Consider the following 56140-nt stretch of genomic DNA (forward strand, 5'->3'; position numbering starts at 1 on the left):
GATTTTCGAACTTAAGCGCTACGAACCAGGAGTCGGTCAATGAGCTATCAGCACCAGTATGTCGACGGTACACGCATCCACTTCCCATTGGGCAAAGTGGTTTGCATCGGCCGCAACTACGCCGAACACGCCAAGGAACTGGACAACCCGGTGCCAACGGAGCCCCTGCTGTTTATCAAGCCAGGCAGCTGTGTCGTGCCGCTGGAAGGCGGTTTCAGCATTCCGACCGAGCGCGGTTCAGTGCACTACGAGGCCGAAATCGCGGTGTTGATCGGCAAGCCTTTGTCGACCAAGCCAAGCCGTGAAGAAGTCCTTGATGCTATTTCCGGTTTTGCTCCAGCGCTGGACCTGACCCTGCGTGACAAGCAGGCAGAGCTGAAGTCCAAAGGCCTGCCGTGGGAAATCGCCAAGTCCTTCGACGGTGCGGCAGTGATTGCCCCGTTCGTATCCGGCAGCACCTTTGCCGACCTGACCGACATCGGCATCCGCCTGACCATCAACGGCGAAGTGCGCCAGGACGGCAACAGCAGCGCGATGCTCAACCCGATCGTGCCAATGATCCAGCACATGGCTGGCTGCTTTTCGCTGCAGGCTGGCGACGTGATCCTGACTGGCACGCCGGTCGGTGTCGGCCCGCTGAATGTGGGTGACGAAATCGTTCTGGAACTGCCAGGCGCGAGCAGCTTCACCAGCAGCGTCCGCTGACACAAACCCCCTGTAGGAGCCGGCTTGCCGGCGATGAGGCCGTCACATTCAACATTTATGCTGAATGTTCCACCGCCATCGCCGGCAAGCCGGCTCCTACAGGGGATTGTGTTCCGATCTGAAGAAAGCGGCGCTCATGCAGGGCAATCCCGCCATTTCCCGTTTTTTTCACATCTTGTCTGGATAATTCCCGGGCTTCTGGCGTCTGAGCCGGTCCCAATTGTGCTATTACCCTTAGCCTGAATTTCTGGAACGCATCCCCTGATGGCCATCCAATCGCTGCCCACGCTTAAAACTGCCCGTCGCCCGCGCTTTTTCATGCGTTGGTATGCCTGGCTTTTGCTGGTCGCGGCCGCCGCGTATGGCCTTGCCTTTGCCATGCATTGGGATGACCGCGGGGTGCTCTGGGTGCTGGAGCGTTTCGAAAGCCCGGCCGAACGCCAGGAAAGTATCTGGCTCCCGGATTACCGGGCGGTGATCGATGCCAAGTTGCTGCCAGGGATGGAAAAGGACGAAGCGTCCGACCTGGCCTACAACCCGCAAACCAAAACCCTGTTCTCGGTGATGGGTAAAAACCCGTTCCTGGTCGAACTGGACCTGCAGGGTGAAGTGCTGCGCAAAATGCCCTTGGTGGGCTGGAGCAACCCGGAAGGCGTGACGGTCATGGGCAACGGTCTGCTGGCCATTGTCGATGAGCGTGAGCATTTGCTGAGCATCGTCAAGGTCGACGCCGATACCCGCGAGCTGAACATCGCCAACTTCCCCAAGTACGACCTCGGTCCGTCGAAAGACCAGAACAAAGCGTTCGAAGCGGTCGTCTGGGATGCACACAATCAACACATGCTGCTGGGTGAGGAACGTCCACCGGCGCTGTTCACCTGGAAAAGCGCCGACGGCCTGACACTCACCGGCGACAAGCAGAAGCTGGCCAGTGACGCGCTGGACATCCGCAACCTGTCGGCCTTGGCCATCGACCCGCGCACCGGCCATACGCTGGTGTTGTCCGCCGATTCCCACTTGCTGCTGGAGCTGGATGAGAAGGGCGAGCAGGTCAGTTTCATGACCTTGCTGGGTGGTTTCAATGGCCTGAAGAAGACCATTCCCCGCGCCGAAGGCGTGACCATGGACGAGGCGGGCACGCTTTACATGGTGAGCGAGCCGAACCTGTTCTACCGATTCGAAAAGCAGCACTGATTCGCGAGCTTGATTCGCGACCTTGATCTGCGATCTTGATCCGCGAATGTGTAGGAAACGCGACGCTCAGTTGTAGGGCCAACCCAACGGCCTTTAAGCTTCAATTCAGACTGCCGTGGTATTTCATCCGCCCGTCCTGATTCCGAGCTTGCCTGAATGCGCCGACTTGCCCGCCCCAAACCCCTGATCCTGATTCTCTCGGTGATCGCGCTGACCGTGCTGGTTGCGTTCGGCCAACACCTGCGTCTGTTTGAGCGGGCCTGGTTCAATCTGCATACGCTTTGGCAGGCAGAAAGCGCCCGGTCGATCGGACTGGATCACTATCAGGTTGTCATTGAGGGTCGGGTCATCGAAGGCCTGGACGACGATGTGTCAGCGCTGACCTTCGATCCGGTCCGCAAAAGCCTGTTCACCGTCACCAATAAAAACTCCGAGCTGATCGAGCTGTCGCTGGAAGGTCAGATCCTTCAGCGCATCGCGCTGGTCGGCTTCGGTGATCCGGAAGCGGTGGAATTCATCAGCGCCGACACTTACGTCATCACCGACGAGCGTCAGCAGCGGCTGATCAAGATTCATCTGGAGAAGGACACGACGTTCCTCGATGCGGCGGATGCCGAACAGATAACCCTCGGCGTGCACATGAGCAGCAACAAGGGTTTTGAAGGCCTGGCCTACGATTCGGTGGGCAAGCGGCTGTTTGTCGCCAAGGAGCGCGACCCGATGCTGATCTATGAAGTGCAGGGCTTTCCGCATTACAACCCGGAAAAATCCTATGCGGTGCACGTGGTCAACAACCCCAAGCGCGATGCCGGGATGTTTGTGCGAGACCTGTCGAGCCTGCAATACGACGAGCGCAGCGGCCATCTACTGGCGCTGTCCGACGAGTCGCGACTGATTCTGGAGCTGGATGTGGACGGGCGTCCGCTGAGCACCATGTCACTGAACAAGGGGCGTCAGGGGTTGCAGAAGACGGTGCCGCAAGCGGAAGGGATCGCCATGGATGACGACGGCACGATGTACCTGGTGAGCGAGCCGAACCTGTTCTACGTCTTCAAGAAACCGCCACAACCCTAAAACATAAACACAACCCCTGTAGGAGCCGGCTTGCCGGCGATAAGGCCGTGACATTCAACATCTATGTTGACTGTTACGCCGCTATCGCCAGCAAGCTGGCTCCTACAGGGTTTTGCGTCTGGCTTACTGCGCGCGCAGGGTCTTCACGCCTTCGCTGGTGCCCAGCAACAGCAGATCCGCAGGACGCGCCGCGAACAAACCGTTGGTCACCACGCCGACGATCGCATTGATCTGTGTCTCCAACTCCACCGGGTTGGTGATCTGCATGTTGAACACATCCAGAATGATGTTGCCGTTGTCAGTCAACACGCCTTCACGGTAAACCGGGTCGCCGCCGAGCTTCACCAGCTCGCGGGCCACGTGGCTGCGGGCCATCGGGATCACTTCGACCGGCAGCGGGAACGCGCCGAGCACCGGCACCAGTTTGCTGCCATCGGCGATGCAGATGAAGGTCTTGGCCACGGCCGCAACGATCTTCTCGCGGGTCAGGGCTGCGCCGCCGCCCTTGATCAGGTTCAGGTGCTCGTCGCTTTCGTCGGCGCCGTCGACGTAGAACTCCAGGTCGCTGACGGTATTCAGCTCATACACCGGAATACCGTGGCCCTTGAGGCGTGCGGCGGTGGCTTCGGAGCTGGCGACTGCGCCGTCGAAGGCGCCTTTGTGTTGCGCCAGTGCGTCGATGAAGCAGTTGGCGGTGGAGCCGGTGCCGACCCCGACGATGCTCTTGTCGTCGAGTTTCGGGAGGATGAAGTCGACGGCGGCCTGGGCCACTGCCTGTTTGAGTTGATCCTGGGTCATGCGGGCTCCGAAGTGCCGAAGAGGGGGAACGAAAGCCCGGCATTATAGGCCCCGGGACGGGGAAGGTCATTGCCCGATTGGCAGACCGCCACCGTGACCTGTAGGAGCGAGGCTTGCCCGCGAAAGCGTTCTTACTGCCAACATTTATTCTGGATGTGCCGGCCTCTTCGCGGGCAAGCCTCGCTCCTACAGGATCATGATCCCTTCCGGGGAGGGTAAAACCACCTGTTTAGTGTGGTCGCACGCCCGAAAGCCGGGTTAGACTCCTTGGCCCTGCCCAACCCGCTCAGTGATGCTTTCCGATGCTCGAACAGTACGTCAAAAAGATCCTCACCTCGCGCGTTTATGACGTTGCCGTAGAAACCCCATTGCAGACTGCCCGCCAGCTCTCCGAGCGGCTGGGCAACAGTATTTTGCTCAAGCGTGAAGACTTGCAGCCGGTGTTCTCGTTCAAGATTCGCGGGGCCTACAACAAGCTTACGCAGTTGAGCGATGAAGAGCGCGCGCGCGGCGTCGTGACGGCTTCGGCCGGTAATCACGCGCAGGGCCTGGCCCTGGCGGCGAAAGTGCTCGGCGTGAAAGCCACCATCGTCATGCCCAAGACCACCCCGGAAATCAAAGTCGAAGGCGTGCGTTCCCGTGGTGGCAAAGTGGTGCTGCACGGAGATTCGTTCCCGGAAGCCCTGGCTTACTCGCTGAAACTGGTCGACGAAAAAGGCTACGTCTACATTCACCCGTACGACGATCCCCACACCATTGCCGGGCAGGGCACGGTGGCCATGGAGATTCTGCGCCAGCACCCTGGGCGTCTGGATGCGATCTTCGTTCCGGTCGGCGGCGGCGGGCTGATCGCCGGTATCGCGGCGTACGTGAAATACCTGCGCCCGGAAATCAAGATCATCGGCGTCGAGCCGGACGACTCCAATTGCCTGCAAGCCGCCATGGCCGCCGGCGAGCGCGTGGTGCTGCCGACCGTGGGCCTCTTCGCCGACGGCGTCGCGGTCGCTCAGATTGGTCAGTACACGTTCGACATCTGCAAAGACTATGTCGATGAAGTGATCACGGTCAGCACCGACGAGATCTGCGCGGCAATCAAGGATATCTACGACGATACCCGCTCGATCACTGAACCGGCCGGCGCCCTGGGCGTGGCCGGGATCAAGAAGTACGTCGAGCAGCACGCTGTCACCGGGCACACCTTTGTGGCCATCGATTCCGGCGCCAACGTCAACTTCGACCGCTTGCGCCACGTCGCCGAACGCGCCGAACTGGGCGAAGGCCGCGAAGCCATCATCGCCGTGACCATCCCCGAGAAACCGGGCAGCTTCAAGGCGTTCTGCGAAGCCATCGGCAAGCGCCAGATCACCGAATTCAACTACCGATACAACACCGGCAGCGAAGCGCACATCTTCGTTGGCGTGCAGACGCACCCGGAAAACGATCCGCGCAGCGCGCTGCTTGCCAGTCTGACCGAGCAGGGGTTCCCGGTGCTGGACCTGACCGACAATGAACTGGCCAAGTTGCACATCCGGCACATGGTCGGTGGCCGCGCGGCCCAGGTGGTGGATGAAGTGGTGCTGCGCTTCGAATTTCCGGAGCGACCGGGCGCGCTGTTCAACTTCCTCAGCAAGCTCGGCGGGCGCTGGAACATCTCGATGTTCCACTACCGCAACCACGGCGCAGCGGACGGTCGTGTGGTCGCAGGGCTGCAAGTGCCTCACGAAGAGCGTCATCTGGTGCCGGCGGCGCTGGAAGAAATCGGCTACCCGTACTGGGACGAAAGCGACAACCCGGCCTATCAGCTGTTTCTTGGCTGAGCGGCTACGCTGATGGGCAGGTCATAAGGAAGTCGAACAATGGAAACGTTAACCGCCCTGAAAGTGGCGCACATGGTGGCGACGGTTGTGCTGCTGGTCTGTGCGCTGGGCCTGGGGATCTGGGTCTGGCGAACTCGGCGTAATGGCGACGCGACGGCGGGCAGCCGAACCTTGCAAAGGCCTCGGGTGTTCATCTGGCTGTTGATGGGGCTGGCACTGCTGAGCATGCCGTTCACCGGCTGGTGGATGGTGCATCTGGTGGGCTGGCCGTTGGGGCAGACGTGGTTGCTGGCGTCGAGTGTGCTTTACACCGTTGCGGCGTTGGCGTGGTTCTGGTTGTTGGTGCGGCTTAACAAGTTGCGCAAGGCGCCGGCGGGGAACGGCAAGTTTACCTTCGCCCTGGCGTTGTTCAGCTTCGTCTGCTTTATCGCCATTGCCGGGTTGATGGGTGCCAAGCCTGTTTAACGCTTGAAACCGAGTTGACCCCTTCGCGGGCGAGCCTCGCTCCTACGGGATTTGCGTCATTTTCATAATTGGCGCATGACCTGTAGGAGCGAGGCTTGCCCGCGAAGGCGATTTCAGTCACGCAACGAAATCACCGGCCAGCCACGTTTCTCGGCCTCGGCACGCAAATTCGGGTCCGGATCAACCGCCACCGGATTCGCCACCTGTTCCAGCAACGGAAAATCATTCATCGAGTCGCTGTAGAAGTAACTGTCTTCCAGCGAATGCCCGCTTTCTTCCAGCCAACGATTAAGCCGCGTCACCTTGCCTTCACGGAAGCACGGCACGTCGGTGCTGCGCCCGGTGTAGCGGCCATCGACCATCTCGCACTCGGTGGCGATCAGGGTCTCAACGCCCAGGCGCTCGGCAATCGGACCTGTGACGAAGCGGTTGGTCGCGGTGATGATCACCAGTTTGTCGCCGGCATCGCGGTGCTTCTTCAGCAGCTCAAGTCCCTTGGGCAGCACGATCGGTTCGATGCAGTCGCGCATGTAATCGCTGTGCCACTGATCCAGCGTGGCCATTTCGGTGCGGCCGAGTACTTCCAGGCAAAAGTTCAGGTAGGCGGCGTTATCCAGCTTGCCGGCCAGGTAATCCTGATAGAACTCGTCGTTGCGTGTCTTGTAGGCGACGGCGTCGAGGAAGCCGCGTTCGCACAGGTAATCACCCCAGGCGTGGTCACTGTCGCCGCCCAAAAGGGTGTTGTCCAAGTCGAATAAAGCCAGGCGCATTGCAGTTACTCGCTGAAAAGTCTGTAGAAAGGCGCCCAGAATACGGACTTTTCACAAGAGTGCACATAAGGTTGGCCGGCTCGTTGCTGCCTTCACAACCTTTGTGGAACAATGCGGCGACATGCGTTTGCGAGGTTGTTGCCGTGATCGACCCCGATGGTTTCCGCCCCAATGTCGGGATCATTCTCACGAATGATGCCGGACAGGTGCTATGGGCTCGCCGTATCAATCAAGATGCCTGGCAGTTTCCACAGGGTGGTATCAACCCCCAGGAGACGCCGGAAGACGCCTTGTACCGCGAGTTGAACGAAGAAGTGGGTCTGGAGCGTGAAGATGTTGAAATTCTCGCCTGCACCCGGGGCTGGTTGCGCTATCGTTTGCCGCAACGTCTGGTCCGAACCCACAGCCAACCGCTGTGCATCGGCCAGAAACAGAAATGGTTTCTCCTGCGCCTGATCTCCAACGAGCAGCGGGTGCGGATGGATTTGACCGGTAAACCGGAATTCGATGGCTGGCGCTGGGTCAGTTATTGGTATCCGTTGGGCCAGGTGGTGACATTCAAGCGCGAGGTGTATCGACGCGCTCTCAAAGAGCTTGCCCCGCGCCTTTTAGCGCGCGACTGACGACGGAGTTCGACCCCGAGCCATGCTCAATACGCTGCGCAAGATCGTCCAGGAAGTTAACTCCGCCAAGGATCTCAAGGCGGCGTTGGGGATTATTGTGTTGCGCGTCAAAGAGGCCATGGGCAGCCAGGTCTGCTCGGTCTACCTGCTTGACCCCGAGACCAACCGCTTCGTGCTGATGGCGACCGAGGGCTTGAACAAGCGCTCGATCGGCAAAGTCAGCATGGCACCCAACGAAGGTCTGGTCGGCCTGGTCGGCACGCGTGAAGAACCCCTGAACCTCGAAAACGCCGCGGATCACCCGCGCTACCGCTACTTCGCCGAGACCGGTGAAGAGCGCTACGCCTCATTCCTCGGGGCACCGATCATCCACCACCGCCGCGTTGTCGGCGTGTTGGTCATTCAGCAGAAAGAACGCCGCCAGTTCGACGAAGGTGAAGAAGCCTTCCTCGTGACCATGAGCGCGCAGCTTGCCGGGGTTATCGCCCACGCCGAGGCCACCGGTTCGATCCGAGGCCTGGGCCGTCAGGGCAAAGGCATCCAGGAAGCCAAGTTCATCGGCGTGCCGGGTTCGCCGGGCGCGGCGGTCGGTACGGCGGTGGTCATGCTGCCACCGGCCGATCTGGACGTGGTGCCGGACAAGACCATCACCGACATCGACGCCGAACTGGCGTTGTTCAAGACCGCCATCGAAGGCGTGCGCGCCGACATGCGTGCGTTGTCGGCCAAACTGGCCTCGCAGTTGCGCCCCGAAGAGCGGGCCTTGTTCGACGTCTACCTGATGATGCTCGCCGACGAGGCGCTCGGCAGCGAAGTCACCACCGTAATCAAGACCGGTCAGTGGGCCCAGGGCGCGCTGCGTCAGGTGGTCACTGAGCACGTCAACCGTTTCGAATTGATGGACGACGCCTACCTGCGTGAGCGCGCATCGGACGTCAAGGACCTTGGTCGCCGTCTGCTCGCCTACTTGCAGGAAGAGCGCCAGCAGAACCTGGTCTACCCGGAAAAAACCATTCTGGTCAGCGAAGAACTGACGCCGGCAATGCTCGGCGAGGTGCCGGAAGGCACGCTGGTCGGTCTGGTTTCGGTCCTCGGTTCAGGTAACTCCCACGTCGCGATCCTCGCCCGGGCGATGGGCATCCCGACGGTGATGGGTCTGGTCGACCTGCCTTATGCCAAGGTCGACGGCATCGAATTGATCGTCGACGGCAACCGCGGCGAGGTCTACACCAACCCCAGCGATGTGCTGCGCAAGCAGTTCGCCGAGGTGGTGGAAGAAGAGAAACAACTGGCGCTCGGTCTCGATTCCCTGCGCGACCTGCCGTGCGTGACCCTCGATGGTCACCGCATGCCGCTGTGGGTCAACACCGGCCTGCTGGCGGACGTGGCGCGGGCGCAAAAGCGCGGCGCCGAAGGTGTCGGTCTGTACCGCACCGAAGTGCCGTTCATGATCAACCAGCGCTTCCCGAGCGAAAAGGAACAACTGGCGATCTATCGCGAACAGCTTGCCGCGTTCCACCCGCAACCGGTGACCATGCGCAGCCTGGACATCGGCGGCGACAAGTCGCTGTCGTACTTCCCGATCAAGGAAGACAACCCGTTCCTCGGCTGGCGCGGCATTCGCGTCACCCTCGACCACCCGGAAATCTTCCTGGTGCAGACCCGCGCGATGCTCAAGGCCAGCGAAGGCTTGAACAACCTGCGGATTCTGCTGCCGATGATCTCCGGCACCCATGAGCTGGAAGAAGCCCTGCACCTGATTCACCGGGCGTGGGGCGAAGTCCGCGACGAAGGCACCGACGTGCCGATGCCGCCGATTGGCGTGATGATAGAGATTCCGGCGGCGGTGTATCAGACCAAGGAACTGGCGCGGCAAGTGGACTTCCTGTCGGTCGGTTCCAACGACCTGACCCAGTACCTGCTGGCCGTTGACCGCAACAACCCGCGAGTGGCCGACCTCTACGACTACTTGCACCCGGCGGTGCTACAGGCGTTGCAGACCGTGGTGCGTGACGCCCATGCCGAAGGCAAGCCGGTGAGCATCTGCGGCGAGATGGCGGGTGACCCGGCGGCGGCGGTGCTGCTGATGGCGATGGGCTTCGACAGTTTGTCGATGAACGCCACCAACCTGCCGAAGGTGAAGTGGATGCTGCGTCAGATCAACCTGAGCAAGGCCAAGGAATTGCTCGCGGAGCTGATGACCATCGACAACCCGCAAGTTATCCACAGCTCGCTGCAACTGGCGCTGAAGAACCTTGGGTTGGCGAAGATGGTCAGCCCGGCTGCGGTCAAAGCCCTCTAAAGGCTGCTGGCCTCTTCGCGGGCAAGCCTCGCTCCTACATGGAACGCATAAATCCTGTAGGAGCGAGGCTTGCCCGCGAAGGCGTCCCCTAGTACGCCGAAAATCTAAACCCTGACCTCAACTTCCCCAAGATGCCCGCCATACGGCCCGAAACTCCGTTCGACCATCAGCCGCGTCCCATCCGCCTGCACAATCAACGCCGTACTCGCCCGCGTCCCATAACTCTGGCTGGCAATAAACACACTCGATAACAACGACTCGGTCGCCAGACCTACCCCGGTATCCGGCAGCTCTGCAAAAGGCGCTGTCTGCGAATCACTGAGCAACGCCAATAACGCCTCAGGCTGCGGATCCTCCAGAACAGCCTCCAACGCCGCTCGCGCCTTGAGCAACTTCGGCCACGGCGTATCCAGACCAGCATTCGATAACCCATACACCCCGGCCGGCAGCAGCACCGCTTCAAGCTCTCGGGCATTGAAGTGCCACAGTTCATTGGCATTGCCGATCAGCAGGTTAAAACCGGCATATTCGAGTGAACGTCCGACAACGTCGTCCAAATAATCATCTATCGGCATGTCGCCGCTGAGAAATCGCGCAACCAGTTCGCCTCGGGATTTTCGAGCGGCCGGTTGATGGGGATCGCGAATATTGGTCAGCGCCGCAAAGCGCCCGTTGGCGCCGACACCGAGCCAGGTGCCGCCGGCTTCCAGATCACGACCGGCGTAGACGTGCGGTGCTTCGGGCCATTGCGCCAAGGGCAGACTGGGCCGGGCATAGAATTCGTCACGGTTGGCGGCGACGATCAGCGGCTGGGCGTGGCCCGGGCGCCAGGCAAAGACAATCAGGCACATAAGGTGGTCCTTGTGTGTTTTTGCCCACTCTACGCAGTCATTGTGCGGGTATCCATCGCCATCCAGTGGAGCCGAAGGCCATGCATCCGTTACCATGCCGCTCTTCTTTGGGGGTCGTACATGGAATTTCTGCTCTATCTGGCGCTCGGCGCCTGTGCAGGCGTGCTGGCCGGCCTGTTTGGCGTCGGTGGCGGAATTATCATCGTGCCGGTGCTGGTGTTCAGTTTCACCTTGCAGGGTTTCGACGCCTCGATCCTGACGCATCTGGCGGTCGGCACATCCCTGGCTACGATCATCTTTACCTCGGTCAACGCCGTGCGCGAGCATCATCGCCGCGGTGCCGTGCGTTGGCCGATTTTTGCCTGGATGACCGTCGGCATCCTGCTCGGCGCCGGGTTCGGCGCGCTGACAGCCGAAGCGATCTCCGGGCCAAACCTGCAGAAAATCATCGGCGTATTTGCCCTGGTCATCGCCGTGCAGTTGATGCTGGACGTCAAACCCAAGGCCAGCCGAACGGTGCCGGGTAAAGTCGGTCTGACCGTGGCCGGCAGTGTGATTGGCTGGGCGTCGGCGATTTTCGGGATTGGCGGCGGTTCGCTGACCGTGCCGTTCCTGACCTGGCGCAGCGTGCCGATGCAGCAAGCGGTGGCCACGTCCTCGGCGTGCGGTCTGCCCATCGCGCTGGCCAGTGCATTAAGTTTCATGATTCTGGGCTGGCACGATCCGTTGCTGCCGGCTCATAGTCTCGGTTTTATTTATTTGCCGGCGCTGCTGGGGATCGCCCTGACCAGCATGGTCTTCGCCCGCCTCGGTGCGCGACTGGCCCACAGCCTGTCGCCGAAGTTGCTGAAAAGACTGTTCGCCGCTTTGCTGTTCTGCGTGGGTTTGAATTTTCTGATCTGACGCACCGCACAATCCTGGCTTAATCCTGAGGTGGCAGCGTCGCCCGGGAATTTTGAAGCTTTCAACTCTAACGAGGAGTCGCAATGCTGCCTTACCCGCAGATCGACCCGGTGGCCCTGGCCATCGGTCCGCTGAAAATCCACTGGTACGGCTTGATGTACCTGATCGGCATCGGCGGTGCGTGGCTGCTGGCGTCGCGCCGGCTCAACCGTTTCGACCCGACCTGGACCAAGGAGAAGCTCTCCGACATGGTCTTCTGGATGTCGATGGGCGTTATCGTCGGCGGTCGCCTGGGCTATGTGCTGTTCTACGATCTGCACGCTTACCTGGCCAACCCGACGCTGATTTTCGAAGTGTGGAAGGGTGGCATGTCGTTCCACGGCGGCTTCATCGGCGTGATGCTGGCGGCGTTGTGGTTCGGTAAGAAGAACAACAAGTCGTTCTTCCAGCTGATGGATTTCGTCGCGCCGATGGTGCCGATCGGCCTGGGCGCCGGGCGTATCGGCAACTTCATCAACGCCGAATTGTGGGGCAAGGCGACCGACGTGCCGTGGGCGATGATCTTCCCGCCGTTCAGCGATCCGGCGCAGTTGCCGCGTCACCCGTCGCAGCTGTATCAGTTCGCGCTGGAAGGCGTCGCGCTGTTCCTGATCCTGTGGCTGTTCTCGCGCAAGCCACGGCCGACCATGGCGGTGTCCGGGATGTTCGCGCTGTTCTATGGCATCTTCCGTTTCATCGTCGAATTCGTCCGCGTACCGGACGCGCAACTGGGCTATCTGGCCTGGAACTGGCTGACCATGGGCCAGGTGCTCTGCGTGCCGATGATCGTTGGCGGGCTGTTCCTGATCTGGCTGGCGTATCGCCGCGCCCCGGCGACTCCAGCGGCAGCCGTATAAATTCGAATCCCGGGGGCGATGGCCTCCGGGTTCAAGGACACAGGTAACTCATGAAGCAATATCTCGAACTGGTCGCCCACGTCATCAAGAACGGCACCAAACAGGCCAACCGCACCGGCGTGAACACCATCAGCTTTCCGGGCGCGATGCTGCGTTACGACCTGCAAGAAGGTTTCCCGGCGATCACCACGCGCAAGATGGCCTTCAAATCGGCCATCGGCGAGATGTGCGGTTTTCTGCGTGGGGTGAACAACGCCGCCGAATTCCGTGCGCTGGGCTGCAAGGTCTGGGACCAGAACGCCAACGAAAACGCGCAATGGCTGGCCAACCCGTTCCGCCAGGGTGAAGACGACCTCGGCGAGATCTACGGCGTGCAATGGCGCAAATGGCCGGCGTACAAGCAGATCCCGGTCAGCAACCAGGCCGCCATCGAGCAGACCCTGAAGCAAGGCTACCGCCAGATCGCTGAAGGCGAAGAAGACGGTCAGGCCTACGTGGTGCTGTACAAGGCGATCGACCAGATCCGCCAGTGCGTCGACACCATCATCAAGGACCCGGGCAGCCGCCGCATCCTGTTCCACGGCTGGAACGTCGCGCAGCTCGATGAAATGGCCCTGCCGCCGTGCCACCTGCTGTACCAGTTCCACCCGAATGTCGAGACCAAGGAAATTTCCCTGACCCTCTACATCCGCTCCAACGACCTGGGCCTGGGCACGCCGTTCAACCTCACCGAAGGGGCTGCGTTGCTGAGCCTGATCGGTCGCCTGACCGGTTATACGCCGCGCTGGTTCACCTATTTCATCGGTGACGCGCACGTCTACGAAAACCACCTGGACATGCTGAACGAACAGCTCAAGCGCGAGCCGTTCCCGATGCCGAAACTGGTGATCAGTGATCGTGTGCCGGAGTTTGCCAAGACGGGCGTGTATCAGCCGGAGTGGCTGGAGTTGATCGAACCGGGTGATTTTTCGCTTGAGGGTTATCAGCACCATGCGCCGATGACGGCGCCGATGGCTGTCTGAGACGGGCACCGCTTCGCGGTGTTCGCGGTGTTCGCGGGCAAGCCTCGCTCCTACGGGTTAGTGTAAATCTGTAGGAGCGAGGCTTGCCCGCGAAGAGGCCCTCAATGCCCATGACTGCGGCCCACATGCGAATGCTCAACCTCCGTCGCCACAACCCCGCCGCTCACTTCCAACCGCTGCAAAATCCCGCATTGATCGATATCCGGCCCTTCGCCACAGCGTTGGCGCAGGTCGAGCAGTTGTGCCTGTAACGCCAGCAACCCGTCGATCCGCGCTTTCACGTGATGAATGTGCTCGTCGATCAGCGCATTCACGCTTTCACACTGATCCTGCGGACTGTCGCGCAAGGCCAGCAGGCTGCGGATTTCCTCGAGCGTCATGTCGAGGGTGCGGCAGTTGCGGATGAAGGTCAGGCGCTCGGCGTGGGCCTGGGTGTAGACGCGGTAGTTGCCGTCGCTGCGGGCCGGTTCCGGCAGCAGGTTTTCGCGCTCGTAGTAGCGAATGGTTTCCACGGCGCAGTCCGTGAGCCTGGCCAGTTCTCCGATCTTCATGACGGCAATCTCCAAAAGGGTGCTTGACCCTATAGTGGCTACAGGGTCTTTACTTGGCAACAGGCACCTTATGGACGCGACCTGATGAGCGATTCCCGACACGATCACACACACGAGGCTGGTCACAGCCACAAACTGCAGCCTGTACAGAAACATGACCATGGCGGTCACGGGGATTCCTGCTGTTCTTCCAAAGCAGCGGCGCCGTCGCTGATCAAGCTCAGCGAAACGTCCACCGCCAACGCGCGGCTGAGCAGTTTCCGCATCGACGCGATGGACTGCCCGACCGAGCAGACGCTGATCCAGAACAAACTGGGCAAGCTCGCCGGTGTGCAGCAGCTGGAATTCAACCTGATCAACCGCGTGCTGGGCGTCACTCATGACTTGCCGAGCACCGCGCCGATCATCGACGCGATCAAGTCGCTGGGCATGGTTGCCGAGCCGTTGGAGCAGGGCGTCGAAACACCCGCCCCGGCACCTGAGAAAAAACCGTGGTGGCCACTGGCGCTGTCCGGCGTGACCGCGCTCGCCGCCGAAGTGATTCACTTCACCGACGCAGCGCCCAACTGGGTCGTAGCGGTTATCGCGCTGGTCTCGATCCTCAGCGGCGGCCTCAGCACTTACAAAAAGGGCTGGATCGCCCTGAAAAACCTCAACCTCAACATCAACGCGTTGATGAGCATTGCGGTGACCGGTGCGATCCTGATCGGACAGTGGCCGGAAGCGGCGATGGTGATGTTCCTGTTCACCGTGGCCGAGTTGATCGAGGCCAAGTCCCTGGACCGCGCGCGCAATGCAATCAGCGGTTTGATGCAGATGACCCCGGAGCAGGCCACGGTATTGCAGGCCGATGGCAGTTGGGTTTTGCAGGACGTCAAAACCATCGAGCTGGGCGCGCGGGTGCGCGTGCGGCCCGGCGAGCGGATCGGCCTGGACGGTGAAGTGGTGGCGGGCAGTTCAACCATCGATCAGGCACCGATCACGGGTGAAAGCCTGCCGGTCGAGAAGACGCTTGGCGACAAGGTTTTCGCCGGGACCATCAATCAGGCGGGTTCTCTGGAGTATTCCGTCACCGCCGCCGCCAACAATTCGACCCTGGCGCGGATCATCCACGCCGTCGAACAGGCGCAAGGCGCACGGGCACCGACTCAGCGTTTCGTTGACCAGTTTTCAAAAATCTACACCCCGGCGGTGTTCGCCCTGGCCCTGGCCGTCGCAGTGATTCCGCCGCTGTTCATGGGCGCGGTCTGGTTCGACTGGATCTATCGCGCGTTGGTATTGCTGGTGGTCGCTTGTCCGTGTGCGCTGGTGATCTCGACGCCAGTGACCATCGTCAGCGGCCTCGCGGCGGCGGCGCGCAAAGGGATTCTGGTCAAGGGCGGCGTTTATCTGGAGGGCGGTTACAAGCTCGATTACCTGGCGCTGGACAAGACCGGCACGATCACCCACGGCAAACCGGTGCAGACCGATTACCTGTCGCTTGACCCAACCGCTGATGCCTCGGCCCCGGGAATTGCGGCGGCATTGGCAGGGCGCTCGGACCACCCGGTGTCGCTGGCTATCGCCAACGCAGCTGTGGATAAAACCTTTGCACCGCTCATTGTGGATAACTTCGAAGCCCTGGCCGGTCGCGGGGTGCGCGGTGAAATCAACGGTCAGGTCTACCACTTGGGCAACCACCGTTTGGTCGAAGAGCTGAACCTGTGCTCGCCCGCCCTGGAAGAAAAGCTGTTTGCGCTGGAAAAACAGGGCAAGTCGGTGGTGCTGTTGCTCGACAAATCCGGCCCGCTGGCGCTGTTCGCCGTGGCCGATACGGTCAAGGAGTCCAGCCGCGAGGCGATCCAGCAATTACACGACCTGGGCATCAAAACCCTGATGCTCACTGGCGACAACGTTCACACCGCGCAGGCGATTGCCGCACAGGTCGGCATCGACGAAGCCAAGGGCGATCTGCTGCCGACCGATAAACTGCAAGCCATCGAAGCCCTTTATGCACAGGGCCATAGCGTCGGCATGGTCGGTGATGGCATCAACGATGCCCCGGCACTGGCCCGGGCCGAGATCGGTTTTGCGATGGCCGCCGCCGGCACCGATACCGCCATCGAAACCGCCGATGTCGCCCTGATGGACGACGATCTGCGCAAAATCCCCACGTTCATCCGCCTGTCGCGGCAGACGTCGAGCATCCTCAAACAGAACATCGCCCTCGCTTTGGTCATCAAGGCTATCTTTCTTGGGGTAACCTTCGCCGGGATCGCCACCATGTGGATGGCGGTGTTCGCCGACATGGGCGTGAGCCTGTTGGTGGTGTTCAACGGTTTGCGCCTGTTGCGCAAGTAAGTGATGAGGAGCGGGTGTGCTGAGTGCCGAGCTGAAGGCGTTTTACATGGTGGCCCGTCTGGGCAGCATTACCCTGGCGGCGAAAAAGCTCGGCCTGAGCCAGCCCACCGTGACCACGCAAATCCGCAATCTGGAAAGCCAGTACTCGGTTGAACTGTTCTACCGTGGCGGTCGCCGCCTCAGCGTCAGTGATGAAGGTGCGCGGCTGCTGCCGATGGTCAAGACGCTGTTGCAGCAGGAAGCCGACATCGAGTTTTTCCTGCGTAACAGCGGCCAGGTCCAGGGCACTTTGCGCATCGCCGCCACGGCACCGTATTACATCCTCGATCTGGTGAAGACCTTTCGCGAGCGCTTGCCGCAGGTGGAAGTGTCGGTGGAGATCGGCAACTCGCAGCAGGTGCTGGAGGCGTTGGAGGATTACCGGGTGGATGTCGCCGCGTCCTCGCAACTGCTCGATGATGCGCGACTGATTCGGCGGGTGCTCGGCAGCGATCCGCTGGTGTTGGCAGTGCATCGCAATCATCCGTTGGCGGTGCACGATCATGTGCCGCTCAGCGCGTTGGCCGGGCATACGTTGTTGATGCGTGAGTCAGGCTCGACCACTCGGCGTCTGACCGAAGAATTGCTGGCCAGCGCCGGGGTGAGTTTCGGGCCGTTGCTGGAGATCGGCAGCCGTGAATCGATCCGCGAAGCGGTGCTGCGCAACATCGGGATCAGCATCATTGCCCGGCAGGAAGTGCCGCATGATCCGCAACTTCGCGTGCTGACCATCGAGAATGCGCCACAGATTCCAGAGTATTTGTACTGCCTCAAGGAACGCAAAGGCGCGCGGTTGCCGGCGGCGTTTCTGGGGTTGGCGCAGGAAATGGCCCCGGCCTGAGTTTTGCGGTGACTCTGAGGGCCTCTTCGCGGGCAAGCCTCGCTCCTACAGGGGAACGCATTTCTCTGTAGGAGCGAGGCTTGCCCGCGAAGGCGTCAGCCCGGACAACGAATAACTTGAACCAAAATCTCTGAATACCACTATCAGCCGTTTTGGCCTCACTGCCACATGACGGACGCATTACATCCCTAGGATGGCCTTCATCTGCTTGATGAGGCCCGTCCATGAACCACTCGATCGCAACTGCCCTGACCAACCCCGGCGCCCCGATGAAGGTGCGCGGCGTGCAGAAACGCTTCGGCGCTTTCACTGCGCTGGATAACGTTTCCCTCGACGTGGCGGCCGGTGAACTGGTGTGTCTGCTGGGGCCGTCGGGCTGTGGCAAGACCACCTTGCTACGTTGCATCGCCGGTCTGGAGAAACAGGACAGCGGCGAGTTGTACCTCGGTGATCGCGACGTCTCGCACCTGGCACCTCAGGCGCGGGACTACGGCATTCTGTTTCAGTCCTACGCGTTGTTCCCCAATCTAACCGTCGAAGCGAACATTGCCTACGGCCTCGCCGGCAGCGGTCGCGACGAAGTGCGCAAGCGCGTCGGTCAGATGCTGGAACTGGTCGGCCTGACCGGCAGTGAGAAAAAGTACCCCGGCCAATTATCCGGCGGTCAGCAGCAACGTGTCGCACTGGCCCGCGCCCTGGCACCGGCGCCTTCGTTGTTGTTGCTGGACGAGCCGATGTCCGCCCTCGATGCCCGGGTCCGCGAGCACCTGTGCACCGAACTGCGCCAACTGCAACGCAGCCTCGGCATCACCACGCTGATGGTCACCCACAATCAGGACGAGGCCATGCTGATGGCCGACCGGATCGCCGTGATGAACAACGGCAAGGTCGAGCAGTACGCCACGCCGCAGGAAATCTACGACCGCCCGGCCACGCCGTTCGTGGCGGAGTTTGTCGGTCAAGGCAACTGGCTGCCCTTCCAGCGCAGCAGCGACAGTCATGCCCAGGTCGGCGGGATGAACATGCGTCTGGCGGATGGCAGCGCGAAAACCGCGTCGGGTCGTTTGTTCTGCCGGCCCGAGGCGATCAACGTCAACCCGCTGGTGCATGAAGAAAACCTGTTCCCGGCCAAGGTTCGTGAAATCACCTTTCTCGGCAACCGCTGCCGCATGAGCTTCGAACTCGATCAACTGCCGGGTCACGCACTGCTGGCAGAACTGGCGCCGGAAGCCATGCCGCGCCTCGGTGCGCAGCAGATCATGGTCGCGTTGCCGCCACGCAGCCTGCAGGTGTTTGCCTGATGAGCGCGAACATCGCGCTGCCGATACCGCACAAGCAGGTTCGGCAGACCTCCCGTGCCGAGATCGGCGACCGGGTGTTTGTGGTCGGCGGCAAAGTCCTTTTGCTGGTGTTGCTCGGCGTCGCGGTGTTGATGCCGTTGCTGGCGATCTTCTGGCGTGGCTTCAGTTCGGAGGCCGGGCAGGGCGGTGGTCTGGTGGCTGCGCGTGAACTGGTCACCAGTGCGAATTTCCACTGGTTGCTCGGCAATAGCCTGAAAGTGTCCCTCAGCGTCGCGGCGATTGTCGTACCGCTGGCCTACCTGTTTGCCTACGCGCTGCAACGCACCCTGATTCCGGGCAAAGCCATCTGGCGTGGGATGTCGCTGTTGCCGCTGATGGCGCCGTCGATGCTCCCCGGCATTGCGCTGGTTTATCTGTTCGGTAACCAAGGCATGTTGCGCGGTTTGCTCTCGGACAATATCTACGGCTTCTGGGGCATTGTTCTGGGCGAGGTCATCTACACCTTCCCACACGCCTTGATGATTCTGCTGTCGGCGCTGTCCCTGGCGGATGCGCGACTGTTCGATGCCGCCTCCAGCATGGGCGCCAGTCCGGCGAAAGCCTTCCGCAGCATCACCTGGCCGGCGACGCGTCAGGCGGTGTTCGCTGCGTTCTGTCTTGTTTTCACCCTGACCATCACTGACTTCGGCGTGCCCGTGGTGGTCGGCGGCGACTATCAGGTGTTGGCGCTGGAAGCCTACAAAGCCGTGGTTGGTCAGCAACAATTCGGTCGCGGTGCATTGATCGGCATGGTCCTGCTGCTGCCGGCGCTGTTCAGCTTCGGGGTCGATGCGTGGTTGCGCCGGCGTCACGGTGATTCCATGAGCGGTCGGGCGCAGGTCTTTCAACCGGCACCGTCGAAACTGCGCGACGGCTGCTACCTGGCCATCGTGCTGCTGATCTGCGCGGTGTTGCTGCTGGTGTTCGGCATGGCGGTGTTCTCGTCGCTGGTGAAGTTCTGGCCGTACAACCTGTCGCTGTCGCTCAATCATTACCAGTTCAACGACACGGCGGGCGGCGGTTGGCTGGCCTACGGCAACAGCGTGAAGATGGCCCTGTGCACGGCGTTGATCGGCAGCGTGCTGATCTTCACCGGCGCCTACCTGATGGAAAAAACCAAGGGCCAGCGCGGACTGAATCTGACATTGCGCATGCTCAGTTTCGTACCGATGGCGGTGCCGGGTCTGGTGCTGGGCCTGGGTTATGTCTTCTTCTTCAACCTCAGCGACAACCCGCTGCATGTGCTCTACGGGACCATGACCCTGCTGGTGGTCTGCACCATTGCTCACTATCTGACCACCGCGCAAATGACCGCGACCACGGCGCTGCGCCAACTCGACGCCGAGTTCGAAGCCGCCGCGCTGTCGCTCAAGGCGCCGCTGTACCGGCATTACCTGCGCGTCACCGTGCCGATCTGCCTGCCGGCGCTGCTGGACATCGTGCGTTACCTGTTCGTCTCGGCCATGACCACTGTCTCGGCGGCGATCTTCCTCTACAGCCCCGACACCATCCTCGCGGCGGTGGCGGTGCTGAACATGGACGACGCCGGCAACGTCGGCGGCGCGGCGGCGATGTCGACCCTGATTCTGTTCACCTCGGCGGGCGTGTCCCTGCTGCTGGCCTGGGCCTCGCGCGGTTTGCTGCGTCGCTCCCAAGCCTGGCGGCAGACCGCGCCCGGTCACTGATTTCCACTCCCGCAACCTCAACTCAAAACAGGAAAAGATCATGTTCAAGCCCCTGGCCCTGGCCGCTGCTGTCCTCACCGCTTTCAGCCTGAACGCCTTCGCGGCGAAAACCGAGTTGACGGTGTACACCGCCCTCGAAGCCGAACAACTGAAGACCTACAAAGAAGCCTTCGAAAAGGCTAACCCGGACGTCGAGATCAAGTGGGTGCGCGATTCCACCGGCATCATCACCGCGAAACTGCTGGCCGAAAAAGCCCGCCCGCAGGCTGACGCCGTCTGGGGCCTGGCCGCGTCGAGCCTGGCGATTCTCGATCAGCAAGGAATGCTGCAAAGCTACGCGCCGAAGGACCTCGGCAAAATCGGCGGCAACTACCGCGATGCCGCCAACCCGCCAGCCTGGGTTGGCATGGACGTCTGGGCCGCGACCATTTGCTTCAACACCGTCGAAGCCGAGAAGCAGGGTTTGACCAAACCCGTGAGCTGGCAGGACCTGACCAAGCCTGAGTACAAAGGCAAGATCGTGATGCCGAACCCTGCCTCGTCCGGCACCGGTTTCCTCGACGTCAGCGCCTGGCTGCAAACCTTCGGCGAGAAGCAGGGCTGGCAGTACATGGACGACCTGCACCAGAACATCGGCCAGTATGTTCACTCCGGTTCCAAGCCTTGCAAACTGGCAGCGGCGGGTGAATTCCCGATTGGTATTTCCTTTGAATACCCGGCCGTTCAGTTGAAGCGCCAGGGCGCACCGCTGGACATCATCCTGCCGAAAGAAGGCCTGGGTTGGGAGATCGAAGCGACGGCGGTGATCAAGGGCACACCGCATGAAGACGCGGCGAAGAAACTGGCTGACTTCTCGGCCAGCCCTGCAGCGATGGAGCTGTACAAAGAGAACTTCGCCGTCCTCGCTCAGCCGGGTATCGCCAAGCCGCAGACCGAATTGCCGGCGGATTACGAGCAGCGCCTGATCAAGAACGACTTCGCCTGGGCGTCGAAGAATCGCGACGAAATCCTGACCGAGTGGCGCAAGCGCTATGACGGCAAGTCCGAGAAAGTGGCTGCCAAGTAAGATTTTCATCGGCTGACGGGCCCCTTCGCGGGCAAGCCTCGCTCCTACAGAGAAATGCGTACCCCTGTAGGAGCGAGGCTTGCCCGCGAAGGCGGCTTCGAACTTTGGACAAAACTCCATGACACACCCCAACGACCTGCTGATCGTAGGCGCCGGCATCCTCGGCCTGTCCCACGCCTACGCCGCCGCCAGGCGCGGTCTCAAAGTCACGGTTTTCGAACGCAGCGAAACGCCCTTGGGCGCCTCGGTGCGCAACTTTGGTCAAGCCCTCGTCACCGGCCAGCCACCAGGCCCGATGCTCGAACTGGCCAAAGCCAGCCGCGAGATCTGGGGCCAATGGGCGCAACTGGCCGGCCTGCAACTCAAGCGCAACGGCTCGTACCTGTTTGCCCGCACAGAAGCCGAAGAACACCTGCTGGAAGTATTTTGCGCCGGCCGCGCCGTGGAACACGGTTACCGCGTCGAGCTGCTGCGCGGTGCCGCATTGCGCGATCTGTACGGCGGCCAGTTCCGCCATCACCGCGCTGCGCTGCACGGGATGGACGATCAGCAACTGTATTCCCGCGAAGCGATCCCGGCGTTGATCGATTACCTGCGCCGCGAAATGAACGTCGAGTTTCACTTCTCCACCCTCGTGCGCGACATCGAACCGGGCCGTCTGCACAGCACCGCCGGCACCTTCAACGCCGAGCACATCATCGTCTGCTCCGGTCACGATTATCAGACCTTGCTGGCCGAGCCGATTGCCGCGCTCAACCCGCAAATCTGCCGCCTGCAAATGCTCCGCGCCCGCCCGCAGATCAACCTCAACCTGCAACATGCGCTGCTCACCGGTTTGAGTTGCGTGCATTACGGCGCCTTCGCCGATCTGCCGGAAGCAGCGGCAGTGCAGGCGCAGATCCTGCGCGAGCAACCGCACCTGCACGAAAACGGCATTCACCTGCTGATCAGTCCGACGCCTCACGGCGAGCTGATCATCGGCGATTCCCACCACTACGGCAGTGATCCGTCACCGTTCAATGCCGAGCAGGTGGATAACTGGATGATCGAACTGGCCGAGCAGACGCTGGGCTGCAAGGTGCAAGTGGTCGAACGCTGGCAGGGGGTCTATGGTTCCCGAGGGCCAGGGCCGTTTTCGTTCCTGCGGCCGATGCCGGGCGTGAGCGTGGCACTGATGCACACCGGCGTCGGCATGAGTGTCGGGCCGGCAATGGCCGAACGTAATGTCGCGACGTTATTGGGAGAGCGTTGATGGACCGCAAGGCGCAAGTGATCGACGAGGTGTTTGGGCTGTATGAGCGCTTCGGCGACAGCGATTACATCGGCGAGCCGGTGTCGCAGATCGAGCACATGTCCCAGGCCGCACAACTGGCCATGGCGGAAGGCTTCGATGATGAGGTGGTGCTGGCGGCGTTCTTCCACGACATCGGGCACATCTGTGCTGACAGCGCGCCGAACATGGGCGGCTTCGGCGTGGTCAGCCACGAGCGGCTGGGCGCCGATTACCTGCGTCGCGCAGGTTTCAGTGAACGCATGGCGCGGTTGGTGGAATACCACGTTCAGGCCAAGCGCTACCTGACAGTCAAGGAGCCCGGGTATTACGAACGATTGAGCGAGGCCAGCCGTCGGACCCTGGAGTATCAGGGCGGGGTGATGACCCCGGCCGAGGCTGAAGCCTTCGAGCAGGACCCGTTGTGCGCGGTGAGTTTGCGCATGCGCCAGTGGGATGAGTTGGCGAAGGAGATGAACGTGCCTCTTCTGGATCTCGACGTTCTGAAGCGCAAGGCTTTGGGCCTTCTGTCCAGGGCGGCTTGAACCACAACTACTGGTGAGACCTCCTACAGGATGAAGAGATTGTTCGCGCAGAGCGTTTTACGAGGATGGGATAGCTTGATCGACCCTAAATTGATTTGAGCTAGCCACATGCGTTATTTGAAAGTTACAGCCCAGGACCGAAGTGCTTACGGCAGGGCTGACAACCTGATCCTGCATTTTTTCGAAGAGATTGACGGTGCCGAAGATCGGCTCGTTCACGAAGCCTATGCACTGGATAACACTGCCGATGGCAAAGTTGATTTTCAGTATGGCGACGTGAACAACGACGGTAAGGAAAACATTAAGGATGAGGAGCTAATCAACTTGTTTGCAGAAGCGTTCCTGCAGCTTGATTGGTTCAACAATGGAGATGCCTGGGGTCGCTATGTCAAGATATTTGTAGAGGATATTGCGCACAACGGTAGTCGAGACCCCGTGCATCTGCACTTTCATGATAGTTCCTACAGACCAGGCCGAAGCCTCGTTTCCACCGCCACTGTTTTAGACTCCCTTGAGGGCTACATGGTTGACATGGTGTTCGGTCACGATCTGGATGGTGATGGCGATTTGGATAAAGTGGACAAACAGCTTGCCTGGGCATTGAGATCCACTTATCTGAGGTTCAACTGGCGCTGATCAACCGTATCAAAGCTGCTGCGCCAACACCTCGATCTGCTCCTGCCGTTCCGCCTGATTCAACTTCGCCTGCGGATTCAGCGACGACCATTGCGGATGCGCCCGAGCCTTGTTCAGGGCTTCGGGCAGTTTGCCTTCGCGCCAGCTCTTGTCCTGTGGCGTAGCGACCTGAATGCTGTCCATCGCCGCATGCCCACGCGCATTCAGCGCTTGCAGCAACTGCCGCTGCCGCAATGCCAACAACCGCAAGACGCTGTCATCGACCGTCAATTCACGCTGGCCTTTAATCTTGCCCAGCAACCGGCTGCCGTAACTGCGCGCGGTTTGCAGGGCGCCGCCGGCAATCGCGCCGGCCAGCGCCGCTGCGCCGAGGGTCAAGCCGCCGACCAGCAGATCCACCCCGGCCCCGGCGGCCGCACCTGCCGCGATGCCGCCGCCGACGCGCACGCCCAGTTGCTTGAGGGTTTCCGGGTTGAACAGGTCATCGCCCCAGCGGCCGTCGAGCAACGGCAGATCACTGGCCGCCGCGTCTTGCGGGCGGAAGGCGTAGAGCGTGAGCAGCGCTTCGACACAGCGCTGTTCCCGTTGGCGAACGGCTTTGCGCAGTTCGCTGATCGCCTGTTGTTCCTGCTCGGCGTCGCTGACCACGCTGCGCCGACACGCCGCACAATCGATCAACAATTCGGCAATCAACCGCGCCGCGCTTTGTTGCCGAGCCAGACGCTGGGCCTGCTGATCGGCGATCAAGCGTTCCAGTTGCTCGCGAGAATTTTCCAGCAGTAGCGCGAGGCTTTCATACAGCCGCCGCTCGCCATCTTCCGGCGGCGCCACGCTGTCGAAACGCACCAGGGCATGCAAACCCAGACGCGCCAACGCTTCACGCCAATCCGGTTCGCGGTGGTTGGCGCTGCTGACGAAATTCAGCACCGGCAGCAGCGGTTTGCCGCAACTGGCCAGCACTTCCAGTTCGTCTCGGTACTTGGCCAGCACCGGTTCGCGGGCGTCGATCACATAGAGGCCGGCGTCGCAGGTGAGCAGTTGCCGCAGCACCTTGGCTTCCTGTTCGAACCGCTGCCGCGCTTCACTGCCTTCAAGAAAGCGCGCCAGTCGCGCCGGACCGTCGAGGCGTTCACCGGGACGCTCCAGGCGTTCGAGGTAGTCGAGCAGGGCGATGGCGTCTTCCAGGCCCGGCGTATCGAACAGGTCGAGCAAGGGCTCGCCGTCCACCGACAACCGCGCGCCTTCAACGTGCCGCGTGGTGCTCGGGCGATGGGAGACTTCGCCGAAACCGACATCACGGGTCAGCGTGCGCAGCAATGAGGTTTTGCCGACGTTGGTGTGACCGACCACGGCGAGCTTCAACGGCGCTTTCCACGGATTAGTCATGACCGGTCTCCAGCCAGTTCAGCGGCGCGCAATCGGCGAAGGGCAGTTCCAACTGTTGCAGCGCCACGTGCCAGTCGCCGAGACGCTCGGCATCCAGCGCTTCGCCGGGCGGCGCTTGCAGCAACCAGACGCGGGTGGCGCTGGCGTTGCGGGCCAGTTCGGCGATCAGCGCGAGGCTGCCGCGGTCCGGCGAACGCCGCGGATCGCAGGCGATGGCCAGGCGGGCCGGGGGGAAACGGCTGAGTTGTTCCAAGAGTTTGTGGCGCGATTCGCGACTGTCGAGGATGCCTGCGTCGTTCACGGTTTTCGGCAGCGGTGGTGGCCATGGCCGTTGATCGTCCAGCTCGATGGCCACCAGCAACGCGCCGTCGCTTTGCAGTTCGCTGACGCCGCTTTCCACGTGATGAAGCTGCGCAGGTGCCGCATCGCTGATGCCCAGGCGTTCGCTGGTCGGCATCAGGCGTTCGCGCAGTTGCGCGTAGCCGGGCAGGTTCAGATCCAGACGTAATCTGGCGCGACCCCTTTTCCAGCGCCACAGGCACAACAGCGCCAACAACAACCTCGGCAAAACCCCGTAGATCAGCAACACGCCCACCAGCCACGCGGCCCAGGCCTGACGAGCGCTTTCAATGTTCAGTGCGGCATCGCCACTGGCGCGGATCATTTCCACGGTGGGCACGCTGAAACCCAACAGAGCCGGCAGGGCGCCCAGAGCCTGAGTCATGACGACGAACGTGCCGCCGCCAAGGATGGTGGTTTCCCAGACGAAGCCGTAGCGCCGGGTCGCCATCAGCATCAGCACAATCACCAACGCGCTGAGCATCGCCAGCAACCACAAACCATTGACCAGCACACCGAGCGCCCAGCGATTGAGTTTCTGTCGTTGCAGCAGCAACAGCAGGGCGGGCGCCAGTTGCGCGGCTTTGGCGTCGCGGGCGAGTTTTTCGCTGAGCCACAACCACAAGCGTCCCAGCGTCGCGCCGTGCTCACCGGCAAACACCAGGCCCAGCGCCCAGCTCAGCAGCAGAATCAGGTTCAGCCCGAGCAAGCTGCCCAAGGCCCAAAACACATTGACCGGCGTTTGCCCGTCGCCCAGCGCGGCAAACGCCAGGCCGGCGCCGCTGACCACGGCCAGCACGGCCAACACCAACAGCGCCAGTCGTGCACCTTGCAGCCAATGCCTGAGGGCTTCGGTCAGTCCATCGCGTTGGGCCAGCCATAAGGCGCGGCGCGAAATCCGTGTCGGCAGATCGCCGCCCGCCGTGCGAGCCACTCGGTTGGCTTCCAGATCATCCAGAGGGCCGGCGTGTTCTTCGCGCAGGCGAATGGTTTCCGTCAGCCAGAGGGTATTCAGTTCAGTCACGCGGCATCCCGTCGCTCAATTGAGCTGTGAGCATAACCGCTGTCGCGCTTGTCGGGGGGCTACGTTGCGAGAAGCCGAGCCTCTGGTATCCTCGCCGGCATGACTAAATCACTCCCTCTCAGCCTGATCGCAGCCCTCGGTGAAAACCGTGTGATCGGCGTCGACAACAGCATGCCCTGGCACTTGCCGGGGGACTTCAAATACTTCAAGGCCACCACCCTGGGCAAGCCGATCATCATGGGTCGCAAGACCTGGGATTCCCTCGGTCGCCCGCTGCCGGGCCGGTTGAACATCGTGGTCAGCCGCCAGGCGGATCTGGTGCTGGAAGGCGCGGAGGTTTATCCGTCGCTGGAGGCTGCCGTGGTTCGCGCGGAAGAATGGGCGAAAGAGCAGGGCGTCGATGAGTTGATGCTGATTGGCGGGGCGCAGTTGTACGCGCAGGGGTTGGCGCAGGCCGATCGGTTGTATTTGACGCGCGTGGCGCTGAGCCCGGAAGGGGATGCGTGGTTTCCGGAGTTTGATTTGAAGCAGTGGAAGCTGGTGTCGAATGTGCCGAATCCGGCTGAAGGCGACAAACCGGCGTACAACTTCGAAGTCTGGGAAAAAGTCTAAAAGCTTCGCGGGCAAGCCTCGCTCCTACAGGTTATACGTAAATCCTGTAGGAGCGAGGCTTGCCCGCGAAGAGGCCCGCTCAGTCACTGAAATTCTTAAGCGTGAGCCAACTCCGCATGCTCATCCGCATCCAGCAAATCTTTATCGGTCTGCTGCATGATCTGGCTGGTAATCGCCCCGGCCGTGATCGAACCACTCACGTTCAACGCCGTACGCCCCATATCAATCAGCGGCTCAACCGAAATCAGCAACGCCACCAGTGACACCGGCAAACCCATCGCCGGCAGCACGATCAGCGCCGCGAACGTCGCACCACCGCCCACACCGGCCACACCGGCCGAACTCAAGGTCACAATCGCCACCAGCGTTGCGATCCACAGCGGGTCGAGCGGGTTGATGCCCACGGTCGGCGCCACCATGACTGCCAACATCGCCGGGTACAAACCCGCACAGCCGTTCTGGCCAATGGTCGCGCCGAACGAAGCGGCGAAGCTGGCGATGGACTGCGGAATGCCCAGACGGCTGGTCTGCGCTTCGATGCTCAGCGGAATCGTCGCCGCACTGGAGCGGCTGGTGAAAGCAAACGTCAGCACCGGCCAGATTTTGCGGAAGAACCGCAGCGGGTTGATCCCGGCCACCGACACCAGCACGCCATGGACTACAAACATCAGGCCCAGGCCGATGTAGGACACCACGACAAAACTGCCGAGCTTGATGATGTCTTGCAGGTTGGAACCGGCGACCACTTTGGTCATCAGCGCCAGTACGCCGTACGGAGTCAGCTTCATCACAAGACGCACCAGACGCATCACCCAGGCTTGCAGGGTGTCGATGGCGTTGATCACTTTCTGACCTTTTTCGACGTCATCCTTCAGCAGTTGCAGCGCGGCGACCCCGAGGAACGCGGCGAATATCACCACGCTGATGATCGATGTCGGCTTGGCGCGCGCCAGATCAGCGAACGGGTTTTGCGGGATGAACGACAGCAGCAGTTGCGGCACATTCAGATCCGCGACCTTGCCTGCGTAGTCGGTCTGAATGGTTTGCAGGCGGGCCATTTCCTGTGTGCCGGCGACCAGGCCTTCAGCGGTCAGGCCGAACAGGTTGGTCAAACCGATACCGATCAGCGCCGCGATGGCGGTGGTGAACAGCAGCGTGCCGATGGTCAGGAAACTGATTTTGCCCAGCGATGAAGCGTTGTGCAGACGGGCCACGGCGCTGAGGATCGAGGCGAACACCAGCGGGATCACGATCATTTGCAGTAGCTGCACGTAACCGTTGCCCACCAGATCGAACCAGCCGATCGAGGCTTTCAGCACCGGGTTTCCGGCACCGTAAACGGTGTGCAAGGCGACACCGAACACCACGCCCAACACCAGGGCGAGCAGGACTTTTTTCGCCAGACTAAATGTGGTGTGGCGGGTTTGCGCCAGTGCGACGAGCAGGGCGAGGAACACCAGCAGATTGAGAATCAGCGGCAGATTCATTGGAACTCCCATTAGACATGTGCCAACTGCCTTCCGGGGCAGCTGCGAACCGGCAAGCCTAACAGCTTGATTTTCAATGAATTAATATCAAAAAAGTCTGATGACTGTCGTTTTTGGAATAAGCGGGTGTCGCTTACAGGAATGCAGCTGGCGCGATAGGTGCGTTGGCCGTCGCTGACAGACGGGGACTGTCACACTTATTTGTTAGCGTCGATGTCTTTAAATCAGGGAGATCTATCGATGAAGTTCGCACCGAAATTTCTGCTCGCTGCACTGTGCATTGGCCTCGCCGGCCAGGCCTTCGCTACGGATTTGAAGCACTGGCCAGCCGATCAGGCCAAGGCACTGGATGCGATGATCGCGGCCAACGCCAACAAAGGTAACTACGCGGTGTTCGACATGGACAACACCAGTTACCGCTATGACCTCGAAGAATCGCTGCTGCCGTTCATGGAAAACAAGGGTCTGATCACCCGCGAGAAACTCGATCCCTCCCTGAAACTGATTCCGTTCAAGGACACCGCCGACCATAAGGAAAGCCTGTTCAGCTACTACTACCGCCTCTGCGAACTCGACGACATGGTTTGCTACCCATGGGTCGCCCAGGTGTTCTCCGGTTTCACCCTGCAAGAGCTCAAAGGTTATGTCGACGAATTGATGGCGTCCGGCAAACCGGTGCCGGCTACCTATTACGAAGGCGACGTGGTCAAGAAGCTCGACGTTAACCCGCCGAAAGTCTTCACCGGCCAAACCGAGCTGTACAACAAGCTGATGGAGAACGGCATCGAGGTCTACGTGATGACCGCCGCTTCTGAAGAGCTGGTGCGCATGGTCGCCTCCGATCCGAAGTACGGCTACAACGTCAAACCGCAAAACGTGATTGGCGTGAGCCTGCTGCTCAAGGACCAAAAGTCCGGTGAGCTGACCACGGCCCGCAAGCAGATCACCGCTGGCAAGTATGACGAGAAGGCCAACCTGGGCCTGGAACTGACCCCGTACCTGTGGACCCCGGCGACCTGGATGGCCGGTAAACACGCGGCGATCCTGACCTACATCGATGAATGGAAAAAACCGGTACTGGTCGGCGGCGACACCCCGAGCAGCGACGGTTACATGCTGTTCCACGATGTTGACGTGGCCAAGGGCGGCATCCACTTGTGGGTCAACCGCAAGGACAAATACATGACCCAGATTAACGGCATGATGGCCAAGCACGCTGCGGCCCAGGCCAAGGAAGGGTTGCCGGTGACGGCGGACAAGAACTGGGTGATCGTGACGCCAGCAGAAATCCAGTAACTGCAACACCGATCAACTGTAGGAGCCGGCTTGCTGCGGGCGGCGTTCCGACGATAGCGGACTTTCAGACGAAGAATTTGCTGGCTGACATACCGCCTTCGCCGGCAAGCCGGCTCCTACAGGGATTTGCATATACGCAGATCAAACGACCGGCAAAAAAATGCCCCGCACTTGGCGGGGCATTTTTTTGTTTGCGGTTAAGCCTTACAGCCCGTCAAGCATCGCCTTGTTACGCACGGCACCCTTGTCGGCGCTGGTCGCCAGCAGGGCGTAGGCTTTCAGTGCGGTGGTCACTTTACGTGGACGTTTCTCCACCGGCTTCCAGCCTTTCTGATCCTGCTCGGCACGGCGGCCGGCCAGTTCTTCATCGCTGACCAACAGGTTGATCGAGCGGTTCGGAATGTCGATCAGCACTTTGTCGCCGTCCTGCACCAGACCAATCGCGCCACCGGCAGCGGCTTCCGGCGAAGCGTGGCCGATGGACAGGCCCGAAGTGCCGCCGGAGAAACGGCCGTCGGTGAGCAGGGCGCAGGCTTTGCCCAGGCCTTTGGATTTCAGGTACGACGTCGGGTACAGCATTTCCTGCATGCCCGGGCCGCCTTTCGGGCCTTCGTAACGGATGATCACGATGTCGCCGGCCTTCACTTCGTCCGCGAGGATGCCGCGTACGGCGCTGTCCTGGCTTTCGAAGATTTTTGCGTTGCCTTCGAACACGTGGATCGACTCGTCGACGCCCGCGGTTTTCACCACACAGCCGTCCAGCGCGATGTTGCCGTAGAGAACGGCCAGGCCGCCTTCTTTCGAGTAAGCGTGTTCGACACTGCGGATGCAGCCGTTTTCACGGTCGTCGTCCAGGGTTTCCCAACGGGTCGACTGGCTGAACGCGGTTTGCGTCGGGATGCCCGCCGGGCCGGCCTTGAAGAAGTGATGCACGGCTTCGTCGTCGGTCTGGGTGATGTCCCACTTGGCGATGCCTTCGGCCAGGGTCTTGCTGTGCACGGTCGGCAGGTCGGTGTGCAGCAGGCCGCCACGGGCCAGCGAACCGAGGATGCTGAAGATCCCGCCGGCGCGGTGCACGTCTTCCATGTGGTACTTCTGGATGTTCGGCGCGACTTTGCACAGTTGCGGCACGTGGCGGGAAAGACGGTCGATGTCGCGCAGGTCGAAATCGATCTCGGCTTCCTGGGCGGCGGCCAGCAAGTGCAGGATGGTGTTGGTGGAACCGCCCATGGCGATGTCCAGGGTCATGGCGTTTTCGAACGCCTTGAAGTTGGCGATGTTGCGCGGCAATACCGACTCGTCGTTCTCGCCGTAGTAACGCTTGCACAGCTCGACGATGGTGCGGCCGGCCTGCAGGAACAGTTGCTCGCGGTCGCTGTGGGTGGCCAGGGTCGAACCATTGCCCGGCAAGGCCAGGCCCAACGCTTCAACCAGGCAGTTCATCGAGTTGGCGGTGAACATGCCGGAGCACGAACCGCAAGTCGGGCAGGCGCTACGCTCGTACTCGGCAACCTTCTCGTCAGAAGCGCTGGAGTCGGCGGCGATCACCATGGCGTCGACGAGGTCGAGACCGTGGCTGGCCAGTTTGGTCTTGCCGGCTTCCATCGGGCCGCCGGAGACGAAGATCACCGGGATGTTGAGGCGCAGGGCGGCCATCAACATGCCTGGGGTGATCTTGTCGCAGTTGGAGATGCAGACGATGGCGTCGGCGCAGTGGGCGTTGACCATGTACTCGACGGAGTCGGCGATGATCTCGCGGCTCGGCAGCGAATACAGCATGCCGTCGTGGCCCATGGCGATGCCGTCATCCACGGCGATGGTGTTGAATTCTTTCGCTACACCGCCGGCGCGTTCGATTTCGCGGGCGACCAGTTGGCCCAGGTCCTTGAGGTGGACGTGGCCCGGTACGAACTGGGTGAACGAGTTGGCAATGGCGATGATCGGCTTTTTGAAGTCGTCATCTTTCATCCCCGTGGCGCGCCACAATGCGCGGGCACCGGCCATGTTGCGGCCGTGGGTGGATGTTTTCGAGCGGTAATCAGGCATGAAGCACTCCGGGCGGCTAATCAGGTATCAAAAGGGAAGTGAGCTTCTATTGACGTCTGGAACACTCAGAAATGGCCGTGTGTCCGGAAGTTGCCGATAACTTTGCGGGATCGCCGCGCGCTTCAGCTTGAGCTCATAAACCCGCCGGGGGATGACTGGCGATGAATGTCGCGATTCTACACGGCTGGCGGCTGGAGGGAATGCCGGGAAGCGCTGATCCGGCGCCGGTGGCGTGCGCCGGATGACGACCGGCGTAAATCAACTCGCGTTCAGTGCCAGATTGCGCTGCATGATCAGCGCGTTCAAACCCAGGCCCGCGACGCTAAGGATCAGGAAACACAAGGCGAGCGCCGTGGTGAGGTCTTCGGACGCGAGATTGATCATCACGCTGATCACGCCGCCGCACATGAAGATCATCACGCCGCCGACCGAGGAGGACGTGCCCGCATCCTGTGGGTGGAGGGTCATGGCTTTGGAATTGGCGATAGGCCGGGCAATGGTGGTGCCGGCCGTGCAGATGAGCATGGGGATCAGCACCGCAGCGGCCGTCAGCCCGAACTGATTTGCCAGCCACAGCATGACCAACCCCGACAATGCGATCAGGCCGAGGCCGATCACTATCTGTGAATTGGCTGGCAGACGCCGATGCAAGGCGCTGGCGACTATCCCGCCGAACACATACGCCACGCCATACAGCAACAATGTCCAGGCGAATTCGTAGGGCGTGAGTGCCAGGCGCTCCATGAAAATGATCGGCGACATGACGATGAATGAAAAATGGCAGGCGAAGGCCAGGGCCGAAATCAACCAGTAACCCATGAAGCGAAAATCCGCGCATAGCCGCCAGTAGGTACTGAAAAAGTGACCGGGCGCGGCATTGCGACTGCGCGGGGTTTCCTTGAGGAGCACGCCAGCCCTTATCCAGACGAAGACCGCCAGTGCGATAAAGACATAGAAGCTGCCCTGCCAATCCAGATGCATCTGCAACCAGGTTCCAAGCAGCGGCGATATGGAAATGAACACGCCGCCGCCGGTGGTCATCCAGATCCTCATCCGTTCCTGTTCCTTGCCGACGAACAGATCCTGAATCAGTGCCTGTGACAGCACAAAGGACCCGCAACCCACGGCCTGAATGACGCGAAATACCAGGAACCAGCCGTATTCGCTTGAAAGCAGACAACCCGTTGCACCGATGATCGAGATGGCGATGCCAGTCAGCAAAAGGGTTTTGCGCCCCCACAAGTCCGACAGCGGTCCGACCAGCACCACGGATAGCCCAAGGCCAATAGCGAACAGGCTGACGGATAACGCTATGTCGGAGGCTGAGGTCAGGAAGTAATCAGAGAGCGCGGGAAAGGACGGGAGCACCACGTCCAGCGGGAAAACACCCAGTAGCGTCATCGTCATCAATAGCAGGATGAGCGACGATTTTTTCGCGGTATGCGGGGAAGGGTTCATCAACAACGCTCTCGATCCGTGAGGGGTAGCCGAGAGTCGACTTGATGAATAGGGAAGTCAATGCAGGAGGTGTGGGACTGTTCTCAGACCGTTGTAGGAGCGAGCCTGCTCGCGAAAAACGAACAGGCTACGCGGGGTGTCAGGCAGCCAGCGTTATCGTTGACGACCATCGCGAGCAGGGCTCGCTCCTACAGTAGTTCCGAGTGGTTAGCTGTTTGGCAGCAACCGGCAGGTGATGCTCTTGATGTAGCGGGTTTCAGCAATCGCCGGGTGTACCGGATGATCCGGACCCTGACCGCCACGTTCCAGCATCTGGATGTTGCGATCCAGGTGGCGGGCGCTGGTCAGCAGGATGTTCTGCAGGTCATCTTCCGGCAGGTGCATCGAGCACGAAGCGCTGACCAGGATGCCGTCTTTGCTGAGCAGGCGCATGGCTTGCTCGTTCAGGCGACGGTAAGCGCCTTCACCGTTTTTCATGTCTTTCTTGCGTTTGATGAACGCCGGCGGGTCGGCCACGATCACGTCGAAGCGTTCTTCGCTGGCTTTCAGTTCTTTCAGCGCTTCGAAGACGTCACCTTCGAGGCAGGTAATTTTTTCAGCGAAACCGTTCAGCGCGGCGTTGCGCTCGACGCCGTCGAGGGCGAAGGCCGACGCGTCGACGCAGAACACTTCACTGGCGCCGAATGCTGCGGCTTGCACGCCCCAGCCACCGATGTAGCTGTACAGGTCGAGGACGCGTTTGCCTTTGGCGTACGGGGCCAGGCGCGCGCGGTTCATGCGGTGATCGTAGAACCAGCCGGTTTTCTGGCCTTGAATGACCGGGGCTTCGAATTTCACGCCGTTTTCTTCCAGCGCGACCCACTCCGGCACCAGGCCGAACACGGTTTCGACGTAGCGGTTGAGGCCTTCGGCGTCGCGGGCGGCGGAGTCGTTCTTGAACAGAATGCCGCTTGGCTTGAGCACTTGGGTCAGCGCCGCGATCACGTCGTCTTTATGCGCTTCCATGGTTGCCGAAGCGATCTGCACCACGAGGATGTCGCCGAAACGGTCGACCACCAGGCCTGGCAGCAGGTCGGAATCGCCGTAGACCAGGCGATAGAACGGCTTGTCGAACAGGCGATCGCGCAGGGACAGGGCGACGTTCAAGCGATGCACCAGCAGCGATTTGTCCAGCGGCAACTTGACGTCGCGCGACAGCAGACGGGCGCAGATCAGGTTGTTCGGGCTCATGGCAACGATGCCCAGCAGCTTGCCGCCGGCAGCTTCGAGGATCGCCTGATCGCCGGCCTTGAAGCCGTGCAACGGGGTGGCGGCCACGTCGATTTCGTTGCTGTAGACCCACAGGTGGCCGTTTCGCAGGCGACGGTCGGCGTTGGCTTTGAGGCGCAGGCTAGGCAGGGACATGACGTCGCTCCGGAAAAAAGAGCGGGAGTATAGCGTGTTGAAGGTGGTGGCGGGCCGGGTGGGCGATGAAACGCTGATGACGCCTTCGCGGGCAAGCCTCGCTCCTACAGGGGGACGCATTCCAAATGTAGGAGCGAGGCTTGCCCGCGAAGGCAATTTCAAATGCTCCACGGAAATGAAACTTTGGCCGATGTTGCCCGCCGGTGTGTCGGATCCAACTTTATAAAGGTTAGAATCGGCGCCTGTCCCAGAGTGTGTACTTATGTCCCAAGAGCTGACCACCGAACAGATCCAACAGTCCCTGCAAGGCATCAGCGTGCCGGCCCAGCCGCAGATCATGGTGGATCTGCAGATGGAGCAGTACATGCCCGACCCGGATCTGGAAGTGATCGCCAAGCTGATCTCCCAGGACCCGGGCCTCTCTGGTGCCCTCCTGAAAATCGTCAACTCGCCGTATTACGGCTTGAGCAACAAGATCGCCTCGATCCAGCGTGCAGTAAACCTGCTGGGCAGCCGTTCGATCATCAACCTGATCAACGCGCAGTCGATCAAGGGTGAAATGAACGATGACACCATCGTTACCCTGAATCGTTTCTGGGACACCGCTCAAGACGTGGCGATGACCTGCCTGACCCTGGCCAAGCGCATCGGCGTCCAGGCCGGCGATGAAGCATATGCCTTGGGCCTGTTCCACGACTGCGGCGTGCCGCTGATGCTGCAGCGCTTCCCGGACTACATGGCCACGCTGGAAGAAGCCTACGCCAGCGCCAGTGCCGAATGCCGTGTGGTGGACACGGAAAATCGGGTGTTCAATACCAACCATGCGGTGGTGGGTTATTACACGGCCAAATCCTGGCGCCTGCCGGAGCATGTGAGCACGGCGATCGCCAATCACCACAATGCGCTGGCGATTTTCAGCGATGAGTCTTCGCGCAACAGCCAGCTGAAAAACCTGTTGGCGATCCTGAAAATGGCCGAGCACATTTGTGCGTCCTACCGGGTACTGGGCAACCAGAACGAGGACCATGAATGGAACACCATCGCGCCGCTGGTACTCGATTACGTGGGCCTCTCGGACTACGACTTCGAAACCCTCAAACAAACGATTCGCGACCTCGGCACTCACCGCTGAGTGCCGTCAGCGCCTGATTCGAGAGCACCATGCCTGAACTGCCGGAAGTCGAAACCACCCGCCGCGGTATTGCGCCGTACCTGGAAGGCCAACGCGTCAGCCGGGTGATCGTGCGTGACCGTCGCCTGCGCTGGCCGATCCCTGAAGACCTGGATGTGCGGCTCTCCGGCCAGCGTATCGTGCTGGTTGAGCGGCGCGCCAAGTACCTGCTGATCAACGCCGAAGTCGGCACGCTGATCAGCCACTTGGGCATGTCGGGCAATCTGCGCCTGGTGGAAGTCGGCCTGCCGGCCGCCAAGCATGAGCATGTGGATATCGAGCTGGAATCGGGCCTGGCCCTGCGTTACACGGACCCGCGACGGTTCGGCGCGATGCTCTGGAGCCTCGATCCGCTCAACCATGAATTGCTGATTCGCCTGGGGCCGGAACCGTTGACCGACCTGTTCGACGGCGAGCGCTTGTTCCAGCAGTCTCGCGGGCGTTCGATGGCGGTCAAACCGTTCATCATGGACAACGCAGTGGTGGTCGGCGTGGGCAATATCTATGCGACCGAAGCGCTGTTTGCGGCCGGTATCGACCCGCGTCGCGAGGCCAAGAGCATTTCCCGGGCGCGCTATTTGAAATTGGCGATCGAGATCAAACGCATCTTGGCCGCCGCCATCGAGCGCGGCGGTACGACGTTGCGCGACTTTATCGGCGGCGACGGTCAGCCCGGTTATTTCCAGCAGGAATTGTTCGTGTACGGCCGTGGCAGTCAGCCGTGCAAGGTCTGCGGAACAGAGCTGCGGGAAGTCAAACTCGGGCAGCGCGCCAGCGTCTTTTGCCCGCGCTGCCAGAGCTGATACTGCTGCGGTCTATAGTCAGTGTTCTCACTGCCTAGTCGAAGGACTGTGCCATGAACCTGTTCCGAACCCTTGCCGTCGTATGGCTGCTGAGTGCCGGTGCGCCAGCACTGGCAGCCAATACCGGCAGCGGTGACCCGCGCTACACCATCCAGAATCCCCCGGCGTACGCCATGCTCGGCGACTTGCTGATTGCCCGACCCTTGCTGGTCGTGGCAACGGTGATTGGTGCGGGGGCGTTTGTGGTGTCGTTGCCGTTTACCGCGCTGGGCGGCAATGTCGGCGACGCGGGACAGGCGTTGGTGGTCGACCCGGCGAAAGCGGCGTTCGTGAGGTGTCTGGGATGTATTGGGGAGGGGTTTGAGCAGCGGGAGTGAAGTCTAAAAGCTTCGCGGGCAAGCCTCGCTCCTACAGGATCTACACGACCCCTGTAGGAGCGAGGCTTGCCCGCGAAGGCGTCCTCACAGACGCCTCATGGCTCACGCCTTACCGGTAATCTTCCGGTACTTCTCCATCAACTGCTCTTCAGTCTCCGGATGCGCTTCGTCCAGTGGAATGCAATCCACCGGGCACACCTGCTGGCACTGAGGTTCGTCGTAGTGGCCGACACACTGGGTGCACAGGTTCGGGTCGATCACGTAGATCTCTTCGCCTTGGGAAATGGCGGCGTTCGGGCACTCGGGTTCGCAGACGTCGCAGTTGATGCAATCGTCGGTGATGATCAGGGACATGCTAACTCCAGCCGGGGCGGCAGGCCCGGGCGCTAAAAACCAATGCGCAATTGTGCCGCATTGGAGAGCGCAGTGCACGCGGGCGCGACGTTCTGTAGGAGCCGGCTTGCTGGCGATAGCAACACCGCGGTCAGTCTGAGACACCGCAGCGGTCCTATCGCCAGCAAGCCGGCTCCTACAGTCGGTGTTATTTTTTAAATCGAAGTGTCAGGGCGTCCGCCACCGCAGGGTGGACGAACTTGGTGATATCGCCGCCCAACGCCGCGATTTCACGGACCAGCGTCGAGGAAATGAACGAATAGCGCTCGGACGGTGTAAGAAACAGACTTTCCACATCCGGCGCCAACTGACGGTTCATGTTGGCCAGCTGAAATTCGTATTCGAAGTCCGAGACCGCGCGCAAACCGCGCAGGAACACGTTGGCATTCTTCTCTTTGGCGAAGTGCGCCAACAGCGTCGAAAAGCCGACGACTTCAACGTTCGGCAGATGTTTAGTGACCTCGCGGGCCAGCTCCACACGCTGTTCCAGGGGAAACAACGGGTTTTTCTTCGGGCTGGCGGCGACGGCGATGATCACATGATCGAACAGGCGCGCGGCGCGTTCGACCAGATCGCCATGGCCCTTGGTAATAGGGTCGAAGGTACCTGGGTACAACACTCGGTTCATCGCGTCGTCCTGGCGGGAGTCCGTTGGGGAGTCGGATGGTATCGCAGCCTTCCCGGTCGGCCAAGTCGCCTGTTGGGTAAGAAAGCACTATAGACGATAGGAATATTCGCTCTTTTCATGGGTTTTTCAAACGTTCGGCCAACGAAGTCGCCAGTTGCGCCGTCAGCCCGTAGACCGACAATTGCGGGTTTGCGCCAATGCTGGTGGGGAACAGCGAGCCGTCATGGATCGACAGGTTGCTGAGCTGATGGTGCCGACCGAGGCTGTCGGTCACGGCGTTTTTCGGGTCTTCGCCCATGGCGCAACCGCCCATCACATGGGCACTGCCCAAGCGTGTGCGATACAACTCAAGGCTCAGGCCGTCGATCAGCGTGCGCGCCTCGGCCAGGGTTTTCACATAGCGCGCATCGGCGTGCATCGGCATCACGGCGTTGGCGCCGCCGGCGAACTGGATCTCGGCCATGCTGTGGAAGGCGCGGCGCAAACCGTCCCAGGCGTAGGGTGAAACCTGATAATCGAGCACGGGCGTGTTGTCGCCGCGCAATTCGACGCTGCCACCGGGGCTGTCCGGGTGAAAGCCATCGCGCAGCAACGCCAGCATGGCGTGGGTATGCGGCAGGTTTTCCATGTGTCGGGCGCTTTCCTGGCCAAAACCGCCGAGTAATGTGGCCGCCAGCGCCGGGTGCAGAGGCGGCACTTCGAGTTTGTAGGCCATCGGACCGGTGGTGCCGTTCTGCCATTGGAAATGGTCGGAATAGATCGACTGCGGCGCGCCGTAGAACGGGTTGATCACTTCGTCGAACAACCCCGCGGACATGTTCACCAAATGCAGGAAGGTGCGCTTGCCCAGACGTTTGTGAGGATCGGGCGCGTCGGAACGCAACAGCAGCGCGGGGCTGTTGATGCCGCCGCCGGCCAGCACGTAATGCCGCGCCTTGACCGTAATCGTCTTGCCCGTGGGCGCAACGCAACGATCATCCATCGCCACGCATTGCAGGCCGGTGACCTTGCCGTCCTTGATCATCAGTTTCTCGGCGCGGGCCAGGTAAAGCAGCTCGCCACCCTTTTCCAGGGTCGCCGGAATCGTTGTGACCATCATCGATTGCTTGGCGTTGGTCGGGCAGCCCATGCCGCAGTAGCCAAGGTTCCAGCAGCCGCGCACGTTGCGCGGGATCACGTGCCAACTGTAGCCGAGCTGCTCGCAGCCTTTGCGAATCACATCGTTGTTGGCGTTCGGCGGGACCATCCAGGGTGCGACGCCCAGACGTTGCTCCATTTTCTCGAACCAAGGCGCCATCTCGGCCGGGCTGTGGCCTTTGACGTTATGCTCCCGGGCCCAGTGTTCGAGCGTCGGCTCCGGCGTGCGGAAACTCGAGGTCCAGTTGATCAGCGTGGTGCCGCCCACTGCGCGGCCCTGAAGGATGGTGATCGCTCCGTCCTTGCTCATGCGGCCGATGCCTTCCTGATAGAGGCTGGTGTAGGCCTGGTCTTCAAGCATCTTGAAGTCGCTGCTGGTCTTGAGCGGACCTTCTTCGATCAACAGCACCTTGTAGCCGGCGTCGCTGAGGATTTCAGCAGTGGTGCCGCCGCCCGCGCCGCTGCCGATGATCGCAACGTCCGCTTCGAGGGTCAGGTCCTGGGTCAGTTGCGAGCCGTTGTGGGTTTTCCAGCCACGGGCCATGCCTTCGCGGAATGGATCGGGTACGGGCATATTCGGGTTCTCTTGTTTTTATATTGAGAAATGTGTCGTTCATCAGGCCGCCTTCGTGGGCAAGCCTCGCTCCTACAGGGGGCGCGCGATCCCTGTAGGAGCGAGGCTTGCCCGCGAAGGGGCCAACTCGGTCTTAAACGGTTGGCGGCCCGGGATACCCACAATGCGCCCACGACTCAGCCCGGCTGTACCACGCCATCATCACCAGTTGCAGCAACGAGCTATGCCCCATGCGCAACAGACTCAACGAGCTGTTTTCCCAGCGATCAAGAAAGTGCCGGATCTCATCGGCGCTGGCGTTTTCCCAACTGCCCCAGATCCCGGTCAACGGCCCGCGAGTCACGGCCATCCCCAGCACATCGAACAACTGCTGAGTGAGCTTGAGCATTTCCGGCGACAGGTGATTCAGGCTGTTATCCAGGCAGTGCAAGGTCTGGTCGAGTGCCATCGGCATTTTTTCGGCGACCACGGCGCCATCGAGCATCACCGGAATCAGCGCCCGTAAAAACAATAGATCGCCGCTGCGCAGGATCGCGAAACCGCTGGCCGGGATGCTCGACGAACACCCGCTGAGGCTCGCGCCGAGTCCGGCGGTGGCAAGAAACGCGCTCGCGCCAAGGCTGAATTTAAGCAGGCCGCGCCGTGACAGCGCGGGTGTATCGGACAGGCTTGGGCTCATTATTGTTATTACCCGGCGGTGAAGGTCGTTAGCGGATAAACAGCTTCTGGATCAATTTCTGAATGGTTTTTCCGTACGGCGGGTAGATCAGTTTCGCCGCGTTGAAACGCTGTTTGATCAGCACACCTTTGGCCTTGCTGAACGTCAGGAAACCTTCGTGGCCGTGGTAATGGCCCATGCCCGAAGGGCCGATGCCACCGAAGGGCATGTCGTCCTGCGCGACGTGCAGCAACGTGTCGTTCAGGCACACGCCTCCGGAATGGGTCTCGTGCAGGACGCGGTTTTGTTCGCGCTTGTCGTAGCCGAAGTAATACAGCGCCAGCGGACGAGGTCGCTGGTTAATGTAGGCAAACGCTTCATCCAGATCCTTGTACGGAACGATCGGCAGCAGCGGACCGAAGATTTCGTCCTGCATCACCATCATCTCGTCGGTGACGTTCAGCAGCAGGCTGTGGCTCATGCGCCGGCCCTGGCCCTGGTCGAACAGCGGAATCAGCAGCGCGCCCTTGCTGGTGGCGTCGCTGATGTAGCCGTTGAGCCGGGCCAGTTGTCGGTCATTGATGATCGCGGTGTAGTCCGGGTTGTCAGCCAGTGTCGGATAAAACCCGCGAACCGCCTGACGGTAGGCTTCGACGAAAGAACCCACGCGGTCTTCCGGCACCATTACGTAGTCCGGGGCGACGCAGGTTTGCCCGGCGTTGAGCGTCTTGCCGAACGCAATGCGTTCGGCGGCGTCCTTCAACGGCACGTCACGAGAGACGATGGCCGGGGATTTGCCGCCCAGTTCCAGCGTTACCGGCGTCAGGTTCTCGGCCGCCGCGCGCATCACGTGTTTGCCGATGCTGGTGGCGCCGGTGAACAGCAGGTGATCGAAACGCAGGCGGGAGAACGCCACGCCGATATCGGCCTCGCCGAGCACCACGCAAACCAGGTCTTCGGGGAAGATCCGGCCCAGCAATTCCTTGAGCAGCAGACCGGTGGCGGGGGTCGATTCGCTGAGTTTGAGCATCACCCGATTGCCCGCCGACAACGCGCCAACCAAAGGGCCGATGGCCAGAAACAGCGGGTAGTTCCACGGCACGATCACCCCGACCACGCCCAGCGGCTGGTAAACGACTTTCGCCGAGGCCGGCTGGAAGGCCACGCCGACCTTGCGTCGCGAGGGTTTCATCCAGCCTTTGAGGTGCTGACTGGCATAGTGAATGCCGTGCAGGCTGGGCATCAGTTCGGCGAGCAGGGTTTCATCGGCGCTGCGGTGGCTGAAGTCCTGGCTGATCGCATCGATCAGGGCCTGACGTTCATTGCTCAACAAATCGCGCAGGGCTTTGAGCCATTGAAGTCGCTGGGCGGCGGGCGGCATCGGGTTGGCGGCATAGGCTGCGCGCTGATCGTCGAAGCGGTTTTGAAGTTCCTCCAGGGGCTGCTGCAGCTTCTGCAGGTAGGCGATGTCAGCAGTCATGGTCGGCTCCGGATTTATTGTAGTGATGAACTTTTTAGAGTCTATGCTCTATAAAGTCAAATGAGATCCTGACATCGCGTTGTTTTATCCGCTCGCGGTTAGGTCGTAAGATGCCCCTCAACGCACTCTGAATTAAAGCTCAAGCCATGGCCCCTCGGATCAAAACCAGCGAGCGCATCGTGCAGAACAGCCTGGAGCTGTTCAACCAGCAGGGTGAGCGCAGCATCAGCACCAACCACATTGCTGCCCACATGGACATTTCTCCGGGCAACCTCTACTACCACTTCCCCAACAAGCAGGCGATCATCGCCGTGCTGTTCAGTGAGTACGAAAGCCTGGTGGACAGCTTCCTGCGCCCGCCCCAGGGGCGCGCCGCGACGGTTGAAGACAAGCGCTTCTACCTTCAGGAGTTGCTGGCGGCGATGTGGCGCTACCGGTTTTTGCATCGTGATCTCGAGCACTTGCTCGACAGCGATCCGGAATTGGCCGCCCGTTATCGGCGCTTTTCCCAGCGCTGCCTGATCTATGGCACGCACATCTACGCGGGATTCGTCGAGGCCGGCATCCTGTCCATGGATAAGGTGCAGATTGAATCCCTGACGCTCAATGCGTGGATCATCCTCACGTCCTGGGTGCGTTTCCTGTGCACCACGCGGGAAAATTCCAATCACCTGAGCGAGCAGGCGATCAAACGCGGCGTGTATCAGGTGCTGGTGCTGGAGGCCGGTTTTGTCACCGATCAGTCTCGCGATGCGGTGAACGCGCTGTACGAGGAGTTTTACGTGCCGCTGGCCCAGGCGCTGGAAGAAGTGCAGTAGGATTCAAAATCGACCATCTCACAGGAGCCCGTTATGCCCATTGCGCAACTGATCAGCCCGCAAGCACTGGACCTGAAAAAGGATCAGCCGGGGTTGGTGATTCTTGATTGTCGTTTTGCCCTCGAAGACCCGGACTACGGCCAGCGCAGCTATGCCGAAGGGCACATCGCCGGGTCGAGCTTCGCTGATCTTGAGCGTGATTTGAGCGGAGCGGTGGTCAAGGGCGTGACCGGGCGCCATCCGTTGCCGCAACCTGCGGACTTGATCGAACGCCTGCAAGCCTGGGGCATCAATGCCGACAGCGATGTGGTTTTGTATGACGACGGCCCCGGTGCCTACGCGGCGCGGGCGTGGTGGTTGCTGGCCTGGCTGGGCAAGCGTGACGGCGTGTTTATCCTCGATGGCGGGCTCAAGGCCTGGCACGCGGCGGGTTTGCCCTTGAGCCTTGATGCGCCCGGTATTGAACGTGGCACCTTCGCGGGAACGCCGGACAATACGCTGCTGTTGAACGCCGAACAGCTTCAGCACCGTCTCGGCCAGCCCGATTTGACCTTGCTCGATGCCCGCGCCTTGCCGCGCTTCAAGGGTGAAGTGGAGCCGATCGACCCGATTGCCGGGCACATTCCCGGCGCGCAATGTGCGGCGTTCACCGATAACCTTGGCAGCGACGGGCGTTTTCTGCCGGCCGATCAGCTCAAGCAGCGCTTTGCCGCGAAACTCGGTCAACGTTCGCCGACCGATCTGGTGGCGTATTGCGGTTCCGGCGTGACGGCGTGCCATAACCTGTTCGCCTTGTGCCTCGCGGGATATCCGTTGGGTTCGTTGTATGCCGGCTCGTGGAGCGAATGGATCAACGACCCCGCGCGTGGAATCGCCACCGGCGAATAAACACAAATCCCCTGTAGGAGCCGGCTTGCCGGCGATGAACGATGACGCGGTCTGCCTGAAATACCGCGGCGCTTCTATCGCCAGCAAGCTGGCTCCTACAGGAGTGCTCTGCGATACGCCCCCGGCCCCACCCCGTAAACCTGCTTGAACTGTCGACTCAGATGACTCTGGTCGGCAAACCCCAGTTGCGTCGCCACTTCCAACGGCAAACAGCCGCCCTGCAACAACGCCCGCGCCCGAGCGATGCGCTGCTGCATCAACCAGGTGTGCGGTGGCATGCCGGTGGCGCTACGGAATACCCGGGCGAAATGAAAGGGCGACAGATTGACCGTTGCCGCGAGTTCTTCCAGCGACGGCGGCGCCGCCAATTGCGCTTGCAGCAGTTCCTTGGCCTGCGTCACCGCCCGGTGTTCCTTGCCGGGTTTGCCGGCGTCCGGAACGGCGGCGTGACGTTGCAGCAGCGACAACATCAACTCTCGCCAGGCAGTCTGCTGTTGCAGGGCGGTGGAGGGCGTTTCGAGCAGGCGATGCAGTTGGCAGAAGCCCTTCACCAGGTCCGGATCGCGATACAGCGTGGCGCCAAATGCCGGCAGGTTGTGGGTCGGCAGTTCCAGCTCATCGAGCAGTGACAGAATCTGCCCGCTGTCGGGATAAAACGCCCGGTACAACCAGCCGTCTTCCGTGCCTTTGTGGCCGGTGTGCAACTCGTCGGGGTTGATCAAAACGAGCGTGCCGCTGCCCGCCAGGTGTTCGGCGCCGCGATAGCGGTAACGCTGGGCGCCGGCCATGATCATGCCGATCACGTAACCGTCATGCACGTGCGGGGCAAAACGGTGTTCGATGTAGCGTGCGGACAACAACTCGACCCCGGCCAAAGGCGCCGTTTGCCAGAAACGGATCGACTCGCCCTGATCGATGTCCATCGGTTTACCCGCGACCTGCAGCGGCCAGCCACTGCGGGATGCGCCGTTCCAGGTAGTAACCCGGCTGCCGGAACGAGCCATCGACGAAGCCGACATGCCCCCCCTTGGCTTGCAGTTCGAATTGAGTGCTGGCGGACAGTTCCTCGGCCTGCGGCAGGCTGTGAGGAAATACGAACGGGTCGTCGGCGGCCTGAATGATCAGCGTCGGCGTGCGGATTTCGCCCAGAAAGTAGCGGCTAGAGGCGCGGCGATAGTAATCCTGCGCATCGGTGAAACCGTGCAGTGGCGCGGTCACCCGGCCATCGAAATCCCAGAACGTGCGCATGTTTTCCAGCGAACCCAGCGCGGCCAATTCCGCCAGACCATCCTCGCGCCCGTCATGCTGGAACTGCCGCTGCTTGTTCTTGATGTAGGCGACCATCTCGCGCATGAAGTGCGCCTGATACACCTTCGAAAAACCCTGGCCGATGCGGTCGGCGCACTGATCGAGCCGAAACGGCACCGACACCGCCACGGCACCGAGCACGCCACTGTCGCTGCCGGTTTCACCCAAGTGTTTGAGCAAAACGTTGCCGCCGAGGGAATAACCGACCGCATACAGCGGCGCGAGCGGCCGTTTGGCCCGCAGGTGCTTGATGGTTTCGGCCAAATCTTCGCTGGCGCCGGAATGGTAGCTGCGCGGCAACAGATTCGGTTCGCCGGAGCAGCCGCGCCAGTTCAGCGCGACGCTGGCCCAGCCTTGGTCGCCCAAGGCTTTTTGCACGCCGGCCACGTAAGGCGAATTGGAAGAGCCGGTCAGGCCATGCAGCACCAGCACCAGCGGTGCATCGGCGCTGTGTGGGCCGTGCCAGTCCAGGTCAAGAAAGTCGCCATCTTCGAGCCATAAGCGTTCGCGTTCGCGCTCGATGTGCGTGGTTTTGCGCCAAAGCGGTCCCCACAAGGTCTGCAAGTGCGGGTTGCCGAGGCCAAAGGCAGGGGTGAAGCGTTCTGACGGAAAAGACACGATTGCTCTCGATGCAGCGGTGCGCAACCTGTGCGCACCTTTTCAGGCCGGTTGGTTAACCGGCGATCTCTGCCATACGTTGCCACAACGAGTAGTGCATCTGCCCGAATTTCTATCGATGCTGCCTCATCTCAAGCAGGCAATGGCTAATCTATCCGATGATGTCGCCAACCGATCCGGAGCTTTTTACTGTTCCATGGGGAAAATATAACCAACTGTGGCACGCTCACGGATCAGGTAGGTCTGGGCGGCTTTCTGGATATCATCCGGGGTGACACTCTCCAGTTGCGCGATCTCAAGATCTATCAATTCCCACGGCAATCCGTTTGCAACTAAAAGTCCAATAATTTCCGACTGTCCAGAGAGTGTGTCGTTGATGTTTTTTTGTTCATTGCTGGCGTTTTCGATTGCTGCCACAAGTTCGGCCTGGGAGAACGGCGTGCGCTTAACGTCCTCCAACAACGCCCAGAAATGAGCTTCCGCTTCGCCTGGATCTCCCTCGAAATGAAAAGCAAGGCTTAGGCGGGTATCACCCCGATTGAATCGAGGCATGTTAGAGGCGGGTGGAGAAAGATGTGCCCCCGTGAACGCCGGGTCGAGGTGAGCGGAACTCAGTACTTGCAACGCCCTGAGGGAATGCGGTTCGGTTGTGGTCACTAAACTCGGTACGTTGAAGATGATCAACATCAGGGGGCGTTTAGTATCCAGGTGCTGTGTTATTTGGCGATATCCGGGTTCTGACGGCCCAAGGATAAAGGGACGGTCTGGTACATCGCTTTGGGCAATGTCCCCGAAATAGTGCTCGGTAAGGCGTTTGACCTCGTCTGGTTCGACGTCTCCCGCCACAACCAGAACTGCATTGTTTGGCCCATACCAGGTTTTTTGCCAATGCCGGATTTTTTCCAGGTTTAAACGTTCAAGGCTTGCGGTCATACCCTCGGGTGACTGGTAGTAGCTCGACCCTGTTTCTATTAATGCTTCCAGTTCCGGGCTGAATAAAGTGGCTGAAATGAACGAAGACTTTTCTTTGCTTTTGAGAATACTGTCATCCCAGTGACGACGGAATACTTCGTCTGATGGCTCTTTTTTCATCACCGTGGACTGGAGTACAAAAGCCGTTTCAAGTTGTCCACGCGGCATCTGTAGCTCAATGCAAGTGCTGTCTTGTGCGGCGTAGTTAAAGTAGTCGCCGCCCACTTCCTCCACAAGGCTATGGTCATAGTCATCGACGAGTGCATTCATAACGATAGAGCTAATATCTTGCTCATCAGGATGCTCATAGCTGGACCCGACTTTGTAGAGTAGCGTCGAGTAGAATTCGGCTTTGCGATGATCTTCGCGCACGATAACCCTCAAGCCATTATCAAGCGTGAAGTCATGAGTCGGGCGGGATGGGGTTTCTTTGGTTGATGCATTCATCCGTCAACAATCCTTTGCGTCCATGCGAGTTATTTCGCACGTTCACAATGGGTTAACGCAGTAGAACCCTGCTACATGGAATGTGTTGCCGTTTGAAAAACAAGCGGAGTGGGTAACAGGATGGGCAACTTGCCCATCCCGGTGATTTTTAAGAAGGTGTTTCTATGCTTCGTTGCCACAACGAATAGTAGACGCGCCCGGATTTCTGCTCGCGGTGCAGGCGCCAGTTGGCCGGCAGGCCGAGCGTCGAGGGGGCGGTTTCGCTTTCGGTGTACACCCACGCGTCGTCCGCCAGCCATTGGCGCTCTTCGAGCAGGGTGCATACGGTCGGCAACAGGTTCTGGTTGAACGGCGGGTCGAGGAACACCAGGTCGTAAGCCACTGCTGGCTGGGTTTCCAGATAGCGCAAGGCGTCGGCAGTCTGAACCTGGCCGGTGGTGCAACGCAGCGTGCCCAGATGTTCCTTCAGGCTGGACACCGCGATATTGCTCGCATCCAGCGCCTGGCCCATGGCCGCGCCACGGGACAAGGCTTCAAGAAACAGCGCGCCGCTGCCGGCGAACGGGTCGAGTACCTTGGCTCCGGCCACGTACGGCGCGAGCCAGTTGAACAGGGTTTCACGCACCCGGTCCGGGGTCGGACGCAGGCCCGGCGCGTCAGGGAAGCTCAACTTTCGGCTGCGCCATTCGCCGCCGATGATGCGCAGTTGGTTCACGCCGTTGTGCACGTTATGAACAGGTTTTTTTGGACGGGAAGTGGCCATTAATGCTCCGGAACCCCGAGCGGCTGCTCGGCAGGTTTATCAGTAGGGGCCGGTAACGGCTTTTGCGGCACGGTCGGGCCAGCGCTGACGATGACCATTTTGTCCGTGCTCAAGTGTTTGTTCAGTGCGGCTTTGACTTGTTCGACTGTCAGGCTCTGGGACTGCTGCATGAAGTCCTCCAGATAGCTCAACGGCAGATTGTAGAAACCCATCGCGCCGAGTTGGCCGACGATGTCGGCGTTGCTGGCGGTGGACAGCGGGAAGCTGCCGGCCAGTTCACGCTTGGCGTCGTCGAGTTCTTTTTCGGTCGGGCCGGTCTTAAGGTAGTCGGCGAGCACGTCCTGCACCAGTTTCAGCGTGCCTTCGCTCATCTCGGCGCGCGTTTGCAGGTTGATCATGAACGGGCCGCGCGCCTGCATCGGGGTGAAGCCCGAATATACGCCGTACGTCAGGCCGCGCTTCTCGCGCACTTCACTCATCAAGCGGGTGCCGAAGCCACCGCCGCCGAGGATCTGGTTGCCCATGGACAGTGCGGCGTAATCCGGATCGTCACGGTCGATGCCCAGTTGCGCGAGCATCAGGTTGGTCTGCTTGGACGGAAACTCGATGTGGCCGATGCTGGCTTTCGGTTCTTCAGGTTGCGGCAGTTTCGCCAGCGCCGGGCCTTTTGGCAGCGCACTGGAGACTTGCGCAGCAATCGCCTCGGCTTCGGCGCGGGACAGGTCCCCCACCAGCGCTATCACCACGTTGCCGGCGGCGTAGGCTTTTTCATGGAACGCCTTCAACTGAGCCAGGGTGATGGCTGGTACGGTTTTCGCCGTGCCATCGCTGGAATGCGCGTACGGGTGATCGCCGTACAAGCGGTTCATCAGCTCGATACTGGCCAGTTTGCCGGGGTTCTGTTTCTGGTATTCGAAGCCGGCGAGCATCTGGTTCTTGATGCGCGCAAATGAATCGGCGGGGAAGGTCGGTTTGCCGACAACTTCGGAGAACAGCTTCAACGCAGGCTCGCGTTTGTCGGTGGCACTGAGGCTGCGCAGCGACGCCAGCGCCATGTCCTTGAACGCACCGTTGCCAAAGTCAGCGCCCAGGCCTTCGAAGCCCTGAGCGATAGCGCCGACATCTTTGCCGGCCACACCTTCGTTGAGCATCGCATTGGTCAGTACCGCCAGGCCCGGCGCATCGCCGTCCTGGCTGCTGCCGGCGGCGAAGATCAGGCGCATGTCGAACATCGGCAACTCGCGGGCTTCAACGAACAACACCTTGGCGCCTTCGGCGGTGTTCCAGGTTTGCACGTTGAGCGAGCGGCGGCTCGGTGCCTTGCCGTCGAGTTCGGCCAGCGATTGCAGTTTCTGGCTGGACTTGGCCTTGTCGAGGGCTTCGCTGGCGTTGGAGTGGTCGGTCTTCAGGAAATAGAAGGCAGCGGAGCCAATCAATGCGACAGCGACCAGGCCGATCAGGGCCAGACGTGGTTTTTTATGCTCACTCATGAGTCGTCTCCAGTGGCAGGACATGGGCGACGCTGAGACGTTCGCGGGTGAAATACAGCTTGGCGGCTTTCTGGATGTCTTCTGGCGTGACGCTTTCCAGTTCAGCCAGTTCGGTGTCCATCAGCTTCCAGGACAGGCCGACGGTTTCCAGTTGGCCGATAGCGGTGGCCTGGCTGGTGATCGAATCGCGCTCGTAAACCAGGCCGGCGATCACCTGAGCCCGCACCCGCTCCAGCTCTTCGGCAGACGGTGCGGTGGTTTTCAGCTGCTCGAGCAGCTTCCACAAACCGGCTTCGGCCTGGGCCATGGTTTTGTTTTTCTGGGTGTTCGGCGATGCCGACAGGGTGAACAGGCTGTCGCCGCGAGTGTAGGCGTCGTAGCTCGACGAACCGCCGGACACCAGCTCTTCGCCGCGCTCCAGTTGGGTCGGGATGCGTCCGCTGTAGCCGCCGTCGAGCAGGGCCGAGATCAGGCGCAAGGCGTTGACCGAACGTTTGTCTTCGGCAGTGGCGATGCTTGGCACGTTGAAGCCCAGCATCAGGCTCGGCAGTTGGGTCTGCACGTGCAGCGTAATCTGCCGTTCGCCGGGCTCGGCCAGTTCGACCGGTTTTTTCGCCGGTGGCACGTCGCGTTTGGCGATCGGGCCGAAGTAGCGCTGGGCCAGGGTTTTCACTTCGTCCGGCGTCACGTCGCCGACCACCACCAGCGTGGCGTTGTTCGGCACGTACCAGGATTGGTACCAGTGGCGCAGCTCTTCGACTTTCATGCGGTCCAGGTCAGCCATCCAGCCGATGGTCGGCGTGTGGTAACCGCTGGCCGGGTAGGCCATGGCCTTGAAGCGTTCGTAGGCCTTGGACATCGGCTTGTCGTCGGTGCGCAGGCGACGTTCTTCTTTAATGACTTCGATCTCGCGGGCGAACTCGTCGGCCGGCAGGCGCAGGCTGGCCATGCGGTCGGCTTCGAGCTCGAAGGCCACGCCCAGACGGTCGCGGGCCAGCACCTGGTAATAAGCGGTGAAGTCGTCGCTGGTGAACGCATTCTCTTCGGCGCCGAGGTCTCGCAGGATCAGCGAGGCTTCGCCGGGACCGACTTTCTCGCTGCCCTTGAACATCATGTGTTCCAGGGCGTGGGACAAACCGGTCTGTCCCGGCGTCTCGTAGCTGGAGCCGACCTTGTACCAGACCTGGGAAACCACCACCGGCGCGCGATGGTCTTCGCGCACGATGACCTTCAGGCCATTGTCGAGGGTGAATTCGTGGGTGGGTTGCGGATCGGCAGCAAAGACTGAAAGTGGCAGACAAACTGTGCTGAGCAGCAGGCCTGCAGCGCGGCGGGCTAGAGCATTCATTCGTTTTTAAACCTGTTGAGCTGCCCGCTTGGTCTTAGCGTCGGCGGGCGAGAGGGTGCTAGGATACTGATCCGTTTTACTGGCGGCCACGCCTATCAGGCCTTTGCGTTTGATCAGGTTGTATGGGTTTGCGGCAGAAGGTTGGAATTTATCAACTAAACTCTGCTTTTTCGCCGATTTTGCCGCGTTAGTCCTTCGTGAAATCGTTTCCGTGAGGTGCCACTTGCACCTCTACAAAATGTTGCGCGTGAACAAGCTGGGTCAATCGCAGTCTGTTCTGCATCGAATATTTATTTGCCGAGGCGCCCTTTGGCGCGTCGCTACCGTGAGATAGCCGTCCTCCATGTTTGGTTCCAACGACGACAAGAAAGCCCCAGCTGCGGCTGGCGAGAAGAAAAGCCTGTTCGGATGGCTGCGCAAAAAGCCGCAGGAAACCGTCGTCGAACAGCCACAGCCCATTCCTGAGCCAGTACCTGCGCCGGTAATAGATGAAGCGCCAGCGCCGGTTGTCCTGCCGATCTCCGAGCCGGTGCCGCAAACGCTGGTTGAGGCCGCGCCTGACGTCGTGGCTGAACAGCCGCTGACGCCTGCCGCCGAGCCATGGCTGACCTTGCCGGTAGCGGAAGAGCCGGTATCGTTGGTCGAAGACGAACTGGCGCCGCACATTACGCCGCCGATTCCTGCGCCGAGTGCGTTTTCTCCTGCGCCCGTTCAGGTGCCAGTGATTGAGCCAGTTGTTGTGGCCGAACCTGCGCCTGTTGTTCCTGAGCCTGTGATTCCAGCCTTTGTTGCGCCGGCTGCTCCAGTTGTTCAAGCACCAGTGCCTGCGCCGGTCGTTGCTCCCGTTGCCGCCGCGCCCGTCGTGCCGGTCGAAACACCCGCCGAGCCTGTGCGTACCGAAGAAACCAAAGCCGGTTTCTTCGCCCGCCTCAAGCAAGGCCTGTCCAAGACCAGCGCCAGCATCGGCGAAGGCATGGCGAGCCTGTTCCTTGGCAAGAAGATCATCGATGACGAGCTGCTCGAAGACATCGAAACCCGTCTGCTGACCGCCGACGTGGGTGTTGAAGCGACTTCGGTAATCATCCAGCGCCTGACCCAAAAGGTTGCCCGCAAAGAGCTGGCCGATGCCGACGCGCTGTACAAGTCCCTGCAGGCTGAACTGGCGGCGATGCTCAAACCGGTCGAGCAACCCCTGAAAATCACCTCGCAGAACAAGCCGTTCGTGATCCTGGTCGTTGGCGTCAACGGCGCCGGCAAGACCACCACCATCGGCAAGCTGGCGAAGAAGCTGCAACTCGAAGGCAAGAAAGTCATGCTGGCGGCGGGCGACACCTTCCGCGCCGCCGCAGTCGAGCAATTGCAGGTCTGGGGCGAGCGCAACAAGATTCCGGTGATCGCCCAGCACACCGGCGCCGACTCGGCTTCGGTGATCTTCGACGCCGTGCAGGCCGCCAAGGCCCGTGGCATTGACGTGTTGATCGCCGACACCGCCGGTCGCCTGCACACCAAAGACAATTTGATGGAAGAGTTGAAGAAGGTTCGCCGGGTTATCGGCAAGCTCGACGCCGACGCGCCGCACGAAGTGCTGCTGGTGCTCGATGCCGGCACCGGGCAGAACGCCATCAACCAGGCCAAGCAATTCAACCAGACCGTCGAACTGACCGGCCTGGCCCTGACCAAACTCGATGGAACCGCCAAGGGCGGGGTGATTTTCGCCCTGGCCAAGCAGTTCGGCTTGCCGATTCGCTACATCGGCGTCGGTGAAGGCATCGATGACTTGCGTACCTTTGAAGCAGAACCCTTTGTCCAGGCACTGTTTGCCGAGCGGGAGCGTTCATGATTCGTTTCGAACAGGTCGGTAAACGCTACCCGAACGGTCACGTCGGCTTGCATGAGCTGAGCTTTCGAGTCCGTCGGGGCGAATTCTTGTTTGTAACCGGCCATTCCGGCGCCGGTAAAAGCACCTTGTTGCGCCTGCTGCTGGCCATGGAGCGTCCGACCACCGGCAAATTGCTGCTGGCCGGTCAGGACCTCGGCACCATCAGCAACGCGCAGATTCCTTACCTGCGTCGGCAGATCGGCGTGGTGTTCCAGAACCACCAGTTGCTGTTCGATCGCACGGTGTTCAACAACGTGGCCCTGCCGTTGCAGATTCTTGGTTTGTCCAAGGCCGAAATCGCCAAGCGTGTGGATTCGGCACTGGAGCGCGTGGCGCTGTCGGACAAAACCGATCTGTACCCCGGCGACCTGTCCACCGGCCAGCAACAGCGCGTAGGTATCGCCCGCGCCATCGTTCACCGCCCGGCCTTGCTGCTGGCGGATGAACCGACCGGTAACCTCGACCCGCGCCTAGCGGCCGAGATCATGGGTGTGTTCGAAGACATCAACCGTCTGGGCACCAGCGTGCTGATCGCCAGTCACGACCTGGCCCTGATCGCGCGCATGCGTCACCGTATGCTGACTCTGCAACGCGGCCGACTGATCGGTGACGGGGAGGCTGGGGAATGAGTGCGACACGCAGCCCTAAAGTCTCCGAGCGCGTGGCGCCGAAAGCCGCCGATCCGCAACCGCAGAAGAAAAAACACGACGATGACGACGGTCCGGACTTCGCCACGCTGTTCCGCGCCTGGATAGAAAGCCATCGCGCCAGTCTGCTGGACAGTCTGCGGCGCCTGGGCAAGCATCCTATCGGCAGTTTCTTCACCTGCATGGTGATGGCGGTTGCCCTGAGCTTGCCGATGGGTCTGTCACTTTTGCTAAGTAACGTCGAGCGTCTCGGCGGTTCCTGGCAGCGCGCGGCGCAGATTTCCCTGTACCTGCAACTTGAGGTCAGCCCGGCTGAAGGCGAATCGTTGCGCGATCAGATCAAAGGCATTCGAGGTGTAGCTGATGCCGAATATGTCGGTCGTGATCAGGCGCTGGAAGAGTTTCAGCAGCAGTCCGGCCTGGGCGAAGCGTTGAAGGAACTGCCGGAAAACCCGCTGCCAGGCGTGGTGCTGGTGACCCCGAACGAAGTCGACAAGCCCGCGCTTGAAGCATTACGACAAAAACTTTCCGAGCTGCCGAAGGTACAACAGGCACAACTTGATCTAGTCTGGGTCGAGCGTCTGGCAGCCATCCTCAAGCTGGGTGACCGTTTTGTCTTCGGTCTGACCGTGCTTCTGATTTCTGCATTACTTTTGGTGATAGGCAATACCATTCGTCTTCATATTGAAAACCGCCGCACAGAGATAGAAGTGATTAAACTCGTCGGCGGCACTGACAGCTATGTGCGCAGGCCCTTTCTATATATGGGCGCGTTGTATGGCTTCGGTGCGGGGATACTTTCCTGGGGCGTATTGGCGTTTGGCCTGAACTGGCTGAACGAGGCAGTGGTTGGACTGGCCGGTTTGTATGGCAGTAATTTTGCGCTGGCCGGAGTGCCAGTTGCCGACGGTCTGTCTCTCTTGCTTGGCGCGGTGCTGTTAGGGTATATCGGTGCATGGATTGCAGTCGCACGCCACCTGAGGGAGCTTGCGCCTAAGTAGTATCATTTTGCTCGTATTGACCTTTCAGCGTTTATGGGAACTTGTCTTTTGGTTTCCGGTCAATTTTCGCAGTGCTGAACTGCACGAGTTTGTAAGACGGAGGTTTTTTCGTATGACCAATTCTTTGCAACCTGCATATGCTCTGGTCCCGGGTGCGAACCTGGAGGCCTACGTGCACACCGTGAACAGCATTCCATTGCTGACGCCGGAGCAGGAGCGTGAACTGGCCGAGAGTCTCTACTATGAGCAGGATTTGGGGGCGGCTCGGCAGATGGTGCTCGCCCACCTGCGTTTTGTCGTACATATCGCCCGTAGCTATTCCGGCTACGGTCTGGCTCAGGCTGACCTGATCCAGGAAGGTAACGTCGGTCTGATGAAGGCCGTGAAGCGCTTCAACCCGGAAATGGGTGTGCGTCTGGTTTCGTTCGCTGTGCACTGGATCAAGGCGGAAATTCACGAGTTCATCCTGCGCAACTGGCGCATTGTGAAAGTCGCGACCACCAAGGCCCAGCGCAAGCTGTTCTTCAACCTGCGCAGCCAGAAGAAACGTCTGGCGTGGCTGAACAACGAGGAAGTCCATCGCGTGGCGGAAAGCCTCGGCGTAGAGCCGCGGGAAGTGCGCGAGATGGAAAGCCGACTGACCGGCCATGACATGGCCTTCGACCCGGCCGCAGAAGCGGACGACGACAGCGCTTTCCAGTCGCCGGCCAACTATCTGGAAGACCACCGGTACGACCCGGCCCGTCAACTGGAAGACGCCGACTGGAGCGACAACTCCAATCACAACCTGCACGAAGCGCTGGAAGTGCTGGACGACCGCAGCCGTGACATCCTTTATCAGCGCTGGTTGGCTGAAGAGAAAGCCACGCTGCACGACCTGGCGCAGAAGTACAACGTGTCGGCCGAGCGTATTCGTCAGCTTGAGAAGAGCGCGATGAACAAGCTCAAGTTGTCGATCGCCGCCTAAGCTGCGCGAAGGCAATAAAAAACGCCCCGATCATTGATCGGGGCGTTTTTGTTTGTGCCTGCTATTCCCCTCCCCACACCAAACCACTGTGGGAGCGAGCCTGCTCGCGATAGCGGTTTGTCATTCAACATTGATGTTGGCTGATACACCGCTATCGCGAGCAGGCTCGCTCCCACAGTGGATCTTCATGGTTAAGGAGAGTGGTTATTGGGCCCAAGGCGCCCGGCGTGAATCGTTGAGCCCCAGCAGATAACTGTCGCCACCCAACTGGCTCATCTGCTGCCGAATCCACCCGGCGCGACGTGCGACGTAATTCGTCGGGTGACTCGCGCTCCACACCCGTGGATTAGGCAATACAGCCGCCAGATAACTGGCCTGCTGCCGGGACAGCGACTTGGCGCTTACACCAAAGTGATGGCGAGCCGCCGCTTCCGCGCCAAACACCCCGTCATCCCACTCGACGCTGTTCAGGTACACCTCAAGAATCCGCTGCTTGGGCCAGAACACTTCGATCAGCCCGGTAAACCAGGCTTCCAGACCTTTGCGCAGCCAACTACGGCCGGACCATAAAAACAGGTTTTTCGACACTTGCTGGCTCAAGGTGCTGGCGCCGCGAACCGAACCACCCAGCTCGTTGTGCGCCAGGGCTGCGCGGATCGCGCCGAGGTCAAAACCCCAGTGCTCCGGGAATTTCTGATCCTCACCGGCAATCACCGCGACTTTAAGGTCGTCGGAGATTTCATCCCAGGGTTTCCAGGTGCGTTGCAGGTCGATGGGCTCGCCGTCGAACCAGGATTCGATCTTGCGCTCGACCATCAGCGTCGTGCCTGGTGGCGGTACCACGCGGAAAATCAGCACCAGCAATACGCTGCCGCCCGCGAACCAGAGCACGGCCTTTGTAAATCGTCGTAAAAATAAACGCAGCATAGAGATGGCTTGGCCGAACCCATTGAGCGGGCCATTATACAGACCCTGTTGATCGAGTCTG

Annotated in this window: 52 protein-coding genes (1 of these 52 running past the window's edge); 30 read left to right on the forward strand and 22 right to left on the reverse strand. The window is 60.7% G+C overall.

Translation table 11 applies throughout. From position 1 onward, the window contains the following. The 4 genes from IB246_RS06635 to IB246_RS06650 form a co-directional block, all read left to right on the forward strand. On the forward strand, window positions 1-2 hold a 2-nt sliver of the coding sequence (locus tag IB246_RS06635; protein WP_032828611.1) for an FAD-binding oxidoreductase. The gene continues 1393 nt to the left of window position 1, outside the view; a 2-nt sliver of its 1395-nt coding sequence is all that appears in the window; its start codon lies off the left edge, out of view; its stop codon straddles the left edge of the window (only 2 of its three bases are visible, at window positions 1-2). Window positions 3-39: 37 nt separating this feature from the next. Further along, window positions 40-705 carry a fumarylacetoacetate hydrolase family protein gene (locus IB246_RS06640; protein WP_008026071.1) on the forward strand — a complete coding sequence of 222 codons (666 nt, stop codon included), beginning with the start codon at window positions 40-42 and terminating at the stop codon, window positions 703-705. Between the two features lie 264 nt (window positions 706-969). Then, window positions 970-1899, forward strand: a complete 930-nt coding sequence (locus IB246_RS06645; protein WP_008040765.1) for an SdiA-regulated domain-containing protein — start codon at window positions 970-972, stop codon at window positions 1897-1899. Window positions 1900-2055: 156 nt separating this feature from the next. Further along, window positions 2056-2973: an SdiA-regulated domain-containing protein gene (locus tag IB246_RS06650; RefSeq protein WP_008040766.1), complete on the forward strand. Its 918-nt coding sequence runs from the start codon at window positions 2056-2058 to the stop codon at window positions 2971-2973. 123 nt (window positions 2974-3096) lie between these two features. Here the strand turns inward: IB246_RS06650 and rpiA are convergent, their stop codons facing one another. Further along, window positions 3097-3771, reverse strand: a complete 675-nt coding sequence (rpiA, locus tag IB246_RS06655; protein WP_008026076.1) for a ribose-5-phosphate isomerase RpiA — start codon at window positions 3769-3771, stop codon at window positions 3097-3099. A gap of 302 nt (window positions 3772-4073) precedes the next feature. Here rpiA and ilvA point away from each other — a divergent pair, with 302 nt between their 5' ends. Continuing rightward, complete coding sequence (gene ilvA / locus IB246_RS06660) at window positions 4074-5588, forward strand: threonine ammonia-lyase, biosynthetic (protein ID WP_008026079.1); 1515 nt, start codon at window positions 4074-4076, stop codon at window positions 5586-5588. Between the two features lie 39 nt (window positions 5589-5627). After that, window positions 5628-6053: a DUF2269 domain-containing protein gene (locus IB246_RS06665; protein WP_008026082.1), complete on the forward strand. Its 426-nt coding sequence runs from the start codon at window positions 5628-5630 to the stop codon at window positions 6051-6053. A gap of 113 nt (window positions 6054-6166) precedes the next feature. Here the strand turns inward: IB246_RS06665 and IB246_RS06670 are convergent, their stop codons facing one another. Next, complete coding sequence (locus IB246_RS06670; protein ID WP_008026084.1) at window positions 6167-6823, reverse strand: HAD family hydrolase; 657 nt, start codon at window positions 6821-6823, stop codon at window positions 6167-6169. Window positions 6824-6966: 143 nt separating this feature from the next. Between IB246_RS06670 and IB246_RS06675 the strand changes: the two genes are divergently transcribed. Next, a complete protein-coding gene (locus tag IB246_RS06675; RefSeq protein ID WP_007897732.1) occupies window positions 6967-7446 on the forward strand; it encodes an RNA pyrophosphohydrolase in 480 nt (159 codons plus the stop codon). A 22-nt stretch (window positions 7447-7468) separates the two neighbouring features. Next, on the forward strand, window positions 7469-9748 hold the full coding sequence (gene ptsP / locus IB246_RS06680) for a phosphoenolpyruvate--protein phosphotransferase (RefSeq protein WP_008040767.1): 2280 nt from the start codon (window positions 7469-7471) through the stop codon (window positions 9746-9748). 104 nt (window positions 9749-9852) lie between these two features. Here ptsP and IB246_RS06685 read toward each other — a convergent pair whose 3' ends face one another. Next, window positions 9853-10599, reverse strand: coding sequence for an NRDE family protein (locus IB246_RS06685; protein ID WP_008040768.1), 747 nt, complete (start codon window positions 10597-10599; stop codon window positions 9853-9855). Window positions 10600-10719: 120 nt separating this feature from the next. Between IB246_RS06685 and IB246_RS06690 the strand changes: the two genes are divergently transcribed. The 3 genes from IB246_RS06690 to IB246_RS06700 all read left to right on the forward strand — a co-directional run bounded on the left by IB246_RS06690 (window position 10720) and on the right by IB246_RS06700 (window position 13420). After that, the gene (locus tag IB246_RS06690; RefSeq protein WP_008026089.1) at window positions 10720-11502 is read left to right on the forward strand and encodes a sulfite exporter TauE/SafE family protein; all 783 of its coding nucleotides are present in this window, start codon (window positions 10720-10722) and stop codon (window positions 11500-11502) included. Window positions 11503-11585: 83 nt separating this feature from the next. Continuing rightward, the gene (lgt, locus tag IB246_RS06695) at window positions 11586-12398 is read left to right on the forward strand and encodes a prolipoprotein diacylglyceryl transferase (protein ID WP_008040769.1); all 813 of its coding nucleotides are present in this window, start codon (window positions 11586-11588) and stop codon (window positions 12396-12398) included. 50 nt (window positions 12399-12448) lie between these two features. Next, a complete protein-coding gene (locus tag IB246_RS06700) occupies window positions 12449-13420 on the forward strand; it encodes a thymidylate synthase (protein ID WP_008026091.1) in 972 nt (323 codons plus the stop codon). A 101-nt stretch (window positions 13421-13521) separates the two neighbouring features. Here the strand turns inward: IB246_RS06700 and cadR are convergent, their stop codons facing one another. Beyond that, window positions 13522-13971, reverse strand: a complete 450-nt coding sequence (gene cadR, locus IB246_RS06705; protein WP_008040770.1) for a Cd(II)/Pb(II)-responsive transcriptional regulator — start codon at window positions 13969-13971, stop codon at window positions 13522-13524. 84 nt (window positions 13972-14055) lie between these two features. On the opposite strand from cadR, the gene IB246_RS06710 reads away from it, so the two are divergent. The 8 genes from IB246_RS06710 to IB246_RS06745 all read left to right on the forward strand — a co-directional run bounded on the left by IB246_RS06710 (window position 14056) and on the right by IB246_RS06745 (window position 23733). Continuing rightward, a complete protein-coding gene (locus IB246_RS06710) occupies window positions 14056-16311 on the forward strand; it encodes a heavy metal translocating P-type ATPase (protein WP_008040771.1) in 2256 nt (751 codons plus the stop codon). A 16-nt stretch (window positions 16312-16327) separates the two neighbouring features. Further along, on the forward strand, window positions 16328-17191 hold the full coding sequence (locus IB246_RS06715) for a LysR family transcriptional regulator (protein ID WP_008026094.1): 864 nt from the start codon (window positions 16328-16330) through the stop codon (window positions 17189-17191). Window positions 17192-17415: 224 nt separating this feature from the next. After that, a complete protein-coding gene (locus IB246_RS06720; protein ID WP_008026095.1) occupies window positions 17416-18492 on the forward strand; it encodes a putative 2-aminoethylphosphonate ABC transporter ATP-binding protein in 1077 nt (358 codons plus the stop codon). After that, window positions 18492-20216, forward strand: a complete 1725-nt coding sequence (locus tag IB246_RS06725; protein WP_008040772.1) for a putative 2-aminoethylphosphonate ABC transporter permease subunit — start codon at window positions 18492-18494, stop codon at window positions 20214-20216. The genes IB246_RS06720 and IB246_RS06725 overlap by 1 nt, the downstream gene beginning before the upstream one ends. Before the next feature lie 40 nt (window positions 20217-20256). Further along, window positions 20257-21282, forward strand: a complete 1026-nt coding sequence (locus tag IB246_RS06730; RefSeq protein WP_008040773.1) for a putative 2-aminoethylphosphonate ABC transporter substrate-binding protein — start codon at window positions 20257-20259, stop codon at window positions 21280-21282. Between the two features lie 118 nt (window positions 21283-21400). Further along, window positions 21401-22534 carry a TIGR03364 family FAD-dependent oxidoreductase gene (locus tag IB246_RS06735; RefSeq protein ID WP_008040774.1) on the forward strand — a complete coding sequence of 378 codons (1134 nt, stop codon included), beginning with the start codon at window positions 21401-21403 and terminating at the stop codon, window positions 22532-22534. Then, a complete protein-coding gene (locus IB246_RS06740; RefSeq protein WP_008040776.1) occupies window positions 22534-23097 on the forward strand; it encodes a phosphonate degradation HD-domain oxygenase in 564 nt (187 codons plus the stop codon). Before IB246_RS06735 ends, IB246_RS06740 begins: the two co-directional genes overlap by 1 nt. A gap of 108 nt (window positions 23098-23205) precedes the next feature. Beyond that, the gene (locus IB246_RS06745) at window positions 23206-23733 is read left to right on the forward strand and encodes a hypothetical protein (protein WP_008040777.1); all 528 of its coding nucleotides are present in this window, start codon (window positions 23206-23208) and stop codon (window positions 23731-23733) included. 9 nt (window positions 23734-23742) lie between these two features. Here the strand turns inward: IB246_RS06745 and IB246_RS06750 are convergent, their stop codons facing one another. Together IB246_RS06750 and IB246_RS06755 are read right to left on the reverse strand one after the other, a co-directional pair. Beyond that, a complete protein-coding gene (locus tag IB246_RS06750; RefSeq protein ID WP_008040778.1) occupies window positions 23743-25119 on the reverse strand; it encodes a GTPase/DUF3482 domain-containing protein in 1377 nt (458 codons plus the stop codon). Beyond that, the gene (locus IB246_RS06755) at window positions 25112-26482 is read right to left on the reverse strand and encodes a DUF2868 domain-containing protein (RefSeq protein ID WP_008040779.1); all 1371 of its coding nucleotides are present in this window, start codon (window positions 26480-26482) and stop codon (window positions 25112-25114) included. Before IB246_RS06755 ends, IB246_RS06750 begins: the two co-directional genes overlap by 8 nt. Before the next feature lie 99 nt (window positions 26483-26581). Between IB246_RS06755 and IB246_RS06760 the strand changes: the two genes are divergently transcribed. Further along, window positions 26582-27094, forward strand: coding sequence for a dihydrofolate reductase (locus IB246_RS06760; RefSeq protein WP_008040780.1), 513 nt, complete (start codon window positions 26582-26584; stop codon window positions 27092-27094). Window positions 27095-27189: 95 nt separating this feature from the next. Here IB246_RS06760 and IB246_RS06765 read toward each other — a convergent pair whose 3' ends face one another. After that, the gene (locus tag IB246_RS06765; protein ID WP_008040781.1) at window positions 27190-28581 is read right to left on the reverse strand and encodes an L-cystine transporter; all 1392 of its coding nucleotides are present in this window, start codon (window positions 28579-28581) and stop codon (window positions 27190-27192) included. 240 nt (window positions 28582-28821) lie between these two features. Between IB246_RS06765 and IB246_RS06770 the strand changes: the two genes are divergently transcribed. Next, window positions 28822-29877 (forward strand): hypothetical protein, encoded by a 1056-nt coding sequence (locus IB246_RS06770; RefSeq protein WP_008026105.1) that lies wholly within the window; start codon window positions 28822-28824, stop codon window positions 29875-29877. 204 nt (window positions 29878-30081) lie between these two features. Here IB246_RS06770 and ilvD read toward each other — a convergent pair whose 3' ends face one another. The 3 genes from ilvD to IB246_RS06785 all read right to left on the reverse strand — a co-directional run bounded on the left by ilvD (window position 30082) and on the right by IB246_RS06785 (window position 34785). Beyond that, window positions 30082-31923: a dihydroxy-acid dehydratase gene (ilvD, locus tag IB246_RS06775; RefSeq protein WP_008040782.1), complete on the reverse strand. Its 1842-nt coding sequence runs from the start codon at window positions 31921-31923 to the stop codon at window positions 30082-30084. A gap of 258 nt (window positions 31924-32181) precedes the next feature. After that, on the reverse strand, window positions 32182-33381 hold the full coding sequence (locus IB246_RS06780; protein ID WP_008040783.1) for an MFS transporter: 1200 nt from the start codon (window positions 33379-33381) through the stop codon (window positions 32182-32184). Window positions 33382-33588: 207 nt separating this feature from the next. Beyond that, window positions 33589-34785: a class I SAM-dependent rRNA methyltransferase gene (locus IB246_RS06785; RefSeq protein WP_008026111.1), complete on the reverse strand. Its 1197-nt coding sequence runs from the start codon at window positions 34783-34785 to the stop codon at window positions 33589-33591. 316 nt (window positions 34786-35101) lie between these two features. Between IB246_RS06785 and IB246_RS06790 the strand changes: the two genes are divergently transcribed. From IB246_RS06790 to IB246_RS06800, 3 genes are read left to right on the forward strand one after another with little or no spacing between them, the layout of a single operon-like run. Then, window positions 35102-35917: an HDOD domain-containing protein gene (locus IB246_RS06790; protein ID WP_162130713.1), complete on the forward strand. Its 816-nt coding sequence runs from the start codon at window positions 35102-35104 to the stop codon at window positions 35915-35917. A 29-nt stretch (window positions 35918-35946) separates the two neighbouring features. After that, window positions 35947-36759, forward strand: coding sequence for a bifunctional DNA-formamidopyrimidine glycosylase/DNA-(apurinic or apyrimidinic site) lyase (mutM, locus tag IB246_RS06795; RefSeq protein WP_008026119.1), 813 nt, complete (start codon window positions 35947-35949; stop codon window positions 36757-36759). Between the two features lie 53 nt (window positions 36760-36812). Continuing rightward, complete coding sequence (locus tag IB246_RS06800; RefSeq protein WP_008026125.1) at window positions 36813-37136, forward strand: hypothetical protein; 324 nt, start codon at window positions 36813-36815, stop codon at window positions 37134-37136. A gap of 102 nt (window positions 37137-37238) precedes the next feature. Here IB246_RS06800 and IB246_RS06805 read toward each other — a convergent pair whose 3' ends face one another. The 5 genes from IB246_RS06805 to IB246_RS06825 all read right to left on the reverse strand — a co-directional run bounded on the left by IB246_RS06805 (window position 37239) and on the right by IB246_RS06825 (window position 42006). Continuing rightward, complete coding sequence (locus IB246_RS06805; RefSeq protein ID WP_003195146.1) at window positions 37239-37490, reverse strand: YfhL family 4Fe-4S dicluster ferredoxin; 252 nt, start codon at window positions 37488-37490, stop codon at window positions 37239-37241. 187 nt (window positions 37491-37677) lie between these two features. After that, window positions 37678-38157 carry a pantetheine-phosphate adenylyltransferase gene (gene coaD, locus IB246_RS06810; RefSeq protein ID WP_003177462.1) on the reverse strand — a complete coding sequence of 160 codons (480 nt, stop codon included), beginning with the start codon at window positions 38155-38157 and terminating at the stop codon, window positions 37678-37680. A 115-nt stretch (window positions 38158-38272) separates the two neighbouring features. Beyond that, window positions 38273-39868, reverse strand: coding sequence for a GMC family oxidoreductase (locus IB246_RS06815; RefSeq protein WP_008040786.1), 1596 nt, complete (start codon window positions 39866-39868; stop codon window positions 38273-38275). A gap of 133 nt (window positions 39869-40001) precedes the next feature. Beyond that, on the reverse strand, window positions 40002-40547 hold the full coding sequence (locus IB246_RS06820; protein ID WP_008040787.1) for a hypothetical protein: 546 nt from the start codon (window positions 40545-40547) through the stop codon (window positions 40002-40004). A 28-nt stretch (window positions 40548-40575) separates the two neighbouring features. After that, on the reverse strand, window positions 40576-42006 hold the full coding sequence (locus IB246_RS06825) for a coniferyl aldehyde dehydrogenase (RefSeq protein WP_008040788.1): 1431 nt from the start codon (window positions 42004-42006) through the stop codon (window positions 40576-40578). Between the two features lie 146 nt (window positions 42007-42152). On the opposite strand from IB246_RS06825, the gene IB246_RS06830 reads away from it, so the two are divergent. After that, the gene (locus IB246_RS06830) at window positions 42153-42824 is read left to right on the forward strand and encodes a TetR/AcrR family transcriptional regulator (RefSeq protein WP_008026133.1); all 672 of its coding nucleotides are present in this window, start codon (window positions 42153-42155) and stop codon (window positions 42822-42824) included. 33 nt (window positions 42825-42857) lie between these two features. After that, window positions 42858-43712 carry a sulfurtransferase gene (locus IB246_RS06835; RefSeq protein WP_008026135.1) on the forward strand — a complete coding sequence of 285 codons (855 nt, stop codon included), beginning with the start codon at window positions 42858-42860 and terminating at the stop codon, window positions 43710-43712. A gap of 95 nt (window positions 43713-43807) precedes the next feature. On the opposite strand, the gene IB246_RS06840 is transcribed toward IB246_RS06835, so the two are convergent. The 6 genes from IB246_RS06840 to IB246_RS06865 form a co-directional block, all read right to left on the reverse strand. Next, a complete protein-coding gene (locus IB246_RS06840; RefSeq protein ID WP_008040789.1) occupies window positions 43808-44635 on the reverse strand; it encodes an AraC family transcriptional regulator in 828 nt (275 codons plus the stop codon). Window positions 44636-44639: 4 nt separating this feature from the next. Continuing rightward, window positions 44640-45638 (reverse strand): hydrolase, encoded by a 999-nt coding sequence (locus IB246_RS06845; protein WP_008026140.1) that lies wholly within the window; start codon window positions 45636-45638, stop codon window positions 44640-44642. A gap of 186 nt (window positions 45639-45824) precedes the next feature. Further along, window positions 45825-47057 carry a M16 family metallopeptidase gene (locus tag IB246_RS06850; protein ID WP_032832558.1) on the reverse strand — a complete coding sequence of 411 codons (1233 nt, stop codon included), beginning with the start codon at window positions 47055-47057 and terminating at the stop codon, window positions 45825-45827. Window positions 47058-47205: 148 nt separating this feature from the next. Next, a complete protein-coding gene (rsmD, locus tag IB246_RS06855; RefSeq protein WP_008040791.1) occupies window positions 47206-47820 on the reverse strand; it encodes a 16S rRNA (guanine(966)-N(2))-methyltransferase RsmD in 615 nt (204 codons plus the stop codon). Then, entirely contained in the window at window positions 47820-49310 is a 1491-nt protein-coding gene (locus tag IB246_RS06860; RefSeq protein ID WP_008040792.1) for a M16 family metallopeptidase, read from the reverse strand. Before IB246_RS06860 ends, rsmD begins: the two co-directional genes overlap by 1 nt. Beyond that, window positions 49303-50658 (reverse strand): M16 family metallopeptidase, encoded by a 1356-nt coding sequence (locus IB246_RS06865; RefSeq protein WP_008040793.1) that lies wholly within the window; start codon window positions 50656-50658, stop codon window positions 49303-49305. The genes IB246_RS06860 and IB246_RS06865 overlap by 8 nt, the downstream gene beginning before the upstream one ends. Before the next feature lie 343 nt (window positions 50659-51001). Here IB246_RS06865 and ftsY point away from each other — a divergent pair, with 343 nt between their 5' ends. The 4 genes from ftsY to rpoH all read left to right on the forward strand — a co-directional run bounded on the left by ftsY (window position 51002) and on the right by rpoH (window position 55152). Then, window positions 51002-52498: a signal recognition particle-docking protein FtsY gene (gene ftsY, locus IB246_RS06870; protein WP_008040794.1), complete on the forward strand. Its 1497-nt coding sequence runs from the start codon at window positions 51002-51004 to the stop codon at window positions 52496-52498. Beyond that, a complete protein-coding gene (gene ftsE, locus IB246_RS06875) occupies window positions 52495-53166 on the forward strand; it encodes a cell division ATP-binding protein FtsE (RefSeq protein WP_008026149.1) in 672 nt (223 codons plus the stop codon). Before ftsY ends, ftsE begins: the two co-directional genes overlap by 4 nt. Further along, window positions 53163-54185, forward strand: coding sequence for a permease-like cell division protein FtsX (gene ftsX / locus IB246_RS06880; protein WP_008026150.1), 1023 nt, complete (start codon window positions 53163-53165; stop codon window positions 54183-54185). Before ftsE ends, ftsX begins: the two co-directional genes overlap by 4 nt. 112 nt (window positions 54186-54297) lie before the next feature. Next, entirely contained in the window at window positions 54298-55152 is an 855-nt protein-coding gene (gene rpoH, locus IB246_RS06885) for an RNA polymerase sigma factor RpoH (protein WP_007897890.1), read from the forward strand. A gap of 204 nt (window positions 55153-55356) precedes the next feature. On the opposite strand, the gene mtgA is transcribed toward rpoH, so the two are convergent. Next, on the reverse strand, window positions 55357-56079 hold the full coding sequence (gene mtgA / locus IB246_RS06890) for a monofunctional biosynthetic peptidoglycan transglycosylase (protein ID WP_008026152.1): 723 nt from the start codon (window positions 56077-56079) through the stop codon (window positions 55357-55359). Window positions 56080-56140 lie beyond the last annotated feature (61 nt).

The sequence above is a fragment of the Pseudomonas sp. PDM01 genome (assembly GCF_014852325.1).
In the GTDB taxonomy this organism is placed as follows: Bacteria; Pseudomonadota; Gammaproteobacteria; order Pseudomonadales; family Pseudomonadaceae; genus Aquipseudomonas; species Aquipseudomonas migulae.

Excerpts from the sequence above, each read along its gene's own strand:
- IB246_RS06640 (WP_008026071.1), top strand. The coding sequence starts at position 40 with ATGAGCTATCAGCACCAGTATGTCGACGGTACACGCATCCACTTCCCA.
- IB246_RS06645 (WP_008040765.1), top strand. The coding sequence starts at position 970 with ATGGCCATCCAATCGCTGCCCACGCTTAAAACTGCCCGTCGCCCGCGC.
- IB246_RS06650 (WP_008040766.1), top strand. The coding sequence starts at position 2,056 with ATGCGCCGACTTGCCCGCCCCAAACCCCTGATCCTGATTCTCTCGGTG.
- rpiA (WP_008026076.1), bottom strand. The coding sequence starts at position 3,771 with ATGACCCAGGATCAACTCAAACAGGCAGTGGCCCAGGCCGCCGTCGAC.
- ilvA (WP_008026079.1), top strand. The coding sequence starts at position 4,074 with ATGCTCGAACAGTACGTCAAAAAGATCCTCACCTCGCGCGTTTATGAC.
- IB246_RS06665 (WP_008026082.1), top strand. The coding sequence starts at position 5,628 with ATGGAAACGTTAACCGCCCTGAAAGTGGCGCACATGGTGGCGACGGTT.
- IB246_RS06670 (WP_008026084.1), bottom strand. The coding sequence starts at position 6,823 with ATGCGCCTGGCTTTATTCGACTTGGACAACACCCTTTTGGGCGGCGAC.
- ptsP (WP_008040767.1), top strand. The coding sequence starts at position 7,469 with ATGCTCAATACGCTGCGCAAGATCGTCCAGGAAGTTAACTCCGCCAAG.
- IB246_RS06685 (WP_008040768.1), bottom strand. The coding sequence starts at position 10,599 with ATGTGCCTGATTGTCTTTGCCTGGCGCCCGGGCCACGCCCAGCCGCTG.
- IB246_RS06690 (WP_008026089.1), top strand. The coding sequence starts at position 10,720 with ATGGAATTTCTGCTCTATCTGGCGCTCGGCGCCTGTGCAGGCGTGCTG.
- lgt (WP_008040769.1), top strand. The coding sequence starts at position 11,586 with ATGCTGCCTTACCCGCAGATCGACCCGGTGGCCCTGGCCATCGGTCCG.
- IB246_RS06700 (WP_008026091.1), top strand. The coding sequence starts at position 12,449 with ATGAAGCAATATCTCGAACTGGTCGCCCACGTCATCAAGAACGGCACC.
- cadR (WP_008040770.1), bottom strand. The coding sequence starts at position 13,971 with ATGAAGATCGGAGAACTGGCCAGGCTCACGGACTGCGCCGTGGAAACC.
- IB246_RS06710 (WP_008040771.1), top strand. The coding sequence starts at position 14,056 with ATGAGCGATTCCCGACACGATCACACACACGAGGCTGGTCACAGCCAC.
- IB246_RS06720 (WP_008026095.1), top strand. The coding sequence starts at position 17,416 with ATGAACCACTCGATCGCAACTGCCCTGACCAACCCCGGCGCCCCGATG.
- IB246_RS06725 (WP_008040772.1), top strand. The coding sequence starts at position 18,492 with ATGAGCGCGAACATCGCGCTGCCGATACCGCACAAGCAGGTTCGGCAG.
- IB246_RS06730 (WP_008040773.1), top strand. The coding sequence starts at position 20,257 with ATGTTCAAGCCCCTGGCCCTGGCCGCTGCTGTCCTCACCGCTTTCAGC.
- IB246_RS06735 (WP_008040774.1), top strand. The coding sequence starts at position 21,401 with ATGACACACCCCAACGACCTGCTGATCGTAGGCGCCGGCATCCTCGGC.
- IB246_RS06740 (WP_008040776.1), top strand. The coding sequence starts at position 22,534 with ATGGACCGCAAGGCGCAAGTGATCGACGAGGTGTTTGGGCTGTATGAG.
- IB246_RS06745 (WP_008040777.1), top strand. The coding sequence starts at position 23,206 with ATGCGTTATTTGAAAGTTACAGCCCAGGACCGAAGTGCTTACGGCAGG.
- IB246_RS06750 (WP_008040778.1), bottom strand. The coding sequence starts at position 25,119 with ATGACTAATCCGTGGAAAGCGCCGTTGAAGCTCGCCGTGGTCGGTCAC.
- IB246_RS06760 (WP_008040780.1), top strand. The coding sequence starts at position 26,582 with ATGACTAAATCACTCCCTCTCAGCCTGATCGCAGCCCTCGGTGAAAAC.
- IB246_RS06765 (WP_008040781.1), bottom strand. The coding sequence starts at position 28,581 with ATGAATCTGCCGCTGATTCTCAATCTGCTGGTGTTCCTCGCCCTGCTC.
- IB246_RS06770 (WP_008026105.1), top strand. The coding sequence starts at position 28,822 with ATGAAGTTCGCACCGAAATTTCTGCTCGCTGCACTGTGCATTGGCCTC.
- ilvD (WP_008040782.1), bottom strand. The coding sequence starts at position 31,923 with ATGCCTGATTACCGCTCGAAAACATCCACCCACGGCCGCAACATGGCC.
- IB246_RS06780 (WP_008040783.1), bottom strand. The coding sequence starts at position 33,381 with ATGAACCCTTCCCCGCATACCGCGAAAAAATCGTCGCTCATCCTGCTA.
- IB246_RS06785 (WP_008026111.1), bottom strand. The coding sequence starts at position 34,785 with ATGTCCCTGCCTAGCCTGCGCCTCAAAGCCAACGCCGACCGTCGCCTG.
- mutM (WP_008026119.1), top strand. The coding sequence starts at position 35,947 with ATGCCTGAACTGCCGGAAGTCGAAACCACCCGCCGCGGTATTGCGCCG.
- IB246_RS06800 (WP_008026125.1), top strand. The coding sequence starts at position 36,813 with ATGAACCTGTTCCGAACCCTTGCCGTCGTATGGCTGCTGAGTGCCGGT.
- IB246_RS06805 (WP_003195146.1), bottom strand. The coding sequence starts at position 37,490 with ATGTCCCTGATCATCACCGACGATTGCATCAACTGCGACGTCTGCGAA.
- coaD (WP_003177462.1), bottom strand. The coding sequence starts at position 38,157 with ATGAACCGAGTGTTGTACCCAGGTACCTTCGACCCTATTACCAAGGGC.
- IB246_RS06815 (WP_008040786.1), bottom strand. The coding sequence starts at position 39,868 with ATGCCCGTACCCGATCCATTCCGCGAAGGCATGGCCCGTGGCTGGAAA.
- IB246_RS06820 (WP_008040787.1), bottom strand. The coding sequence starts at position 40,547 with ATGAGCCCAAGCCTGTCCGATACACCCGCGCTGTCACGGCGCGGCCTG.
- IB246_RS06825 (WP_008040788.1), bottom strand. The coding sequence starts at position 42,006 with ATGACTGCTGACATCGCCTACCTGCAGAAGCTGCAGCAGCCCCTGGAG.
- IB246_RS06830 (WP_008026133.1), top strand. The coding sequence starts at position 42,153 with ATGGCCCCTCGGATCAAAACCAGCGAGCGCATCGTGCAGAACAGCCTG.
- IB246_RS06835 (WP_008026135.1), top strand. The coding sequence starts at position 42,858 with ATGCCCATTGCGCAACTGATCAGCCCGCAAGCACTGGACCTGAAAAAG.
- IB246_RS06840 (WP_008040789.1), bottom strand. The coding sequence starts at position 44,635 with ATGGACATCGATCAGGGCGAGTCGATCCGTTTCTGGCAAACGGCGCCT.
- IB246_RS06850 (WP_032832558.1), bottom strand. The coding sequence starts at position 47,057 with ATGAATGCATCAACCAAAGAAACCCCATCCCGCCCGACTCATGACTTC.
- rsmD (WP_008040791.1), bottom strand. The coding sequence starts at position 47,820 with ATGGCCACTTCCCGTCCAAAAAAACCTGTTCATAACGTGCACAACGGC.
- IB246_RS06860 (WP_008040792.1), bottom strand. The coding sequence starts at position 49,310 with ATGAGTGAGCATAAAAAACCACGTCTGGCCCTGATCGGCCTGGTCGCT.
- IB246_RS06865 (WP_008040793.1), bottom strand. The coding sequence starts at position 50,658 with ATGAATGCTCTAGCCCGCCGCGCTGCAGGCCTGCTGCTCAGCACAGTT.
- ftsY (WP_008040794.1), top strand. The coding sequence starts at position 51,002 with ATGTTTGGTTCCAACGACGACAAGAAAGCCCCAGCTGCGGCTGGCGAG.
- ftsE (WP_008026149.1), top strand. The coding sequence starts at position 52,495 with ATGATTCGTTTCGAACAGGTCGGTAAACGCTACCCGAACGGTCACGTC.
- ftsX (WP_008026150.1), top strand. The coding sequence starts at position 53,163 with ATGAGTGCGACACGCAGCCCTAAAGTCTCCGAGCGCGTGGCGCCGAAA.
- rpoH (WP_007897890.1), top strand. The coding sequence starts at position 54,298 with ATGACCAATTCTTTGCAACCTGCATATGCTCTGGTCCCGGGTGCGAAC.
- mtgA (WP_008026152.1), bottom strand. The coding sequence starts at position 56,079 with ATGCTGCGTTTATTTTTACGACGATTTACAAAGGCCGTGCTCTGGTTC.